45 protein-coding genes (2 of these 45 only partly in view) are annotated in these 57,671 nt (G+C 70.3%); 18 read left to right on the forward strand and 27 right to left on the reverse strand.

Annotated features, from left to right (window positions below):
* Positions 1-696 carry the beginning of a hypothetical protein gene (locus ABZT02_RS11015; RefSeq protein ID WP_356016417.1) on the reverse strand. It extends 2,178 nt beyond the left edge of the window, so the window shows 696 of its 2,874 coding nt (coding positions 1-696); the start codon lies at positions 694-696; the stop codon falls past the left edge of the window.
* A 516-nt stretch (positions 697-1,212) separates the two neighbouring features.
* Here ABZT02_RS11015 and ABZT02_RS11020 point away from each other — a divergent pair.
* Positions 1,213-2,001 (forward strand): DeoR/GlpR family DNA-binding transcription regulator, encoded by a 789-nt coding sequence (locus tag ABZT02_RS11020; RefSeq protein ID WP_356016419.1) that lies wholly within the window; start codon positions 1,213-1,215, stop codon positions 1,999-2,001.
* 105 nt (positions 2,002-2,106) lie between these two features.
* Here ABZT02_RS11020 and ABZT02_RS11025 read toward each other — a convergent pair whose 3' ends face one another.
* The 3 genes from ABZT02_RS11025 to ABZT02_RS11035 are packed head-to-tail and all read right to left on the reverse strand — an operon-like array spanning position 2,107 to position 5,162.
* Positions 2,107-2,973, reverse strand: a complete 867-nt coding sequence (locus ABZT02_RS11025) for a carbohydrate ABC transporter permease (protein ID WP_356016421.1) — start codon at positions 2,971-2,973, stop codon at positions 2,107-2,109.
* Positions 2,970-3,944: a sugar ABC transporter permease gene (locus ABZT02_RS11030; RefSeq protein ID WP_356016423.1), complete on the reverse strand. Its 975-nt coding sequence runs from the start codon at positions 3,942-3,944 to the stop codon at positions 2,970-2,972. Before ABZT02_RS11030 ends, ABZT02_RS11025 begins: the two co-directional genes overlap by 4 nt.
* A 3-nt stretch (positions 3,945-3,947) precedes the next feature.
* Positions 3,948-5,162, reverse strand: coding sequence for an extracellular solute-binding protein (locus ABZT02_RS11035; RefSeq protein ID WP_356016425.1), 1,215 nt, complete (start codon positions 5,160-5,162; stop codon positions 3,948-3,950).
* 1,324 nt (positions 5,163-6,486) lie between these two features.
* Here ABZT02_RS11035 and ABZT02_RS11040 point away from each other — a divergent pair.
* The 9 genes from ABZT02_RS11040 (at position 6,487) to ABZT02_RS11080 (ending at position 25,067) form a co-directional block, all read left to right on the forward strand.
* Positions 6,487-9,495: a TIM-barrel domain-containing protein gene (locus tag ABZT02_RS11040; protein WP_356016427.1), complete on the forward strand. Its 3,009-nt coding sequence runs from the start codon at positions 6,487-6,489 to the stop codon at positions 9,493-9,495.
* 135 nt (positions 9,496-9,630) lie between these two features.
* Positions 9,631-11,487 (forward strand): glycoside hydrolase domain-containing protein, encoded by a 1,857-nt coding sequence (locus ABZT02_RS11045; RefSeq protein ID WP_356016429.1) that lies wholly within the window; start codon positions 9,631-9,633, stop codon positions 11,485-11,487.
* Positions 11,484-15,146: a beta-galactosidase gene (locus ABZT02_RS11050; RefSeq protein WP_356016430.1), complete on the forward strand. Its 3,663-nt coding sequence runs from the start codon at positions 11,484-11,486 to the stop codon at positions 15,144-15,146. The genes ABZT02_RS11045 and ABZT02_RS11050 overlap by 4 nt, the downstream gene beginning before the upstream one ends.
* 11 nt (positions 15,147-15,157) lie before the next feature.
* Entirely contained in the window at positions 15,158-16,390 is a 1,233-nt protein-coding gene (locus tag ABZT02_RS11055) for an SGNH/GDSL hydrolase family protein (RefSeq protein ID WP_356016432.1), read from the forward strand.
* A 60-nt stretch (positions 16,391-16,450) separates the two neighbouring features.
* Positions 16,451-18,559 carry a GDSL-type esterase/lipase family protein gene (locus tag ABZT02_RS11060; RefSeq protein WP_356016434.1) on the forward strand — a complete coding sequence of 703 codons (2,109 nt, stop codon included), beginning with the start codon at positions 16,451-16,453 and terminating at the stop codon, positions 18,557-18,559.
* Positions 18,560-18,570: 11 nt separating this feature from the next.
* On the forward strand, positions 18,571-20,016 hold the full coding sequence (locus ABZT02_RS11065; RefSeq protein WP_356016436.1) for an alpha-L-fucosidase: 1,446 nt from the start codon (positions 18,571-18,573) through the stop codon (positions 20,014-20,016).
* Between the two features lie 5 nt (positions 20,017-20,021).
* Positions 20,022-20,969: a hypothetical protein gene (locus ABZT02_RS11070; protein ID WP_356017104.1), complete on the forward strand. Its 948-nt coding sequence runs from the start codon at positions 20,022-20,024 to the stop codon at positions 20,967-20,969.
* A complete protein-coding gene (locus ABZT02_RS11075; RefSeq protein WP_356016438.1) occupies positions 20,966-21,865 on the forward strand; it encodes a beta-glucosidase in 900 nt (299 codons plus the stop codon). The genes ABZT02_RS11070 and ABZT02_RS11075 overlap by 4 nt, the downstream gene beginning before the upstream one ends.
* Positions 21,866-21,932: 67 nt before the next feature.
* Complete coding sequence (locus ABZT02_RS11080) at positions 21,933-25,067, forward strand: alpha-N-acetylglucosaminidase TIM-barrel domain-containing protein (RefSeq protein WP_356016440.1); 3,135 nt, start codon at positions 21,933-21,935, stop codon at positions 25,065-25,067.
* A gap of 68 nt (positions 25,068-25,135) precedes the next feature.
* Here the strand turns inward: ABZT02_RS11080 and ABZT02_RS11085 are convergent, their stop codons facing one another.
* The 4 genes from ABZT02_RS11085 to ABZT02_RS11100 are packed head-to-tail and all read right to left on the reverse strand — an operon-like array spanning position 25,136 to position 29,858.
* Positions 25,136-26,536 (reverse strand): acyl-CoA reductase, encoded by a 1,401-nt coding sequence (locus tag ABZT02_RS11085; protein WP_356016442.1) that lies wholly within the window; start codon positions 26,534-26,536, stop codon positions 25,136-25,138.
* A complete protein-coding gene (locus ABZT02_RS11090) occupies positions 26,533-27,882 on the reverse strand; it encodes a hypothetical protein (RefSeq protein WP_356016444.1) in 1,350 nt (449 codons plus the stop codon). Before ABZT02_RS11090 ends, ABZT02_RS11085 begins: the two co-directional genes overlap by 4 nt.
* Before the next feature lie 10 nt (positions 27,883-27,892).
* Complete coding sequence (locus tag ABZT02_RS11095; protein WP_356016445.1) at positions 27,893-28,603, reverse strand: ABC transporter ATP-binding protein; 711 nt, start codon at positions 28,601-28,603, stop codon at positions 27,893-27,895.
* A 16-nt stretch (positions 28,604-28,619) separates the two neighbouring features.
* Complete coding sequence (locus tag ABZT02_RS11100) at positions 28,620-29,858, reverse strand: ABC transporter substrate-binding protein (protein ID WP_356016447.1); 1,239 nt, start codon at positions 29,856-29,858, stop codon at positions 28,620-28,622.
* Positions 29,859-29,986: 128 nt separating this feature from the next.
* Between ABZT02_RS11100 and ABZT02_RS11105 the strand changes: the two genes are divergently transcribed.
* On the forward strand, positions 29,987-32,683 hold the full coding sequence (locus ABZT02_RS11105; RefSeq protein ID WP_356016449.1) for a branched-chain amino acid ABC transporter permease/ATP-binding protein: 2,697 nt from the start codon (positions 29,987-29,989) through the stop codon (positions 32,681-32,683).
* 62 nt (positions 32,684-32,745) lie between these two features.
* On the opposite strand, the gene ABZT02_RS11110 is transcribed toward ABZT02_RS11105, so the two are convergent.
* The 5 genes from ABZT02_RS11110 to fabG are packed head-to-tail and all read right to left on the reverse strand — an operon-like array spanning position 32,746 to position 38,218.
* Entirely contained in the window at positions 32,746-33,540 is a 795-nt protein-coding gene (locus tag ABZT02_RS11110) for a glucose 1-dehydrogenase (protein ID WP_356016450.1), read from the reverse strand.
* Positions 33,541-33,556: 16 nt separating this feature from the next.
* Complete coding sequence (locus ABZT02_RS11115) at positions 33,557-34,765, reverse strand: acetyl-CoA acetyltransferase (RefSeq protein ID WP_356016452.1); 1,209 nt, start codon at positions 34,763-34,765, stop codon at positions 33,557-33,559.
* Entirely contained in the window at positions 34,762-36,201 is a 1,440-nt protein-coding gene (locus tag ABZT02_RS11120) for an OB-fold domain-containing protein (protein WP_356016454.1), read from the reverse strand. The genes ABZT02_RS11115 and ABZT02_RS11120 overlap by 4 nt, the downstream gene beginning before the upstream one ends.
* A gap of 1 nt (position 36,202) precedes the next feature.
* On the reverse strand, positions 36,203-37,432 hold the full coding sequence (locus tag ABZT02_RS11125) for an acetyl-CoA C-acetyltransferase (protein WP_356016456.1): 1,230 nt from the start codon (positions 37,430-37,432) through the stop codon (positions 36,203-36,205).
* Positions 37,433-37,471: 39 nt separating this feature from the next.
* A complete protein-coding gene (gene fabG, locus ABZT02_RS11130; protein ID WP_355739473.1) occupies positions 37,472-38,218 on the reverse strand; it encodes a 3-oxoacyl-ACP reductase FabG in 747 nt (248 codons plus the stop codon).
* Positions 38,219-38,334: 116 nt separating this feature from the next.
* Between fabG and ABZT02_RS11135 the strand changes: the two genes are divergently transcribed.
* Complete coding sequence (locus ABZT02_RS11135; protein WP_356016458.1) at positions 38,335-39,561, forward strand: acyl-CoA dehydrogenase family protein; 1,227 nt, start codon at positions 38,335-38,337, stop codon at positions 39,559-39,561.
* Here ABZT02_RS11135 and ABZT02_RS11140 read toward each other — a convergent pair.
* Both ABZT02_RS11140 and ABZT02_RS11145 read right to left on the reverse strand, forming a co-directional pair.
* Positions 39,548-40,120 carry a DUF2889 domain-containing protein gene (locus ABZT02_RS11140; protein ID WP_356016460.1) on the reverse strand — a complete coding sequence of 191 codons (573 nt, stop codon included), beginning with the start codon at positions 40,118-40,120 and terminating at the stop codon, positions 39,548-39,550. The genes ABZT02_RS11135 and ABZT02_RS11140 overlap by 14 nt on opposite strands.
* Positions 40,117-40,959 (reverse strand): enoyl-CoA hydratase-related protein, encoded by an 843-nt coding sequence (locus tag ABZT02_RS11145; protein WP_356016462.1) that lies wholly within the window; start codon positions 40,957-40,959, stop codon positions 40,117-40,119. Before ABZT02_RS11145 ends, ABZT02_RS11140 begins: the two co-directional genes overlap by 4 nt.
* 168 nt (positions 40,960-41,127) lie before the next feature.
* Between ABZT02_RS11145 and ABZT02_RS11150 the strand changes: the two genes are divergently transcribed.
* The 3 genes from ABZT02_RS11150 to ABZT02_RS11160 all read left to right on the forward strand — a co-directional run bounded on the left by ABZT02_RS11150 (position 41,128) and on the right by ABZT02_RS11160 (position 43,863).
* A complete protein-coding gene (locus ABZT02_RS11150) occupies positions 41,128-41,931 on the forward strand; it encodes an FCD domain-containing protein (protein WP_356016464.1) in 804 nt (267 codons plus the stop codon).
* A 101-nt stretch (positions 41,932-42,032) separates the two neighbouring features.
* Positions 42,033-43,214 carry an amidohydrolase family protein gene (locus tag ABZT02_RS11155; protein ID WP_356016466.1) on the forward strand — a complete coding sequence of 394 codons (1,182 nt, stop codon included), beginning with the start codon at positions 42,033-42,035 and terminating at the stop codon, positions 43,212-43,214.
* An 88-nt stretch (positions 43,215-43,302) separates the two neighbouring features.
* A complete protein-coding gene (locus ABZT02_RS11160) occupies positions 43,303-43,863 on the forward strand; it encodes a GNAT family N-acetyltransferase (RefSeq protein ID WP_356016469.1) in 561 nt (186 codons plus the stop codon).
* Here ABZT02_RS11160 and ABZT02_RS11165 read toward each other — a convergent pair.
* The 6 genes from ABZT02_RS11165 to ABZT02_RS11190 form a co-directional block, all read right to left on the reverse strand.
* Positions 43,856-44,953: a serine hydrolase domain-containing protein gene (locus tag ABZT02_RS11165; protein ID WP_356016471.1), complete on the reverse strand. Its 1,098-nt coding sequence runs from the start codon at positions 44,951-44,953 to the stop codon at positions 43,856-43,858. The two genes, ABZT02_RS11160 and ABZT02_RS11165, sit on opposite strands and share 8 nt — an antisense overlap.
* Positions 44,946-46,595: a class I adenylate-forming enzyme family protein gene (locus ABZT02_RS11170; protein WP_356016473.1), complete on the reverse strand. Its 1,650-nt coding sequence runs from the start codon at positions 46,593-46,595 to the stop codon at positions 44,946-44,948. Before ABZT02_RS11170 ends, ABZT02_RS11165 begins: the two co-directional genes overlap by 8 nt.
* 445 nt (positions 46,596-47,040) lie before the next feature.
* Positions 47,041-47,463, reverse strand: a complete 423-nt coding sequence (locus tag ABZT02_RS11175; protein ID WP_356016475.1) for a MaoC/PaaZ C-terminal domain-containing protein — start codon at positions 47,461-47,463, stop codon at positions 47,041-47,043.
* The gene (locus ABZT02_RS11180) at positions 47,460-47,924 is read right to left on the reverse strand and encodes a MaoC family dehydratase N-terminal domain-containing protein (protein WP_356016477.1); all 465 of its coding nucleotides are present in this window, start codon (positions 47,922-47,924) and stop codon (positions 47,460-47,462) included. Before ABZT02_RS11180 ends, ABZT02_RS11175 begins: the two co-directional genes overlap by 4 nt.
* 18 nt (positions 47,925-47,942) lie before the next feature.
* Entirely contained in the window at positions 47,943-48,791 is an 849-nt protein-coding gene (locus ABZT02_RS11185) for an enoyl-CoA hydratase-related protein (protein WP_356016479.1), read from the reverse strand.
* A gap of 4 nt (positions 48,792-48,795) precedes the next feature.
* Positions 48,796-49,347 carry a PaaI family thioesterase gene (locus ABZT02_RS11190; protein WP_356016481.1) on the reverse strand — a complete coding sequence of 184 codons (552 nt, stop codon included), beginning with the start codon at positions 49,345-49,347 and terminating at the stop codon, positions 48,796-48,798.
* Positions 49,348-49,493: 146 nt separating this feature from the next.
* On the opposite strand from ABZT02_RS11190, the gene ABZT02_RS11195 reads away from it, so the two are divergent.
* The gene (locus tag ABZT02_RS11195) at positions 49,494-50,690 is read left to right on the forward strand and encodes a CoA transferase (protein ID WP_356016483.1); all 1,197 of its coding nucleotides are present in this window, start codon (positions 49,494-49,496) and stop codon (positions 50,688-50,690) included.
* 17 nt (positions 50,691-50,707) lie between these two features.
* Here the strand turns inward: ABZT02_RS11195 and ABZT02_RS11200 are convergent, their stop codons facing one another.
* Genes ABZT02_RS11200 through ABZT02_RS11215 form a run of 4 tightly spaced genes read right to left on the reverse strand, consistent with a single transcriptional unit; the run spans position 50,708 to position 54,313 of the window.
* Entirely contained in the window at positions 50,708-51,463 is a 756-nt protein-coding gene (locus tag ABZT02_RS11200; RefSeq protein ID WP_356016485.1) for an SDR family oxidoreductase, read from the reverse strand.
* Complete coding sequence (locus ABZT02_RS11205) at positions 51,463-51,975, reverse strand: nuclear transport factor 2 family protein (RefSeq protein ID WP_356016487.1); 513 nt, start codon at positions 51,973-51,975, stop codon at positions 51,463-51,465. Before ABZT02_RS11205 ends, ABZT02_RS11200 begins: the two co-directional genes overlap by 1 nt.
* On the reverse strand, positions 51,972-53,150 hold the full coding sequence (locus ABZT02_RS11210; protein ID WP_356016489.1) for an acyl-CoA dehydrogenase family protein: 1,179 nt from the start codon (positions 53,148-53,150) through the stop codon (positions 51,972-51,974). The genes ABZT02_RS11205 and ABZT02_RS11210 overlap by 4 nt, the downstream gene beginning before the upstream one ends.
* Before the next feature lie 44 nt (positions 53,151-53,194).
* Complete coding sequence (locus ABZT02_RS11215; RefSeq protein ID WP_356016491.1) at positions 53,195-54,313, reverse strand: acyl-CoA dehydrogenase family protein; 1,119 nt, start codon at positions 54,311-54,313, stop codon at positions 53,195-53,197.
* A 108-nt stretch (positions 54,314-54,421) separates the two neighbouring features.
* On the opposite strand from ABZT02_RS11215, the gene ABZT02_RS11220 reads away from it, so the two are divergent.
* Together ABZT02_RS11220 and ABZT02_RS11225 are read left to right on the forward strand one after the other, a co-directional pair.
* Positions 54,422-55,243, forward strand: coding sequence for an enoyl-CoA hydratase/isomerase family protein (locus ABZT02_RS11220; protein WP_356016493.1), 822 nt, complete (start codon positions 54,422-54,424; stop codon positions 55,241-55,243).
* A 23-nt stretch (positions 55,244-55,266) separates the two neighbouring features.
* Positions 55,267-55,767 carry a MaoC/PaaZ C-terminal domain-containing protein gene (locus ABZT02_RS11225; protein WP_356016495.1) on the forward strand — a complete coding sequence of 167 codons (501 nt, stop codon included), beginning with the start codon at positions 55,267-55,269 and terminating at the stop codon, positions 55,765-55,767.
* Here the strand turns inward: ABZT02_RS11225 and ABZT02_RS11230 are convergent.
* Together ABZT02_RS11230 and ABZT02_RS11235 are read right to left on the reverse strand one after the other, a co-directional pair.
* Positions 55,746-57,158 carry a family 1 glycosylhydrolase gene (locus ABZT02_RS11230; RefSeq protein WP_356016498.1) on the reverse strand — a complete coding sequence of 471 codons (1,413 nt, stop codon included), beginning with the start codon at positions 57,156-57,158 and terminating at the stop codon, positions 55,746-55,748. The genes ABZT02_RS11225 and ABZT02_RS11230 overlap by 22 nt on opposite strands.
* Positions 57,159-57,286: 128 nt before the next feature.
* Positions 57,287-57,671, reverse strand: partial view of a crotonase/enoyl-CoA hydratase family protein gene (locus tag ABZT02_RS11235; protein ID WP_356016500.1) — the 3' portion only. 482 nt of this gene lie beyond the right edge of the window; the window shows 385 of its 867 coding nt (coding positions 483-867); the start codon falls outside the window, past its right edge; the stop codon is at positions 57,287-57,289.

The following is a 57,671-nucleotide window of genomic DNA, read 5'->3' on the forward strand; positions in this document are numbered from 1 at the left end:
CGAGTGCCGAGGGATCATGTAGTTCTGCCCTCGGATGAACCACCGTGATTCCCTGCTGAGCCCCGGCACCCGTGCCTCCAGCCAGCGGAAGCCGGCGCGCCTGCCGATCCACAGCAGTAGGCGCAGACCGAGCCGTGTCGGCCCGCTGGTCGCCACATCGATCGCGTGGGAGAGCTCACTGGAGTCCGTGGGATGGGCCTCGTTGCCGCTCCACTGCCGCAGGAGCCGGAGCACGGGCCGGTCGTTGCGCCCCTGCGGGGGAGGCAACGGCTGGCCGGTCAGCCAGTCCGCGAGCCGGTAGTAGTCGAACCGAGTCAACTGCCCGGTGCCGAACCGGTCGGCGGCGAGGCTGACGCTCAGGACATCCAGGAGCGGGAGGAGGGGCATCTCCTCTCTGAGAGGTTGGACCTCCGCGGGATCACCTGCCACCGTCCACCGCTGTCTCGACTGATCCTGTGCGGTGTCCGCGTCGACGAAAGCGTGCGGCACTTTGGGAGGCGACGCTCTCTCCAGCCTTGCTGAGAGTGCGGTGAGGAAGCCGTTCGCACCCGTCTCGCGATGCAGGCAGAGCAGGGGCAGCGGCTGGTCACCGTGCCGCTCGTGCTCCGACGGCCGGGAGAGGAATCGGGGCCTCTCGGTCAGTCCCTTGATCAGCGATAACAGCGTATGAACACCGGTGAATATTGGTTCTGCCACCACCGTCTATCCTCCCGAATCCCGTATTCCGCACCACAGATCGGATTGGGACGACTGAGTTCGCGAACGTGCGGCCCGCCGAGGGAATATCACAAGCGGCGCCGAACTATCGAGCGTCAACTCACTCGTTCGATTTCCACACCCGCATCTCTCGTACCATCCGAGGTAACCCGATGATGCCGCATACCCGAGTTCGACGTCGCTCTGAATGAGACTCCGAACTATAGCCAGGGAGCTTCTGCCTGTGGTCGGTTTCACGGATTCCAAATCTCTGGATCCGGCGGTGATTCCCCACGCCGAAACTTCTTCGACTCGCGGTCGCAGCCACTCCCCCGTTTGAGGGTGGAGCGCCGCCCCCTCGGGCCGAGCCCAGCTTGTGACGCGAATCTTGAGAGGAGACGCACTAAATTGTAGATTTATGGGTGATAACGTACTGAAATATGCAATGGGTGCCACAACGGCTGGCCCCGTCCGTGGTTTCATGGGCACCCGTACCACCGACAGAGAGCGACGAAGATGGCGACACCGCAGGCCAGGTGGAGCGCGCTGCTGGAGATGCTGACGCGCGACGGGCGTATCGAGGTCGAGGCGGCCGCGACCGAACTCGCGGTGTCCGCTGCCACGATCCGGCGCGACCTCGACGAGCTGGCTCGCCAGCAGATGGTCACCCGCACCCACGGCGGCGCTGTGATCAACGCGATCGCCTACGACCTGCCGCTGCGTTACAAGGCGGCACGCCACGCCCCCGAGAAGGAGCGGATAGCGCACGCGGCGGCCGGTCTGGTCAAGGCCGGGGCGGTGGTCGGCCTCAATGGCGGCACCACGACCACCGAAGTCGCACGGGCGCTGGCGACCCGGAGCGACCTGGGCTCCGAGGGCGTCGAGCCCTCGCTGACGGTTGTCACCAATGCCCTGAACATCGCCAACGAGCTGGTCGTGCGCCGCCATGTGAAGCTCGTCGTCACCGGCGGAGTGGCCCGTCCGGCCTCGTACGAACTGATCGGGCCGCTGGCCACCGAACTGCTCGCGGAGATCACGCTGGATCACGTCTTCATCGGAGTGGACGGGATCGACGCCGTGCACGGCGCGACCGCCCATCACGAAGGTGAGGCCAGCATCAACCGAACACTGGCGCGGCGCGCCCAGCAGGTTGTCGTGGTCGCCGACTCCTCCAAGCTGGGCAAGCGGGCGTTCGCGCGGATCTGCCCGTTGGAGGACGTCCATGTGCTGGTCACCGACAAGGACGCTCCCGCCGGACTCATCGAGCCGTTCGTCGCCGGGGGCGTGGAGATCGTCCGCGCCTGAACCTCCCTGTGCCACAGGGAGGTTGTCGGCCCCTCCGGGACGACGTCCAGCCCCGGCCCTTCCCTGGCGCCCGGCGCCTGGTCCGCACCGGGGGGACGCACTGCCTCACCCCTTGACGCCACCGGCCGTCAGACCGCTGACCAGATGCCGTTCCACGAACATGAACAGCACCACGACCGGGACGATGGAGAGCAAGGAAGCGGCGAAGAGGTACTGCCACTGCTCCTGGTACGCGGTGACGAACCCGGGGATGGCCTTGGTCAGCGTCGTGCGGTCCTTCGAGGACGTGATGGTGAGTGCGACGACGTACTCGTTCCAGGCGGCGATGAACGTGTACACCGCTGCCGTCACCACACCGGGCATGGCCAGCGGCAGGGTGATCCGGGTCAGCGCCCCCAGCCGGCCGGCCCCGTCCAGGTACGCCGCCTCCTCCAACTCCTTGGGGACACTCGCGAAGTACGCGTTGAGGATCCACACGCAGAACGGCAGATTGAACGCCGCGTTGACCAGGATCAGCGCCTCGCCGGTGTCGGTCAGGTCGAGGCTGACCATCTCCCGGTAGATGCCGACCAGCAGTGCTGTGGGCGCGAACATCTGGGTGACCAGGACCAGCAGCAGGAACGTGCCGCGGCCGCGGAAACGGTGCCGCGCGGTGTAGTACGCGGCGGGCAGTCCGACGAGCAGCGCGAGCAGCGTGGACATCCCGGCGACGTACAGCGAGAAGCCCAGCGAGCCGGTGACCGGCGGATCGTCGAGCGACCATACGTCGGCGAAGTTCGACCACTGCCAGTGGGACGGCAGGTACGAGGGCGGGGACTTCATCAGTTCCGGCGTCGGCTTCAGTGCCGTCAGCAGCATCTGGAGGTACGGGGAGAGGAAGACCAGGGCGACCAGCCAGCCGACTCCGGTGAGCAGCACGGTGCGCACCTTGTGCCCCGCCCGTGGTCCGGCGTGCGCTGCGGGCGTTGTCATCGGATCTCCTCCCGCCATCGCACGACCCGCAGATACGCGAGCACCACGACGAGGATCAGTGCGAAGTTCACGACGGCCATCGCGGCCGACTCACCGACGGCCTGGTTGTCGAAGGCGAGCTTGTACATAAAGGTCGTCGTCGTGTCGGTGGCGAAGCCGGGGCCGCCGCGGGTCATCGCCCAGATGATCGGGAACGAGTTGAACACGTTGATGATGTTGATGATCGCGGCCACCAGCAGCGAGGGCCGCAGCAGCGGCAGCGTGACGGAGAGGTACGTCCTGAGCGTCCCGGCGCCGTCCATGCGGGCCGCCTCGTAGACGTCCGTCGGGATGGTCTGGAGTCCGGAGAGGATGACGAACGCGGTGAACGGCAGCGAGACGAACACCGCCACGGCCATCATCGCCGCGAAGCCGAGGACGGGGTCGGCCAGCCAGTTCACCGGCTTGTCCAGGAGGCCCAGGTCCATCAGGAGGCGGTTGACGACGCCGTAGAAGTTGTTGAGCATCCAGCGCCAGATGAGTGCGGTCATCAGTACCGACGCCGCCCAGGGCACGATGAGGGCCCAGCGGACCACCCGCTGCCCGGGGAAGCGGGTGTTGAGCAACTGGGCGAGCCCCAGGGCCAGTAGGAGTGTGACCGCGACGACGCCGACGACCCAGATCAGCGTGCGCAGCAGTACGCCCGGCAGGTCCTCCTCGGCGAACAGGTCGGTGTAGTTGTCGAGGCCCGCGGAGCCGAGGGACAGCCCGGTGGAGCTGATTCGGGTGAGGGAGGTGCGGACCATTTCGACGACCGGCCAGACCACCATGGCCAGGATGAGGACGACGGCGGGGCCGAGCCACAGCAGCGGTTCGAGAGCCCGCAGCCCGCGCCGCCGTTTCCGGCCCGGGCCACCGGGCGGTGCCGCCGCCTTCGGGGCCGGCTCTCGCCGGTCCCCGGACGGGCGTACGGGGATGTCGTGGACGGCCATGCGTCAGCCGGCCTTCTGCGCGGTCTTCTGGATCTTCTCCAGGACCTGCCGGGGATCGCCGCCGGCCACGGCGGTGCCTATCTGCTGTTTCACCGCGCCGTCGACGGCCGCCCAGCCCGGGTTGTCGGCCGGCGCGAACTTGGCGCCGGACAGCGCGTCGACGAACGGCTTGTAGTAGGCGGTGTCCGAACTGAGCGCGTCACCGGCCGACTTGGTCACCGAGAGGAATCCCTCGGTGGACAGGAAGTTGGAGGCGTTCTCCTTCTGGTAGACGAAGTCCAGGAACTTGTTGACGGCCTCCCGGTTCTTACCGCCGTCCTTCTTGAACGCCACCAGGTAGTCCTGCACTCCTAGGGTGTTGTGGGTGGTGCCGTCCTTGCTGGGCAGGGGCGCGACACCGTAGTCGAGGTTCTTGTCGACGGGGTCGATGAAGCCCTTGCGCATGAAGACGGCGCCGTTGATCATGCCGATCCGGCCCTGTGCGAACTGGTTGAAGACGTCCTTGCGGTTGGTGGTCTCCGGGTTGGGCTGGGTGAGCCCTTCCTTGGTCAGCTTCCTGAGGTAGGTCAGCGTGTCCACGTTCGCCTGCTGGTCGACGGCCCACTTCCCGGAGTTGTCGACCCAGCCGCCGCCGTTGTTCATCGACCAGATGCCGAACTCGCCCTGGGCCTCCTCAGGCCCGAGTGGCAGTCCCAGGGGGATGACCCCGGTCTTCTTGGCCTTCTTGATCTTCTTGGCGGCGGCTTCGACCTCGGCCCAGCTCTTCGGCGGCGCTGTGACACCTGCCTGCTTGAAGATCGCCTTGTTGTAGAAGAACAGCCGCGCGCTGGAGATGAACGGCAGGCCGTACTGGACTCCTTGGTACTTGGCCTGGTCGGCGAAGAGGGGCAGGAAGTCGCCGAGCACCTTCGCCGACACCGCCTCGTCGGCCTTGTAGATCAGGTCGTCGCGGGCGAAGTCCGAGAACTTGTTGTAGTTGAGGACGTCCGGCTGCTGCTTGGTCTGGATGTACGTCTTGACCTTGGAGTCCATCTGCTCCCAGTCGACGACTTCCAGGTTGACCTTGCAGCCGGGGGTGCGGGCCTCGAAGTCCTTGATGAGTTTCTCCCAGTAGGGCCGGGTGTCCTCGTCGTACTTCGCGGCCACGAAGGTGATCGTCCGGCCGTCCGAGGCGCCGCTGCCGGAGGAGCCCCCTTTGCCGCATCCAGTGAGCGTCAAGGCCAGAACGAGGCCTGCGGCCGTGCCTGCGAGGTGCTGTTTCACTCGGGTACCACCCTCTCTTCGTGCCACTGTGCAAGGACGACGGGTGCGGCTCACTGCTTGTTTATGCTCGAATCTACTGAGAATCGAGCAGTAAACGCCATCATGCTCAATCGATCACGCATAGTGTCAAGAGGCCGCCGGATCACGACTCGGTCAAGCCGGGCGCGGTCCATGGGAGTTGCCGCCAGCCGGACAGAGCGTAGATCGCCACCCCGCCGGAGTGCCGACACCGCGCCATCACGCTCACCGGGCAGCCGGACGTGGTCCGCGTCGTGGAGCCGCCCAGGACGGGTGAGCGCGTGCGCCTCGTCGGCTGCGGCACCTCGTGGTTCATGGCTCAGGCGACGCGATGCTCCGCGAGTCCCCGGGCCACGGCGAGACCGATGTCCCTGCGGTGTCCGCGATGCCGGCCGCATGGAGCTACGACCGGGTGGTCGCACTGCCCTGGTCGAGCACCGCCACGGGGCCCCGGGCGGTACTTCGGCGCTGCGGGGGGTGCCGCTGCCGTCCTGGAGTTCGCCGACGCGACGCCGGTCGCGCGGACTCGGTTCACCACCACTGATCTGGCGTTTCTACGCGCGGCGCTGGGCAAAGACCTGAGCGCTCCGGCCGCGCAGGGGACGATCGCCCTCACCGATCACCCTCGCCGAGTGCCCGCGCCGAGTCACCGACCGGCGAGCTCCTGGGCGCCGAGCAGTTCACGTTCCTCGGCAGCGGCTGGACCCACGGCGGGATACAGGAAGCGGCGCTGAGGATGCGCGCGGCAGCGGGCGCCTGGACGCAGGCGCACTCGGTGACGAACTACCGGCACGGGCCGATCAGTGTCACCGGGCCCGGGAGGGTGGCGATTTGATTCGTCGCCCCGTCCGCCCTTCCGCAGGGACTGCCCGGCGAGATCGCCCGCGTCGGCCTCCGGCCGGCGACCTTCGGCCATGACCCGATGGGGGACCTTGTCGTGGTGCGGCGACTCGCCGCGGCCCTCGGCGTGGCGCGCGGCATGGACTCGGACAACCCACGCCGTCTCACGCGTTCGGCGATCCTCGCCTGACGCGGTTACACAGAATTAACAGCCTTCCGGAGGCGGGCCCGCCGTCCACGGCTGATACCCGTGAGCAGCGGGCCCACCTGTCATCGCTGCACCAGCGGCCAGCGCGGCCTCACAGGAATCAAGGGACGCGTCGTTGACAGATGAAATTTACTGCAAGATTATGTGCGGAAAACTACAAGATCTTGCATCACTCATCAGAGCTTCCCGGCCTCTGCCCGCTGGAGGACAACAGTGCGTGCACAGCCCCGCAGACTCGGCGTCGTACTTACCGCCGCCTTGACCCTGACTCTCGCCCCGCTCGGCACGGAACCCCCGGCCCTGGCCCAGTCGTCACCGGCCGGTTCGGCCCCGGGGCCGAAGGTGATCGAGACCGCGGACGGGCTCACCCTGTCCGTACCGGCCACCGGGAAGAGCCCGGGCTACACCGTCGACGTTCCCAGCGACGGCGATCTGGCGCTCCGCACCGAACGCGCCGGCACCCCCGTCCTCGCCACCGCGGGCGGCGACACGGGCGCCTTACGGTTCCGTTCCGGCGGTGTGTGGCAGCACGCCACCGACGTCACCGGCTGGCGCTGGAAGGACGGCGTCCTGACCCTGACCGCCGGCACCACGCTCGCCGGGGCCACCGTCCAGGCGCGCCTCACTCCCGCCGCCGACCGCTACCAACTCGACTGGAACGTCGAAGGAGTCGAGCCGGACTGGCTGGGACTCGCCTACGACCTGGCCTCCGCCGGGCACTGGTACGGGCACGGCGAGGCCGAGACCCCGCAGGGCGGTCCCGGCACCGACCAGCCCTGGCCGCTGGACAGGGGCGAGGTCGAGCACCCCGGCTTCTCCCCCGCCTCGTACCACATGATCGATCCGTTCTGGTACACCTCCAGCTCGGCCGGGCTCCGCGTCGACACCGGGCATGTCATGGACGTGGCGATCAATGAGGGCAAGGACGGACTCGGAAGCTTCGACATCGAGTCCTCCGACCCCTACAAGGCCACCGTCTTCGTCGAGTCGACACCGCTGGAGGTCTACCGCGACTACGTCGGCATCGTCGGGAAACCGGCGAAGAGCGACGCCACGTACGAGCAGTACGCCAAGCCGGTCTGGAATTCCTGGGCGCAGTTCTACACCAAGGTCGACCAGGAGAAGGTCCTCGACTACGCCACCGACCTGAAGGACAACGGGCTCGAAGGGCACGCACTCCAGCTCGACGACAAGTGGGAGTCGAACTACGGCAACCTGACCTTCGACGCCAAGGCCTACCCCGACCCGAAGGCCATGTCGAAGAAGATCCATGACCTCGGTTTCGATTTCGGGCTCTGGACCACCCTGTGGATCAACCTCGACTCCGACAACTACCAGTTCGCCGTCGACAAGGGCTACTTGCTCAAGGACGCCGCCGACACCGCCAAGCCGTGCACCGTGACGTGGTGGAACGGAACGGCGGGCATCATCGACCTCGCCAACCCTGAGGCCAAGGCCTGGTACACCGGCCGCATCAAGACGCTGATGAGCGACTACGACATCGACGGCCTGAAGTTCGACACCCGGTTCTTCGACGACAAGTGCGCCCCGCGCGACGGGTTCAAGCCGACCGACTACCAGCGGCTCGGCACCGAACTCGCCGACGAGTTCGACCTTCAGGGTGTCGGAATCCGCGTGCACTGGGACTCCACCGCCCACCAGGCCGGCTTCGTCACCCGACAGGTCGACAAGGGCACCGGATGGGACTCGGTCCGCGCCTCCGTCAGCCAGAACCTCGCGATCTCCACGATCGGCTACCCCTTCGTCACCACCGACATGATCGGCGGCTCCGGAGGCCAACCCGCGCCCGAGAAGGACGTGTTGATCCGCTCGGCCCAGGTCGCCTCGCTGATGCCGCTGATGTACTCCTCCACCTCGCCCGTCGACACGATCGACGTGACGACCGGTCAGAAGGTCGTCTACGACCAGCAGACCATCGACCTCTACCGGGCGGCGATCAAACGGCACGAACGTCTCGCGCCGTACATCTGGGACCAGGTGCAGCAGACTCTGAAGACCGGTGACCCGATCGTCCGACCGCTGTTCTTCGACTACCCGAAGGACAAGGCGGGTTACACCGTCTCCGACGAGTGGATGCTCGGCCCCGCCGTCCTCGCCGCACCGCAGGTCGCCGACAGGGCCACCCGGACCGTACATCTGCCCCCGGGCACCTGGTACGACGTCAACCAGGGCACCGTGATCCGCGGCCCGAAGGACCTCAAGGGCTACGGTGCTCCCCTGGGCGTCACCCCCGCCTTCGTGAACCTCAAAGCGAAGGGCGCCGACAAGGCGCTGCGTGCCCTGCGGAGCGCCAAGGCCCCCGCCGCCTCCGTACTGCTCTCCCCCGACGCGCCGGAGACCGGCAACGGTGAGGCCTTCGAGATCACCACCACGACCACCAACTGGGGCTCCCAGCCGCTGAAGCGGGTCACGGCCGCGCTGAAGGCGCCCGACGGCTGGCGCGCCGAGTCCACCACGGCCGCGACCACCAGGTCGCTCGCCGCCGGAGCCACGCTCACCACCAAGTGGACCGTCACCCCGCCCGCCGACGCGCCCTGGGGCAGCCACACCCTCACCGGGACGGTGACCTACGACGGCAGCCCGCCCGTCTCCGACCGCGTCCCCGTGAAGGTGAAGCCGCAACCGGGTGCGGTCTCGGCGCCGTACCGCACCGCCGACACCGCGGGCGACGCCCAATTCGCCCAGGCCGGTGACCAGTTCGCCATCTGGGCGGGTGGCCAGGACCTGTCCGGCTGGAAGGACGAGAAGGCCGCCGTCTACGAGAAGTCAGTGGTCGGGGACAAGGCCACCGTGCGGGCACGGCTCGTCTCTCAGGAGTCCGCCAGTCCCGTCGGCAAGGCCGGTATCGCCGTCGCCAACGACCTGACCGCGCCCGAGAAGGGCGGCTACGCGGTCCTCGTCATGACAGACAAGTACGGCCTGGAGTTCATGACCGACAGCGACGGCGACGGAAAGCTCGACACCTGGGCGGGCGGCGGCCAGACGTACCACCCCGCCCACCTCAAGCTGGTGCGCGACGGCACGACCTACACGGCGTACGCGAGCAAGGACGGCACCACCTGGTCCACCGTCGGCTCGGCCACGGTCGCCTCGGCCTCCGGTACCGGCGACGCGGGCCTGGTCGCCTCGGGCGCCAACGTCAACTATCCAGGCGAACGGATCCAGGCCGTCTTCGACGGCTTCTCGGTCACCGCGTCCTGACCCGTCACCGCGTCTTGAACGCACACCGCGTCGGGGGCGCTTCCGGCCGACGCAGCCCGCAAGCGCCCCCGACAGCTCGGCGTCACCCGACACTTCGGCAGTACCCGACGGCCCTTTTCCGACAGGGGTTCACCCATGCCACGGCTCGCCCGTACACCTGCCCTCATCGCGTCTTTTCTCGCCGGCGCACTCGTCGCGACGACCACCACCGTGATCGCGGCCACCGATGATGACCAGCACAAACCCACCACCACGTGGCTGACCGTGAAGGTCGCCGACGCCATGGGCACCAGGGACACCGTCACCTGGGTCCCCACCGGCTCCTTCGCGAGCTCCGCGGAGGTCCGGGTCCCGCGCTATCCGATGACCGCCATCGAGGGCAAGGACACCAAGGACCTGGCCCTGGACGCCGTACGCGGCGAGCAGGTCTCCGGTCAGCTCGCCATCGCCTCCGGCACCAGCCTCAACGACGTGCACGCGAAGGTCGGCGACCTGACCGGGCCGGGCGGCGCCAAGCTCGACGGCGACAGCACCCAGGTGCGGTTCGTGAAGTACGTGCCCGTGCAGCGCTCCAAGAGCGAGGTCGACTGGTCGGCCACCATCGACCAGGTCAGCTCCGCCAAGGAGGTCTCCGGCGACCGTAACCCGGACGTCGTGGGTGACCCCCTGGAGGAACGCGCCTCCGTCGACGTCCCCGCGTACGCCGCCCAGCCGCTCTGGTTCACGTTCCACATCCCGAAGAACGCCAGGCCCGGCACGTACAAGGGCACGGTCCGCGTCGACGTCGGCGACCACACGCAGGCCACGTACCCGCTCACCGTCAACGTCGCCGACACCACCGTGCCGGCCCCGGCCGACTACAAGTTCTTCCTCGACGTCTGGGCGCAGCCGGAGACCATCGCACAGGCCCACAAGGTCAAGCTGTGGTCGAAGGAGCACTGGAAGCTCATCGAGGCGTACGACCGCGATCTGGCCTCGCGCGGGCAGAAGGTCATCAACACCACGATCGTCGACAACCCCTGGCACCACCAGTGGTCCCTCGGCACCCGGGAGTCGCAGACCGCGACGCCGTACACCAGCATGGTCGGCTGGACGTGGAACGGAACGAAGTTCGCCTTCGACTTCGCCCGCTGGGACAAGTACGTCGAGACCGCCAGGAAGGCTGGGCTCGGCCCCGACACCGGCGCCTTCTCGATGCTGGCGTTCCAGGACCAGGAGCACCTCACCTACACCGACACGCGGACCCGCAAGACCGTCTACGAGAACGTCGATCTGGGCGGAACCCGCTGGCGGGAGGCCTGGGGCGCCTATCTGCCCGCCTTCGAGGCCCACTTGAAGAAGAAGGGCTGGCTGAAGGACACCTGGCTGTCCTTCGACGAGCGGCCGATCAGCACCATGACGGTGGTCAAGGACTTCGTCCACGAGGTGGCGCCGGTCTTCGACGACCGCATCTCCGTGGCCGGATCGATCAGCACGGAGGGCGTCGCGTCGAACCTGTCGGTCGACTGGGGCGACATCGACGCGATGACGAAGGAGAAGGCGGCACAGCGGCGCGCGGCCGGCAAGATCACCACGTTCTACGTGTACGGAGCTCCGGCCCACCCCAACACCCTGTCGTACTCCCCCGCCGTCGAGGCACGGATGCTGCCGTGGATCTCCGCCCAGCGCGGTCTCGACGGGTTCCTGCGCTGGTCGTACAACAGCTGGACCAGCGACCCCTTCAAGCAGCCCGTGCACATCTTCACCCAGGGCGACGAGTACCTGGTCTACCCGGGGAAGAACGGGCCGATGTCCAGCATCCGCTGGGAGCAACTCAAGGAAGGTATCGAGGACTTCGAGCTCATCGCGCAACTGCGCGCGAGGGACGGCGGTGACAGCGCCGCCCTCACCGAGGCCCTCACCACGGCCACCCGGGATCTGGACGGCCGTACGAAGAACGTGACCGACATCGAGACCGCGCGGGCGGCCGTCGTGAAGGGCCTGACGTCATGAGAAGGCGCGGGAGATCCCTGCTGCTCACGTCCGTGCTGACCGCACTGTCCCTGACTGTCCCCACCGCGACGGCCGCGATGCCACCGGCCAAGGCGGAGGCCCAAGTGGTGCCCGCGGCGGGGCAGAAGCACACGGTCACCTACGACCAGTACTCCGTGCGGGTCGACGGCAGGCCCCTCTACATCTGGGGCGCCGAGCTGCACTACTTCCGGCTGCCCAGCCCGGACGCCTGGCGTGACGTGCTCCAGAAGATCAAGGCGGGCGGCTTCAACGCGGTCTCCCTGTACTTCGACTGGGGCTACCACTCCGCCAAGCCGGGCGCGTACGACTTCACCGGCATCCGTGACGTGGAACGGCTGCTCGACGAGGCCGAGCGAGCCGGCCTGTACGTGATCGCCCGCCCCGGCCCCTACATCAACGCCGAGGTGTCCGGCGGCGGCATGCCCGCCTGGCGCTCGGCACAGGCGGGCGTGAACCGCACCTCCGAGCCGGAGTACCTGAAGGCGGCGCGGGAGTGGATGAGCCGGATCAACCCGATCATCGCGCGGCACCAACTCACGCGCGGTACCGGCTCGGTGATTTTGTATCAGGTCGAGAACGAGTACCAGGGCGGCCGCCACGACGCCGACTACATGCAGACGCTCATCGACTGGGCGAAGCAGGACGGCATCGACGTGCCGACCTTCGTCAACGACGGTGGCGCCAACCAGAACTGGGTGAGCGGCAAGGGCGCCCCGGACATCTACGGCTTCGACGCCTACCCGCAGGGCTTCGACTGCAAGGACCCCGACACCTGGAAGAACCTGCCGGACTATTCCTACGTCAACGAGTGGAAGCCCGAGTCACCGCTGATCATCCCGGAGGCGCAGGGCGGCGCCTTCGACCCGTGGGGCGGCACCGGCTACCAGGACTGCGCGAAACTCACCGGCACCGACTTCACCCGGGTCTTCGGCAAGATGAACATCGCCGCCGGGGTCTCCGGCCAGTCCTTCTACATGACGTACGGCGGCACCAACTGGGGCTGGCTCGCCGATCCGAACGCCGTGTACACGTCGTACGACTACGGGGCCGCGATCAACGAGTCCCGCCAACTCACCGACAAATACCAGGAGTTCAAGCACCTCGGGTACTTCGTGAACTCGGTGGGATCACTGGCACGCACCGACAAGGCCACCGCGCCCGTCCCGTCCGACGAGGCGCTGCGCATCGACCGGCGCGTCAACCCCGACGACGGCACCCAGTTCTTCAGCGTCCGGCACGCCGACACCCGGGTGAAGGACAAGGACGAGACGACGCTGTCCCTGTCGGGCAAGGACGGCGACTATCCGCGCGTCCCGCAGCAGGGCGCGATCACCGTCGACGGCCGGGACGCCAAACTCCTCGTCGCCGGTTATGACCTGGGCGACCAGCGGCTCGTCTACTCCACCTCGGAGATCATGACGCACGCCGCCATCGGCGACCGCGAGGTGGCCCTGCTGTACGGGCGGGCGGGCGAGGCCGGCGAGACCGTGCTGCGGTACGCGAAGCGGCCCCAGGTGAAGGTGCTCGACGGCGATGTCACCACCACGTGGGACGCCGAACGCGGTGACCTGCGCCTGAACTACACCCACAAGGGCTTGATCCGGGTGCGGGTGAACGGCCTGGAACTGCTGATCGCCGACGTGGCCGAGACCGCCCACTGGTGGCGGCAGGACACCTCCGCCGGGCCGGTTCTGGTACGTGGCCCGTCCTTGGTCCGTACGGCCGAAGTCGCGGGCGACACGCTGAAGTTGACCGGCGATTCGGCCAAGGCCGCGAAGATCGAGGTCATCGCAGACGCGAAGAAGGTCACCTGGAACGGCCGCAGGACCGCGGTCACCGAAGCGCCGAGCCCGGTCCGGCTGCCCACGCTGTCGACATGGAAGTACAAGGAGGAAGCCCCGGAATCCGCCCCGGGCTTCGACGACTCCTCCTGGACCACGGCAGCCCATCTCACCGCCAACAACGCCGCATTGAACGGTTCGCTGCCGGTGCTCGCGATGGACGAGTACGGCTACCACCACGGCGACGTCTGGTACCGGGGCCGGTTCCGGACCACCGGTGCCGCGACCGCGCTCGCCCTGAATGCCGACACCGGCCCGACCGGCCAGTACGCGGTCTGGATCAACGGCCGCTACCTCGGCACCTCCGGCGACGGCGCGCACACCTTCGACATCCCGTCGGGCACCCTCAAGGCCGGCGGGGACAACGTGCTCGCCATCCTGGTCGAGAACGCGGGCCACAACGAGGAGTGGGGCCACGACTACTCCAAGGAGCCACGCGGTCTGCTAGGCGCCGAGGTGATCGGCGGTGCCTCCACCCTCACCTGGAAGATCCAGGGCAGCCGCGGCGCCGAGAACCCGGTCGACCCCGCACGCGGCCCGTACAACAACGGCGGACTGTATGGAGAGCGGGCCGGCTGGTCGCTGCCCGGCTACCCGGACGGCGGCTGGAAGCGCACCACACTCGCCGCCGGGTCAGCGGCGACGGAACCCGGCGTGCGGTGGTACCGCACCAGCGCGAATCTCGACCTGCCGAAGGGCCAGGACAACGCGATCGCGCTGGACCTGGCGGAGCCCGAGGGCGGCAGCACGGCCTACCGGGCGCAGATCTTCGTCAACGGCTGGCTGATCGGACGCTATCTGCCCGCCATCGGACCCCAGACCCGTTTCGTCATCCCCAAGGGCATCCTGCGCGAGCAGGGCGACAACAGCATCGCCCTGGCGGTGTGGTCAAACGGCAAGGCGGCGGGCCCCGGTTCGGCGAAACTCGTCGACCTCGGCGCGACGGCCGGCGGGATCAAGGTGAACACCGTGGCCGCACCCTCGTACGACGCGAAGACGTACGCAATGCCGGACGCCGGGGCCCGGGTCTCCGTGGACGCCGAGCCCTTCCTGAGCACCGGCGTGGCCACCAAGGTCCCCGTCACGCTGACCGTGCCGAAGGACGCCCCCACCGCTCGCGACGTCAAGCTGTCGCTGACCGTCCCGGAGGGCTGGACCGCGACCGCGGACGGGGCCACCGGCTTTGCCCGGGTCAGGCCCGGCGCGTCGGTGACCGCCGTGTACACCGTGACGCCGCCCGCCGACCCGGTTCACTACGCCGTGCTGTCCGCGACTGCTGCGCTGCAGCAGAAGGGCCATCCATCCACGGTGACCGGCGAGCGGGCCGTGCAGGTGCCGCCGCCAGGACTCGCCAAGGACGCGTACGTCAGCGATCTGACCCTCGTCAAGGCGGTCAACGGCTGGGGTCCCGTCGAGAAGGACCAGTCCAACGGCGAGGCCGCCGCCGGTGACGGACGTACGCTCACCATCGCCGGTGCCGACTACGGCAAGGGTCTCGGCGTCCACGCGAACAGCCAGGTCCGGGTCTATCTCGGGGGCGGCTGCACCCGGTTCACCGCCGTCGCCGGGGTGGACGACGAGGTCGGTGACGGCGGCAGCGTCTCCTTCCAGGTGGTCGCCGACGGCCGCACCCTCGCCACCACCCCGGTCGTGTCCGGCTCCGAAGGAGGCACCGCCGTCGACGTGGACGTGTCCGGCGCCCGCTGGCTGGACCTGCTGGTTGACGGGGGCGGCGATGTCTCCAGCGACCACGCAGACTGGGCGAACGCCAGGCTGACCTGTACGGGCGGTTCCTGATGGCCGTCCGGATGCATGCGATACGTGGCGGGCCCATCGCCCTGCTACTGGCGCTCATCGCCGTCCTGGCGGGGCCGGTGGCGCCCGCCGGGGCCGGACAGCAGACCGACGGCCACCGCCACGGGCACGGCTGGACCGGCACGTGGGCCACGGCCCCGAGCGAGCATTACGAGGTCTCGGGCATGTCCGAGGTCACGGTGCGGATGCCGGTGCGCACCAGCGTCGGCGGCTCCCGGGTACGCGTCCGGCTGTCCAACGCCTACGCCACCGAGCCGGTGACGATCGGTCACGCGACCGTGGGGCTGCGCGACAGCGGCTCCTCGGTCAAGCGGCCGTACGAGGTGCGGTTCGGCGGGAAGCGGCAGGTGACGATCCCGGCGGGCGGCACAGCGGTCAGCGACCCGGTCCGGTTCCCGCTGCCCGCAGGTGCCGACCTGGTGGTCAGCCTCTATCTGTCCGGTCAGGTCTCGCACATCACCGACCACTGGTGGGCGCAGCAGACCGTGTACTGGACGGACTACCAGGCCGGTGACCATGCCGCCGACCCCGGCGGTGACGCCTTCACCTGGACCACCACGAGCTGGCCGTTCCTCTCCGGCGTCGATGTGAGCGCGCCCGGGGCGGGGGCGGTGGTGGCGCTCGGCGACTCGATCACCGACGGGTCCTACTCGACGGCCGACACCAACCGGCGCTGGCCCGACCTGCTGTCCGCGCGGCTGAACGCCTGCCGGCCCGGCGCCGGGGTGCTCAACGCGGGCATCACCAGCAACCGGATCACCGCCGGGACCGAGACCAACCCCTCCGCGCTGGACCGCCTCGAACGGGATGTGCTGTCCCAGCCGGGGGCCAGGACCCTGATCCTCTTCGAGGGGATCAACGACCTCGGCGGGGCGAGCGCCGAGCAGATCATCGCCGGGATGAAGACCATCGCGAGCCGGGCCCACCAGCGCGGGATGCGGGTCGTCGGCGCCACGATCACCCCGTACAAGGGCTTCACCTGGGGCGGCTGGACCGAGGAGACGGAGGCCCGGCGTCTGCAGGTCAACGCGTTCGTACGGCACTCCGGCCACGTCTTCGACGACTACGCCGACTTCGACCGGGCGGTTCGCGATCCGGCGGACCCGCAGCGGCTCGGCGAGGCGTACGACTCCGGCGACCATCTGCATCCCAACGACGCCGGCATGAAGGCGTTCGCCGACTCGATCGACCTGACCTCGCTCGGCCTCGGCCGCGGCTGTTCCTGAGGAGGACCCGTAGTGCTCGGAGTTGTCGGACACCGAAGAGGACTGGCTGCCATCTTTGCTGTGCTGGCAGGGCTGCTGCTCCCGGCGGTCCCCGTGGCGCGGGCGGCACCGGCACACCAGACGGAGGCGGGAGGGGGGACGCACCGCTGGACGGGGACCTGGGCGACCGCCCAGCACGCCGCGTACGACCCGGGCACCTCCGAGGTGACCGTGCGCATCCCGGTGCGGGTGAGCGCGGGCGGGTCCAGCGTGCGCATCCGGCTCACCAACGACTTCACCACCGCGCCGGTGACGATCGGGCACGCGACGGTCGGACTGCGTGACGGCGGCAGCGCCGTCACCAAGCCGCGCGAGCTGAGCTTCGGCGGGAAGAGCGAGGTGACGATCCCGGCGGGCGGGCAGGCGGCCAGCGACCAGGTGCGGCTCACCGTGCCCGCCCTGAGCGACCTGGTGGTCAGCCTGTATTTCCCGGGCCGGCTCACCCACATCAGCCAGCACTGGATGGGCCTGCAGACCGTCTACTGGACGTCCGACGGCGGCGGCGACCACGCCGGGGACGCCGCGGGAGGCGCCTTCACGAGGACCGACTCGACCTTCCCGTTCCTGACCGGCGTCGATGTGCGGGGCGGCAACGCGGCCGGCTCGGTCGTGGCGCTCGGCGACTCCATCACCGACGGGGCGTCCTCCACGTCGAACGCCAACCGGCGCTGGCCCGACCACCTGGCCACCCGGCTGTCCACCTGCACGACTACCGCCGGAGTGCTGAACGAGGGCATCAGCGGCAACCGGATCACCGCCGGAACCAACGGCAACCCCTCGGCGCTCGAACGGCTGGAGCGGGATGTCCTGACCCAGCCGAACGCCCGCACAGTGGTCCTCTTCGAGGGTGTCAACGACCTCAGCTGGGGCGGCGCCACCGGCGACCAGGTGATCGACGGCATGAAGGAGATCGCCCGGCGCGTGCACGCCCGCGGCCTGCGGCTGATCGGCGCGACCGTCGTCCCGTACCGGGGCTGGGGCGACTGGTGGACCGAGGCCAAGGAGGCCGACCGGCAGAAGGTCAACGCGTTCGTCCGGGGCTCCGGCGGGATCCTCGACGGGTACGCCGACTTCGACCGGGCGGTACGCGACCCTGACGACCCCACCCGCTATGCCGCCGCGTTCGACTCCGGTGACCATCTGCACCCCAACGACACCGGGATGAAGGCCTTCGCCGACGCCATCGACCTCCCCGGCCTGCGCGTGGCGCGCGACTGCCCCTCGACCCGCGTCCGCCTCACCCCGTACCGGCCGAGTCTGCAGACCGGCGACCAGGGCACGAAGATCACGGCCACGCTGACCAACGACGGCCGCACGGCCGCCACCGGACTCCGCACCCGGCTGGAGCTCCCGGCCGGCTGGTCCGCCGAACCGGCGGGCGGCGCACGTCTGCGCACCCTCGGCCCCGGCAAGAGCACCACCGTCACCTGGACCGCCACCCCCGGCTCCGAAACCGCTTGGGGCATCCACCCGTTGGAGGTCCGCAGCTCCTACCGCCAAGCCGGCCGCCAACGGTTCGACACCGACGAGGTCGACGCCACGGTCACCCCGGTCCCGTCCGGTGTGCAGGCGCCGTACCGGACGACCGCCACCGCCGAAGACGCCCAATTCGCGCAGAACGGCGACCAGTTCGCGATCTGGGCGGGCGGTCAGGACCTGTCCGGCTGGAAGGACGAGAAAGCCGCGGTCTACCTGCCCGGCGCGGCACCCGCCGTCGGCTCGGTGACGGCCCGCGTCGTCGGGCAGACCGGCAGCGGGCCCTCCGCCAAGGCCGGGATCGCCGTCGCCAACGACCTGACCGCGCCCGAGAAGGGCGGCTACGCCGTGCTGACCATGTCCGCGCAGTTCGGCCTGGAGTTCCTGACCGACAGCGACGGCGACGGAAAGCTCGACACCTGGGCGGGCGGCGGCTCCTCCTACCACCCCGCCTGGCTGAAGCTCGTGCGTGACGGCACCGCGTACACGGCCTACGCCAGTGCCGACGGAACCGCCTGGCAGCAGGTCGCCGCCGCCACCGTGCCGTCCGCGAGCGGCGAAGGCGACGCGGGCCTGGTCGCGAGCGCCGTCAACCTCAACTACCCCGGCCAGACCACCACCGCGGTCTTCGACTCCTTCTCCACGACTAAGTGAGAGGCACCGAAATGGCAGTCAATCGCAGGCACTTCATGACCACGGCTGCCGCCGTAGGCGGCGCCGTGCTCCTCGCCCCGCCCGGCACCGCCCAGGCCCTCACCGGCACAGGCCTGACCGGCAACGGCATCGCCGACTACCAGCCGACCAAGGCGTCGCTCGACACCCACCCGGTGCCGCGCTGGTACAAGGACGCCAAGTTCGGCATCTTCGTGCACTGGGGCATCTACTCGGCCATCGCGGGCGCGACACCGAGAAGCGCCTCCGAGTGGTACCTGTGGTACCAGAGCACCAAGGACACCGCCGAGTGGAAGTACCACCGCGACACCTACGGCGAGAACGTCACCTACGACGACCTCATCCCGCAGTTCACCGCGCAGAACTACGACCCGGACGCGTGGGTCAGGCTGTTCGAGCAGGCGGGCGCCGAGTACTTCGCGCTGACCAGCAAGCACCACGACGGATTCGCCCTCTACCCCAGCAAGGTGACGAACCGTCACTCCGTGGCGTACGGCCCCAAGCGCGACCTCGTCGGCGAGCTGATGACGGCGGCCCGCAAGCGCGGCACCGTACGGCCGGGCCTGTACTACTCGCTCGGCGAGTTCTTCAACCCGTCGATCGGCCGGCCCATGCGCAACTTCTACACCGACAAGGAGATCCCGCTGACCGGCTACAAGCCGGTGACGGACTACGTCGGCGACTACGAGCTCAAGCAGCTGCACGAGATCATCGACCGCTACGACCCGGAACTGCTGTGGGCGGACGGACAGTGGTTCCGACCCACCGGCAACCCGCCCTGGCGCAGCGAAGAAGCCATGGCCCACTACTACAACCGGGCCAAGAACCGTAAGCAGCCCAAGGGTGTCGTGATCAACGACCGGTTCGACACCCACTTCGACTTCGCGACGTACGAGCAGCGCACCAACCCCACGATGGACCCGCAGAAGTGGGAGTGCTGCATGACCATCGGCTACTCCTGGGGCTACAACAAGCACGAGCCGGACGAGGACTACAAGACCTCCGAGTTCCTGATCCAGTTGCTCGCCGACGTGGTCAGCAAGAACGGCAATCTGCTGCTCAACATCGGCCCCAAGGCCGACGGCACCATCCCCGGCATCATGCAGGAACGCCTGCGGGACATCGGCGCCTGGCTGAAGGTCAACGGCCCCGCGATCTACGGATCCGCGCCCTGGGTGCGGGCAGAGGAGCAAGGCGGCCCGCTCGGCATCCGCTACACCGTCTCCCCCGGCAAGTTCAACATCATCGTCCTGGGGGCGCCCAACGGCACCCTCTCCCTACCCGGCGACATCCCGATCAGCGCCACCTCGCGGATCAAACTCCTCGGCACGAGCGGCAACCTGAGGTGGACCCGCCGCGACGGAAAGATCCACATCACCATCCCGTCCTCCCTGCCCAGCCGCATCGCCAACGTCTTCACCGTCGACTGGAACCGGTGAGCCGCATGGGAGTCCGCAACGCAACCGAGTTCGACACCCTGGGGCCCACGCTCACCGTCACCACCGAGCCGGCCGAGCCCGCCGGTGGCGACACGGTGACCGCCACGGCGGTCCTCACCAACGACTGTCCCTTCCCGCTCCGTAACGCCGTGCTCCATCTGATCGGCCCCGGCGCCGTCACCGCGGCGAAGACCGTACCGCTCGGCGATCTGCGGCGCGGCACGCGGACCACCCGCCGCTGGGACACGACCATGCCGGCCGACGTGGCCGGAGACGTGGCGTTCACCGCGCACCTCGTCTTCGACATCGACGGACGCAGCACCGACTCCGTACGGTCCGCGAAGACGTTCACGCTGCCCTACGTACCCAACGAGGTGCGGGATCCATTCCGCACGTTCACCACCGCCGAAGGCGCCGAATTCGCCCAGTACAGCAGCCAGTTGGTGATCTGGGCGGGCGGCCGCGACCTGTCCGGCGGCACCGACGAGAAGGGCGTCATCCACCTCCCCGGCTCCGTCACCGAGTCGAGTGTCGTGCAGGTCGAGGCGGTCGGCCTCACCGGAACCGACAACCCCACCGCGAAGTACGGCATCGCCGTCGCCAACGACCTGACCGCGCCCGAGAAGGGCGGCTACGCCGTCCTGACGATGTCGCTGCGGTACGGCCTCGAGTTCATGACCGACAGCGACGGCGACGGGCGGCTCGACACCTGGGCAGGCGGCGGCGGTTCGGCGCACCCGTCCTGGCTGCGGCTGGTCCGCTCCGGCACCACGTACACGGTGTACAGCACCACCAACCTGCTGTCCTGGACCGAGGTCGCGAGCGTCACGGTGCCCTCGGCGAGTGGGGCCATGGACGCGGGCGTGGTCGCCAGCGCGGTCAACACCAACTATCCCGGCACGACCGTCCGCGCGGTCTTCGACCGTTTCACCGTGTCCGTGGAGGAAGCATGAGCCGCTACCGCCCCGAGGAGGACTTCCTCACGCCGCCCGTCTCGCTCACCTTCCAGCCGGCCGCCCCCGGTCCCGGTGAGGCGGTGACCCTGACGGCCGAACTCACCAACACCGCACGGATCGCGCTGCACGGCACAGTGCTGTGCTTCTCCGCCGACGGCGGCACCGGCCGGACGATCCCCCTCGGCACGGTGACGCCCGGCCGGTCGGTGACCCGGACCTGGAAGACCCGGCTGTCCGACGACGCCGAGGGCACGGTCCCGCTCATCGCCCACGCGGTCTTCGACGTGCACGAGCACGGATCCGACTGCGCCCGCGCGACCTCGCTGCTCCAACTCCCCTACAGGTCACTGGCCGGCGCGTTCGACAACGCCGGGATCTCCTCCGACGACGCCACCTCCACCGCCGACATCGACGGCTCGCGCTCCAGCCTGTCCGCCGAGGCGCTCGCGTCGGTCGGCCTCACCCCCGGCGCCACGGTCACCTACGACGGAACCGCCTTCACCTGGCCGGACACCGAGCCGGGCAGCAAGGACAACGTGGTGTCGCTCGGCCAGAGCGTACGGCTGTCCGACACGGGCAGGCGGCTGGCCTTTCTCGGCACCAGCACCTGGGGCGCGGGCCAGGGCACCGGGAAGGTCCTGTACACGGACGGCACCGAGCAGGACTTCTCCGTGGACGTCCCCGACTGGTACGGGGCGTACGCCTCCGCGGCGGTCGTGCTGCCGTACCGCAATCTTCCGTCGGGCCGCGACGACAACCCGGTCAGCCTGTTCACGTTCGGTGTCGACCTACAGACAAAGGCACTGCACTCCGTCGTGCTGCCGAAGGTCGGCGAGGGCGTGGGCAGCGGCGGTGGTCCCGCCCTGCACATCTTCGCGATGACCGTCGCCTGATCCGAGCCGCGGTGCGGCCGAGCCGACCTGAGCTCGAAAGATCCGGAAAGTCCTGAGAGGAACGTCCATGACAGGCAATCAACCCCTCAGCCGCAGAGGTCTGTTGACGGGAGCGGCCGCGTTCGGCGGTGTGGTGCTGCTGTCCCCGCCGCAGGGCGCGCACGCGGCTCCGGGGCCGGTCGGCCAGGCCGCGAAGCCGTTCGACACGACCCCGGCATCGGTGGCGCTGCGCCGGCTGCTGCCCGGTCACCACCGGCAGGTCACGCTCCGCGCGCTGGCCCCCGGCGGCGCCGACCGGTTCCGCGTAACCGGCCGGGCCGGTGCGATCACCGTTCAGGGCACCAGCCCGGCGGTGCTTCTCACCGGACTGAACACCTATCTCGCGCGGGCGGCGAAGGCCGACATCTCCTGGAACGGTGAACAGCTGGACCTGCCCCGGCTGCTGCCCGCCCCCGACGGGGAGATCGCCGCGACGGCCAACGTGCCGCACCGGTTCGCCCTCAACGACACCAACGACGGCTACACCGGCCCCTACCGCGACTGGGACGCCTGGGAACGGGAACTGGACGTCCTCGCCCTGCACGGCGTCAACGAGGTCCTCGTCTACACCGGCGCCGACGCCGTCTACTACGACACCTTCCGCCAATTCGGCTACTCCGACGCGGAGTTGCGGGCGTGGATACCGGCCCCGGCTCATCAGCCGTGGTGGCTGCTGCAGAACATGTCGGGGTTCGGCGGCCCGGTGTCCCGGCGGCTCATCGAGAAGCGCGCCGACCTCGCCGCGAAGATCACCGACCGGCTGCGGGACCTGGGCATGACCCCGGTGCTGCCCGGCTACTTCGGGACCGTGCCCGACGGGTTCGTGGCGAGGAACGGCGGAGACGCGCGGGTCGTGCCCCAGGGCGACTGGGGCGCCTTCAAGCGACCCGACTGGCTCGATCCGCGCACGACGGCGTTCGCGGAGGTCGCCGCCGCCTTCTACCGTGCCCAGTCGGATCGCTTCGGCGACAGCTCGATGTACAAGATGGACCTGCTGCACGAAGGCGGAAACCCCGGCGACGTACCCGTGGGAGAGGCCGCGAAGGCCGTGGAGGCGGCGCTGCGCACGGCCCACCCCGGCGCCGTCTGGGCCATCCTCGGCTGGCAGAACAACCCCAGCAAGGACATCCTCGACGCCGTCGACAAGTCCGGGATGTTCGTCGTCGACGGCCTCTCCGACCGCTACACCACGGTCACCGACCGGGAGAGCGACTGGGGCGGCACCCCCTACGCGTTCGGCAGCATCTGGAACTTCGGCGGCCACACCCCGATGGGCGCCAACGCCCCCGACTGGGTGGAGCAGTACCCGAAGTGGCGGGACAAGGCTGACAGCGCCCTGGCCGGTATCGCCGCCATGCCGGAGGGCGCCGACAACAATCACGCCGCGCTGGCTCTGCTCACCGACCTGGCCTGGACACCCGGCACGATCGACCTCGACGACTGGTTCGCCTCGTACGCCGTGTCCCGGTACGGCGCCGAGGACCCGCACGCCCTCGCCGCCTGGCAGACCCTCCGCGACACGGCGTACGGCATGACCCGCGCCGACGCCTGGAGCGAGGCACCCGACGGCCTGTTCGGGGCTCGCCCTAGCCTGGGCGCGAACAAGGCCGCGGCATGGGGACCGGAGGCGGACCGCTACGACACCACCGTCTTCGACCGAGCACTGACCGAACTCCTGCACGTGGCACCCGCGTTGCGCGAAAGCTCGGCCTACCGGTACGACCTGGCCGACGTGGCCCGGCAGGTGCTGTCCAACCGCAGCCGGATGCTGCTGCCGCAGATCAAGGCCGCCTACGACACGGCCGACCGCGCCCGCTTCGACGAGCTCACCGGCATCTGGCTGGACTGGATGAAGCTCATGGACAAGGTGCTGGCCACCAGCGGGCAGCACCTGCTCGGCCGGTGGCTGGCCGACGCCCGCTCCTGGGGCGGCACGAGGGCCGAGAAGGACCAACTGGAGTACGACGCACGGTCGATCATCACCACTTGGGGCGGCCGGGCCAGCAGCGAGGAAGGACTGCACGACTACGCCAACCGGGAGTGGTCCGGGCTGGTCGGCGGCCTCTATCTGACCCGCTGGAAGACGTACTTCCAGGAACTGTCCCGGGCTTTGAAGGAGAATCGCGCGCCGAAGGCGATCGACTGGTTCGTGTTGGAGGACAACTGGGCGCACCGGCACGACACTTACCCGACGAAGACCACCGGTGACGTCCACAAGCTGGCGCGGCGGGTCCACGACACCCTGGCCGCCGACCCGCACCAGGCCACCCTCACCGCTTCCTCCCCCAAGGGCGCGGTGACGGAGGGCGGCGCCGTCACCGTCACGGTGGCCTTCACCAACCGCAACGGGTTCGCGCCGGCCACCACGGTGACACTGTCCGTCCAGGCGCCCAAGGGGATGACCGCCAAGCCGGTCGGCGCGGTGACCGCGGCCTCGGTCGCACCGGGCCGGACGTTCTCGGCGGACTTCGAGCTGACGCTCACGGGTACGGTCACCGACCTGGTGACCCGTGTCCCGGCCACCGCCACCTACCGCAGCGGCGCTTCGGCGGGCTCGCCCAGGGGGACGGCCGCGGCGTCTGTGCGGCTCATGGCGGCGACAGGAGTGCGGGACCCGTACCGGACCGTGAGCTTCAACGACGCCGTCTTCGGCCAGTTGGGCACGGCGCTGGCCATCGAGGGCGCGGGCGCCGACCTGTGGGCGGGCACCAACCAGTTCGGTGCCATCCACCGCGCGGGCGCGTTCGGGGCCGCCTCCACCGCCACGGTGAAGGTCGTCTCGCAGGACAGCACCGGCGGCTGGGCCCGCGCCGGACTGATCGTGCGTAACGACCTGTCGGCCGACGGCTCGCCCGGGTACGTCAACCTGGCCGTGACGCCGTCCAATGGTTGCGTGCTGTCGTGGGACTCCGGCCAGGACGGGGCATTCGACTCGATCAAAATGGCCGGCTCTTTCACCGCACCCGTGTTCCTGCGCCTGACCCGCGCCGGCTCCGCCTACACGGGCGAGGCCAGCACCGACGGCACGACGTGGACCACTATCGGCACGGCCACGCCGGGCGGCGCCGCCGGCACCCAGGACGTGGGGGTCTTCATGACGGCCGCGAACGGCTGGACCAGCGCCCGTGGAATCGCGGAGTTCCAGGACTTCACGGTCTCATGACGGCGGGCCTGATCCCGTCCCCCCGATGTCCGTCGTCGCGACGACGGTCGTCGGGGGCTCGTCGAGGGTCATTCGTCGTTCACCCACCGCATGAGCCGTTGCAGCGGGTAGAAGCCGTCGTGGGAGAGCCCTGGTGGCATACCGCCCGCCCGGCCGAGGGAGACCACGCGTTGGACCCCGGCGCAGGCGAGGGCGTCGCGCAGGTCAGCCTTGCGGGCGTCGGGGTACACGCCGACCGTCTGGGTGGCGACACCGGCGTGCGCGACGGCGTCGGACAGCGTGGCGACCGGGACGACGTTGACTATCTTTCCGTCGGGGTGGAAGTCCACCGGTTCGGGTGAGCGGATGACCAGGCCGCTGCCGTCGTATCCGCCCCACACCCGGTAGTCGGGCGCGAGGGAACGCAGTACGTCGATCTCCTCGCGGAGTTCACCGCTGACCCGCGGGCCGTCGGCCGAGCTGAACTCCCTTGCTATTCCCAGGCGTTCGCACAGCAGGGCGGCGTAGCGGTCGGCGTCCTCCGGCGAGCCCTCGACGAACTGGAAGCGACTGGCCACGCAGGCCTGCTGGTTGAAGAACGTCGCGTCCGCGGCGCCCACGTCGGCGGCGTGCGCCAGGGCCTCGTCCGACGCGAAGGCCTCCCGGCCGATCAGTGAGATGGACGTCTTGGGGTCGAAGGAGACGAGCTCGAATCCCGGGCCGACGTACTTCAACGCGCCGCGGATGGTGGCTTCCCCGCCCCAGGCGACGAGCTTGTCGAAGAACTGCGGCCGGAAGAGCACGCTCTCCACCGCCTGATCGCCGCCGCGCCAGTACACCGCGGAGAACGAGCGCACCACGGGGTGGCCGGGTGCCACGGCGGCCATGGTGCGCAGGATGGCGGTCGCCGTGAACAGGTCGTTGGAGGGCAGTTTGAGGAGGTTGACGCCCTTGGTGAGGGCGCCGCGTACGACGGACATCGCCGCGACGCCGGGGGCGTTGCCGGCGATGATGTGCACGAGGCGTGGCGGGAAGGCTCGTGTGGCCGCGATCCGGTTCTCGGGCAGCCGTACCTCGCGCCAGCCGTCGAGCACGTCCGCCCCGCCGAGCTCGTGGTCGATCTGGGCGTACAGATGGGGGCGTTGGAAGCTGCGCCACAGCACGGCGTAGGCGCGCCGGAGCACCTCGGCGGGGAGCGTGCTGACGCGGACCATGCGGTCCAGGGCTTCGGCGAGGAGGCCGTTCCGGTCCGCCTTCAGGGCCTCGCCCGTCTCCACCAGCAGGTCCACGATCTCGGCGGTGGGTACGTGGAAGGCCGGTCCGGGTTCGGTGCGGGGCCACACCAGGCGGTCCAGGTCGAGTGCCGGTGCGGTGAAGGCGGCTCCCGGGCGGCCGTGTTCGGCACGGGGGCCGTCGTCGACCTCACCGCGCAGGACGTGGACGACCGCCACCCGCTCTGCCACGTTGCTGTCGTGGGTCGTCGTGCTCATCCGTGGATCATCCCCCGCACATAGGAGTCGAGGGTCGCCGCGCAGGTGATCTTGTCGTCGCCGCCGAGGTCGCCGTAGCGCTGGATGTCCGGCAGGACGGCCGGTCCCGGTCGGCCGCAGCCGCACGCGGAGAAGTCGACGAAGACCCGGTCGCCGCTGATCAGTCCGCCCCAGCGGCCTTCGAGGGAGACGTCCAGGAAGGCGAACCGGCCCTGGACGACGCCGTGTTCGGGATTGAGCAGGGTTTCGCCCTCCTGGTCGAGGACCAGCGGGATCACCCACGGCGGCACGTGGTAGTTGCCCTTCTCGCAGGCGAGGCAGGAGCCCTGGAGCTCCGTCATGCCGTAGCTGCGGACCCGCCGGACACCGTCGTAGAAGGCGGCGAGCTGCTGTTGGTAGTCGTCCGGCAGGGCGCGGCCCTTGTTGCCGCCGCCGCTGAGCACCAGGGTCTCGGGGTGGAGGCTGCCGTCCGGGACACCGCGGGCCCGCAGGGCTTGGATCAGGGTGAACTGCTGGTTGTTCATCCCGGCGATCAGCAGCGGCTCGTGGCGGTGCTCCCAGATGTCGTCGACGATGCGGGTCACGGCCGCGTCGAGTTCCTGCTCCCGGGCGGCCGAGACGCTCTCGAAGGAGCTGATCTCCTGAGGGGTCGCGGTGCCCTCCGCCATCCGCCGGCGCAGCAGGGCGCTGCTCATCAGCTCGGAGACCCGCAGCGGGTCCTCGGTCAGCAGACGGGTCTCGCCGGGGAGCGCGAAGACCTCCGCGTGCCAGCGGAAGCCGTCGATGGAGCGCATCGGGCCGCTGGCCGGTGCGAGGAGGTAGCCGTGGCGGGTGGGTTTGGGCGGGAGCGGGTCGGGCCAGCAGGTGAGGTTCTCCAGGATGTCGTGCAGGAAACTCAGGTCGCTCTGGGAGCAGTTGAGGAAGGAGACCTTTCCGGAGGTGCCGCTGGTGATGTACGGGCGGTGGCCGGCTGCCGTGATGCGTTCGGTCCACTCGTCGATGTCGCGTACGCCGTCGACGTCGACGTCGACGTCCGCCGGTTCGAGCGCCGAGACGGTGGTGTACCAGCGCAGCAGCCGGTCCCAGCGGCCGGCGGTGATGAGGGAGACGGGGTACGACTTGTAGCTGGTGTGGGAGAAGAGGAGGGGTACGAGGTCGGCCAGGGCCGTGACCTCGCGTACGTCGGTCTCCTCGGCCCGGGTCCGCAGCAGGGGGATGCGCTCGCGGTGGGCGGCGAAGGCCTCCCGTGCCGCTTCGAGCTGCAACTCCCTCATGGTGGCGGCGGGTTGCTCGAAGGTGTCGCCGGACAGGGCCAGGGATCGGATCTGCTCGCGTGCGCTTGCCACAGCATCTACCTCAATCAGTTGCGTACGTGGTCTTCTCGGCGAGGTACGACGACTCGATCGCGGCCAGGTTTCCGCGCAGTTCCTCCGGGGTGCCGGTCATGGTGACGCGGCCGCGGTGCAGGACGTAGACGCGGTCCGCGATGTCCAGAACCTTGCGCACATGCTGTTCGACCAGCAAGGCGCCCAGGCCGCGGTCGGCCGCCTCGCGCACGGCGCGCAGCAGGCGGTCGACCACCAACGGGGCAAGGCCCAGGGACAGTTCGTCGGCGAGAAGCAGTCTGGGGGCCCGGCACAGGGCGCGCGCCAGCGACAGCATCTGCTGTTCGCCGCCCGAGAGCATGCCCGCGCCGGTCCTCAGGCGTTTTTCCAGTTCGGGGAAGAGTTCCAGGGCCTGCTCGGTCGTCACCCGGCCGACCCGTAGGTTGTCCGCGGTGTCGAGGCGGGTGAGGACCGCCCGCTCGCCGACGTACGCCAGGCCCTGGCGGGCACGGCGGTGCAGCGGAGTGCGGGCGGAGTCGCCCAGCCAGCGCACCTCGCCGCCCATCGGGGCCATCTCGCCCGACAGCACCCGCAGTGTGGTGGTCTTGCCCGCGCCGTTCGGTCCGAGGAGGGCGACGACCTCGCCGGGGCGGACCTCGATGTCGAGGTCGCGCAGGACGGGTTGGTTGCCGTATCCGGCGGACAGGGCGCGGGCTTCGATGAGGGGCTCGGTGTCGTGCACGGACGTTCCCCTTCGGTCAGCCGGCCGGGATGGCCGTGAGGACCTTGCGGACGTCGACGAAGGTCGACCCCGCCTTCGCCCACTCGATCTTGCCGTCGCGGATGGTCAGTTCGGTGGCGGTGGTGTTGTGGATGCGATTCAGCCCCTTGATCGGCAGGGCGGTCGAGGCCTTCCAGTTCAGTGCGGGGGTCAGGCCGCCGGTGTCGATGCCCGAGGTGGTGTTCAGCTCCTGGACGAGGGTCTTCGCCGAGATCGAGGGCAGCTTGCCGGCTGCCTCGGTGAGGACCTTGAAGGCCACCCAGGTCGTCTCGTTGGCGCCGTTGGTGACGTCGATGTCCTTGTCGCCCTTGGTGGCCGCGAGGAAGTCCTTCCAGGCCGGGTCGGAGGTCGGCGGGAAGTACCCTGTGATCGCGGCGCCTTCCAGCGGGCTGCCGCTTCCGCCGGTGCTCGCGGCCAGCTGCGGGGTGAGGTTGCCGACGACGCTGCCGAGCTTCGTCTTCGCACCGGACTGGATGTACGACTTCACGAACAGGCCCGAGGCGGTGCCCAGGATGACGCTCACGCAGTCACTGCCCTTGGTGGCGGCGACCTGCGGGGCGAGGTCGGTGGCGGTGAGCGGCACCTTGAGGTCCTTGGGCGGGGCCCCGCCCGCCGAGACCGCGCCGAGGGTGAGGAACTGCGAGACGATGGCGGCGGCCGCCAGGTCGTACCGGACGCCGGAGATCTTCTTGCAGCCGTCCTGCACCAGCTGCCGGCCGTGGGCCGCGAACACCACCGGGGTGCCGCCGTTGACCGGGAACGACAGCGGGTTGGAGAACTCGGCCGCGGAGACCCCGGTGCCGCCGATGTAGGGGATGCCGGCCTTCTGCAGGATGGGCATGTAGCGGTCGCCCGCGAGGCTGTACGACCCCACCACCGCGACCACCTTCTCGGCCACGGCCTGCTGGGCACACTTCTCGGCCTCGTCGGGGTCGTTCTTCTCGTTGCAGGTCAGCACCTTCAGCGGGCCGCCCTTGATCCCGCCGTTGGCGTTGATCCACTTCTCGTAGGCCTGGGCGGTGAGCCGGACCCCGGGCTGGGCGCTGCCCTGGGTGTCCTCCGGGTTCCAGACCATCACCTTGACCGGGGTGCCCTTCAGGGAGGAGGTCTCGGCCGAACTGCCGGACGCCTCTCCCCCGCAGCCGGCGGCGAGCAGTGCTCCGGTCACCGCGAGACAGGTCGCTGCTGCGGTTCTGCGTCGGCGTGAGTCGTTCATGGTCCCTCCGCGGGGCTCGTCATCGAGATGGCGAACAGCATGGGGTGCGTTTTCTGGTTAGTGAAGTACTCTCGGCACAATTATTTAAATAAATATGCTGTCTGGCATGTCCCTGGGAGGTTCACCCGATGGACGACATCCTGCGTTTCGCACTGCTGGGCCTGGGCCTCGGTGCGCTCTACGCCCTCACCGCGCACGGCATCGTGCTGGTCTACCGGGGCTCCGGCGTCCTCAACCTCGCGCACGGCGCGATCGGGATGGCCGGCGCCTACGTGCAGTGGGAACTCGCCGCGAACGAGGGCGTGCCGTACTGGCCGGCCGTCGCCTGCGGGGTGCTCACCTCCGCGGCGCTGGGCGTGCTCACCCATCTCCTGGTGATCAGGCCCCTACGCAGGGCGTCGTCACTGGCCCGGCTGGTCGGCACCCTCGCGGTGTTCATCGTGCTCACCGCCGTCGCCGTCAAACGCTACGGTGACAGCCTGCAGTTGGTGCCGGGCAAGCTGCCCACCCGGCTGCTGACGATCGCCGGCGCCACGGTCTCCGAGGACCGTGTCTGGCTGCTCGGCATCGCCCTCGCCGTCACCGCGGTGCTCCATCTCCTCTACCGGCGCACCCTGTTCGGCCTGGGCACCACCGCGGTCGCGGAGAACGAGCACGTCGCCGCCTCGCTGGGCTGGTCCCCCGACCTCGTCGCCACCGGCAACTGGGCCCTGGGCTCCGCGCTCGCCGGACTGACGGGCATCCTCATCGTGCCGGTCATCGGACTGTCGGTCACCGGCCTGACCACCCTCCTGCTGAGCGCGCTGGCCGCCGCGCTGATCGGCAGGTTCTCCTCGTTCCCCGTCACCCTGGCGGGCGGCCTGGCCATCGGCGTCGTCCAGTCCGAGCTGACCCGCTTCGGCACCGGCGTCACCGGTCTCGCCTCCTCCGTCCCCTTCCTCTTCATCGCCCTGGTGCTGGTCGCACGCGGCCGGGCGCTGCCGCTGCGCGGCACCTTCCTGGAACGGCTGCCGGCACTGGGCAGCGGTCGGGTGCGCCCCGTACCGCTGGCGTTCGCCGTCGCGGTCGGCCTGTTGCTGGTGAGCCTGTCGACACCGCTGTGGGCCGACGCGATCACCAGCACCCTGGTCCTCGGCCTGATCATCCTGTCGATCATCGTGGTCACCGGGTACGCGGGACAGGTCTCCCTCGCGGCCTACGCCCTGGCCGGCACCGGCGCCTTCATCGCCGGACATGCCGCCGCCGACTGGGGCTGGCCGTTCGAACTCGCCCTCCTGGCAGGCGTGTTGGGCACCGTCCCGATCGGCCTGCTGTTCGCGCTCCCGGCCGTCCGCACCCGCGGAGTCAACCTCGCGATCATCACACTCGGCCTCGGCACCACACTGGAGGCGATGGTCTTCCAGAACACCGACCTGTCCACGACCACCGGCAGCGACGGCATCGCCGTGGGCAAGCAGACCCTCTTCGGCATCAGCATCTCCGGAGTCGACCATCCACAGCGGTACGCCGCCGTGGTCCTCGTGCTGTTCGTCGCCGCCACGCTCGTCGTGGCGAACGTACGGCGCAGCAGAACCGGCCGCCGGCTCATCGCCGTACGCGCCAACGAACGGGCAGCCGCCGCCCTCGGCATCGACGTCCGCGCCGCCAAGCTGTACGCCTTCGGCCTCTCCTCGGCCGTCGCCGCGCTCGCCGGAGTGCTCACCGGATTCCGCTCGACCTCGGTGGTCTTCTCCGACTTCGCCAGCTTCGACTCCATCACCGCGCTCGGGCTCGCCGTCATCGGCGGTGCCGGCTTCCTCGTGGGCCCGCTGTTCGGCGCCACGTTCGCCGCGGGCACGGTCGGGGCGCGGTTCGGGGACTGGGTGCTGCCCGGTCTGAGCGAGTGGATGCCGCTGATCGGCGGGGTCATCCTGGTGCTGACGCTGGTGGGCAACCAGGACGGCATCGGCAAGGAGGTCGGACGGCAGGCCGCTGGCGTCACAAGAAGGCTGTTCCCGAGGGGCGGTGCCATCGCGCTACCGGTGGAAGAGGACGCCGCACCCGGCGTGCCCCGTGCCACACCGCTCCCCCTCCACGTCCGGGACCTGACCGTGCGCTACGGCGGTGTCGTCGCCGTCGACGGGCTCACGCTGGACGTCGAACCGGGCCGGGTCGTGGGCCTCATCGGACCCAACGGCGCCGGCAAGACCTCCGCCATCGACGCCGTCACCGGCTTCACCCGGGCCGAGTCCGGCAGCGTGCGCTTGGACGAGCGGGACGTGACCCGTGCGCCGGTGCACCGGCGGGCCGCGGCGGGGCTGAGCCGCTCCTTCCAGTCGCTGGAGCTGTTCGAGGACATGACGGTGCTGGACAACCTCTACGCGGCCTGCGACCGGCCTGGCAAATGGGCGTGGCTCACGGACCTGGTACGTCCCGGCACTCGCCCGCTGCCGTCCCATGTGCTCATCGCCGTGAGGGAGTTCGGTCTCCAGGACAGTCTGGACCGGCCGGTGGGCGATCTGTCGTACGGGGAACGGCGGCTGCTGGCCATCGCCCGGGCCGTGGCGGCCTCGCCGTCCGTGCTGCTCCTCGACGAACCCGCCGCGGGGCTGTCTGACGACGAGACGCGGGAACTGGCCCACCTGGTACGGCGCCTGGCCGAGGACTGGGGCATGGGCGTCCTGCTCGTCGAGCACGACGTCGACATGGTGATGAGCGTCTGCGACCAGGTCGTGGTCCTGGACTTCGGACGCCGTATCTGCGCGGGTACGCCGGAGGAGGTGCGCCGCGATCCGGCGGTGCGGGCGGCCTACCTGGGCGACCTGGAGCCGGAGGCGCTGGCCTGAGAGGCGATACGGCCGAGAGCCGGAGGTGCCTCGCAGGCGCCTCCGGCTCTCGTAGGTCTCTGTCAGGCGTCCCGCAGGTCCGCGACGTACGGCGCGTGGGACAGCAGTCCGCCGTCCACGCGCAGGGTGTGGCCGGTGATGAAGGCGGACTCGTCGGAGGCGAGGAACACGACCGCGGAGGCGACGTCCTCCGGGCTCCCGAGGCGCGGGGTGAGGTGATGGCGCAGCATCGCCTCCCGGATCGCGCCGTGCGCCGAACCGGAACTGGCCGGCGTGACGATGAAGCCGGGCGCGATGGCGTTGCAGCGCACGCCCTGCTTGCCGTACTGGGTGGCGACGTACTGCGTGAGGTTGATGAGGGCGGCCTTGGAGGCGCCGTACGCGGGATTGCGCAGGTCGCCCGTGAGGCCGGAACCGGACGAGGTGTTGATGATCGAGCCGCCGCCGCGGGCGACCAGGTGCGGGACGGCGGCCTGGATGGCGACCATCGTGCCGCGCAGGTTGATGCGCATCGTGTCGTCCCAGACCGCCGGGTCCGCGTCCACCACGGCGAGGTCCTGGCGGGCGGCCAGGTGGGTGGCCGCCGCGTTGTTGTGCAGGACGTCGAGGCCGCCGTACGTCTCGACCGCCACGGCCACCATGGCCCGTACGCTCGCCACGTCACCGAGGTCGACCTGGACCGCCGTCGCGGATCCCCCGGCGGCGCGGATCTCCTCCGTCACCGCCTCGGCGCCGTCCAGGTCCAGATCGGCGACCACCGTTAGCGCGCCCTCGGCCGCCACCCGACGTGCCGTGGCGGCGCCGATGCCCGACGCCGCCCCGGTCACGACGGCGATCTTGCCGTCGAGTCGTCCCATGCCCCAACCGCCTTCTCTATTGGGTGAGTTCGCTGCCGACGATGGACACGAAGGACACGCATTCGCCGGGTCCGCCGCCCAGGTTGTGGGTGAGGGCGAGCGAGCGCCCCTCGGCCACGGACTTCACGGTCCGCTCCGCGGGCGCCTCGCCCCGCAGTTGCAGCCAGGCCTCGAACATCATGCGCAGGCCCGAGGCGCCGATGGGGTGGCCGAAGGCCTTGAGGCCGCCGTCCGGATTGACCGGCAGCGAGCCGTCCAGGTCGAACGCCCCGCTCGTGACGTCCTTCCATGCCTGTCCGCGCTCGGCGAAGCCCAGGTCCTCCATCAGCACCAGTTCCGTGGGTGTGAAGCAGTCGTGGACCTCGGCGAGCGCGAGTTCGGCGCGCGGGTCGGTGACACCGGCCTGCCGGTAGGCCTCCTGGGCGGAGGCGACGACCTCGGGGAAGGTGGTGAAGTCGTACTCCGGGTCGAGGAGCCCGTCCGCCGGGCCCGCGACGAAGGACAGCGCCTTCACGAAGATCGGCCTGTCGGTGTACTTGTAGGCGTCCTCGGCGCGTACGACGATCGCCGCCGCGGAACCGTCCGAGACACCCGAACAGTCGAACACGCCGAGCATGCCCGCGACGATCGGCGCCGACCGGATGCGTTCCAGCGGCACCTCCTTGCGGAACTGGGCGCGTGGGTTGCGGGCGCCGTTGACGTGGTTCTTCCAGGCGATACGGGTGATGACGTCCTTCAACTCCTCTTCCGCCAGCCCGTACTTGGCGGCGTAGGCAGGGGCGAGGAGGGAGAAGTTGGCGGGGGCGGTGATCTCGCCCCGGCTGTCGTCGCCCGCTCCCGGGATCGCCGTACCGGACAGGCCGGACATGCCGGAGTCCTTGAGCTTCTCCACTCCGACCGCCATCGCCACGTCGTACGCGCCGGAGGCGACGGCGTAGCAGGCGTTGCGCAGGGCCTCGGAGCCGGTCGCGCACATGTTCTCGACGCGGGTCACCGGCTTGTGGGGCAGGCGCAGCGCCCGGCTCAGGGTCAGTCCGGACACGCCGGAGGCCTGGGTGCCGAACCAGAACGCGTCGATGTCGTCGATCGTGATGCCCGCCGAGGTCACCGCCTCACCCACGGCGTCCACCAGCAGATCGTCGGCCGATCGGTTCCAGTGCTCGCCGAAGGGCGTGCAGCCCATGCCGACGATCGCGACCCGGTCCCGGATTCCGTGCGAGCTCATCCGTGTGTCTCCTCGGTCTCGCCCGTGCGCACCGGCCGGGCCTTCCAGAAGTAGTTGTGGATGCCGGACGCCGTGACCGTGCGCCGGAAGGTCATCTCCACGCGTGCGCCGATGACGGCGTCGGCCTCGGTGGCGTCGGTGAGCTGGCAGCGGAACCGGCCGCCGCCGTCGTAGTCGACGACCACCACGAGCATCGGCGGGCTCGGTGTGTGCGCCAGCCGGTCGACGGTGAACGTGGCGACCGTCCCCCGCACGTGCTCCATCGGCTCGTCGGTCATCGCGTCGACGCTGCGGCAGGAGGTGCACACCCGGTCCGGTGGCAGATGCCGGGTGCCGCACTTCTCGCAACGGGAAGCGACGAAGCCGTACTTCCAGGCGGTGCGGCGGTGCGCGGGCGGGGCGTAGGGCGGCTCGGGGTCCGGACGCCGGGGTGGTTCACGGTCGAGGAGGCCGCGCCAGGAAAGGTAGGTGGCATACGGCATCGGGGCGCTGCCGGCAGTGATCTGCGCGGCGACCGGGCGGGTGCTGCGGTGCGCCGGGAGCGCGTCGGTGGTGCGCAGCAGGACGACTCCGGCGCCGTCGCCGAGGACGACGAGGGCGATGACCTCGCCCGGTGCGGCGCGGTCCAGGACGTCGGCCAGGAGCAGGCCGGGCTGTGCGGTGCCGGCGTTGCCGATCACCCCGGTGAGGTCGGGGACCGCCGCCTCGGGGCGGGCACCGGCCGTACGTCGTACCGTCGCGCACGCGCGTGCGTGCAGGCCGGAGACGATGAGGTGGTCGATGGCGCCGCGCTCCAGGCCGGCTTGGTCGAGGGCGGCGGTGAGCGCCTTGTCGGCGAGGGACACGTAGATCTCCTCGGCGAAGCGCTCCTCCCAGGCGCGGGATGCCGGTGCGCCGGGCAGGCGCCAACGGTCGAGGATCTCGTCGCTGACGGTGTCGTGGGCGAGCAGTTCCGCCAGGACGGGTGCTCCGTTGCGGTGTCCGCCGAAGACGAACGCCGCCGCGCCGTCGCCGCCGGCGACCTCGTCGCTGCCGCCGGGCAGGCCGGTGCGCAGGTCCGACAGGACGGCGAGGGTCGGGACGGCGGAGCGGGCGGCGGTGACCAGCGCGCCGAGGCCGGAGCGGACCGAGCCGGCCATGTCGACGGCGAGCACGTGCTCGTCGAGGCGGAGTGCGGCGTGGACGGCGGTCGCGTTGGTCTTGTCGAGGTAGGCGGGTGCGGCCGTGGCGAGGAAGAGCTGGCCTAGGCGGGGGCGCAGGCAGTCGCGGGCCAGGGCCACGCGGGCCGCCTCCACGGCCATGGACGTGGTGTCCTCGTCGTAGCCCGCCACCGCGCGGGTGCCGCGTCCCGGTGGTGTCCCCAGCGTGGCGGCGACGTCGGCGCGGGCCAGGCGGTGGTACGGCACGTGGGCGCCGTATGCGATCAGTCCGGCCATGTCAGCGTCCTCCAGTAGCGGTGCCGGTGCGTTCGAAGATGGCTGCCAGGCCCTGGCCGCCGCCGAGGCACATGGTCTCCAGGCCGTAGTGGGCCTGACGGCGGTCGAGTTCGCGCAGCAGGGTGGCGAGGATGCGGCCGCCGGTGGCTCCGACGGGGTGGCCCAGCGAGATGCCGGAGCCGTTGACGTTGAACCGCTCGAAGTCGGCCTCGGTCAGGGCCCATTCACGGGTGCAGGCCAGCACCTGGGCCGCGAAGGCCTCGTTGAGTTCGATCAGGTCGATATCGGCCAGCTTGAGCCCGGCTCGTTCCAGGGCCCTTGCCGTGGCGGGCACCGGGCCGATGCCCATCGTCTGCGGAGGTACGCCGACAACGGCCCAGGAGACCAGGCGGCCCAGCGGGCGCAGCCCGAGTTCGGCGGCGCGCTCGGGGTGGGTCACGACGCACAGGGCCGCGCCGTCGTTCTGTCCGCTGGCGTTGCCCGCGGTCACCGTCGCCTCCGGGTCCTGGCGGCCGAGCACCGGACGCAGCTTCGCGAGCTTGTCCAACGAGGAGTCGGGACGCGGGTGTTCGTCGGTGTCCACGACGGTCTCGCCTTTTCGGGTTCGCACGGTGACGGGGACGATCTCGTCGGCGAAGCGCCCCTCGCGCTGGGCCGCGACCGCCTTCTCGTGCGAGCGCACGGCGAGTCGGTCCTGCTCCTCGCGGGAGATGCCGTACTCGCGGCGCAGGTTCTCGGCGGTCTCCAGCATGCCCCCGGGGACGGGGTGGTTGACGCCGCCGGAGGTGACCCGGCCCCGGGCGAGGCGGTCGTGCAGGGTGGTGCCCGCGCCGCGCACGCCCCAGCGCACGTCGGTGGTGTAGAACTCGGCCTGGCTCATGGACTCGACGCCCCCGGCCAGCACGAGGTCGCTCGCACCGGTCTGCACCTGCATCGCCGCGGTGATGATCGCCTGGAGTCCGGAGCCGCAGCGGCGGTCGATCTGGAGCCCGGGCACCTCGACGGGCAGTCCGGCGTCCAGGGCGGCCACGCGGCCGATGGCCGGGGCCTCGCCGTTGGGGTAGCACTGGCCGAGGAGCACGTCGTCGACGGCCGTCGGCGGGATCCCGGTGCGTTCCAGGAGGGCCCGTACGACGGTGGCGGCGAGTGCGGCCGCGGTGACGTCCCGGAAGGCACCCCCGTAGCCCCCGACGGGAGTCCGTATCGGTTCGCAGATCACCGCGTCACGCATCGGTCATGCCTTTCATCAGCGGGTTCGGGGCTTCGGGGCTCACATGTACCGGCCGCCGGTCACCTCGACCACGGCTCCGGTGATGTAGCTCGCCATGTCGGAGGCGAGGAAGAGGACGACCTGGGCGACCTCGGCGGGTTCGCCCGCGCGGCCCAGCGGGATCTCGGCAAGCTTCGCGTCCCAGGCGGCCGGGGGCATCGCCTCGGTCATGGCGGTGCGGATCAGGCCGGGCTGGACGGCGTTGACACGGACGCCCGCCTTCGCGAGCTCCTTGGCGGAGGCCTTGGTGAGACCCACGAGCGCCGCTTTGGCGGCGCTGTAGTTCGTCTGGCCGAAGTTGCCGACCTTGCCCGCGATGGAGGAGATGTTGACGATGCTGCCGCCCTGTCCGTGCGCCCGCATCGCCTCGGCGGCGTACCGGGTGCCGTTCCAGGCGCCGGTGACGTGGACGTCGAGAACGGCGCGGAAGTCGGTGAGGGGCATCTTGCGCAGGGTCGCGTCCCGGGTGATGCCGGCGTTGTTGACCATGACGCCGACCGGGCCGAAGGTGTCGGTGCAGTGGGCCACGAGGGCGGCGACCTCGTCCTCGTCCGTGACGTCGCAGCGAAGCGAGGTGGCCTTGATGCCGTTCTCGGCGAGGCGCTCGGCGGCCTCGCGTGCCGCGTCCTCGTTGATGTCGCCGAGGACGACGGCCGCGCCCGCGTCACCGAGGACGCCGGCGATCTCGTAGCCGATGCCCTGTGCGCCGCCGGTGATCACGGCGTTCCGCCCGTCCAGCAATCCCATGTCAGCCGCCCGCCCTGGCTCGACGCTCTTCCCTGTTAAATAGATAACCTATTATGCTGAAACAATCAATACAGCGATCAGCTGTGCGGGCAGGGCCGGACGAGGAGCGACCGCAGGTGGACATCAGCTATCCCCCGGAGACCGAGACGTTCCGGGCCGAGGTCAGGGCGTTCCTCGCCGAGACGCTGCCGCCGGACTGGAAGGGCATCGGCGCCCTGGACGAGGACGCCGCCTGGTCCTTCGCCCGGGACTGGCGCCGTCGGCTCGTCGAGCGCGGCTTCCTCTCCCTGACCTGGCCCGAGCAGTACGGCGGCCTGGGCCTGTCCAAGCTCCACCAGGTCGTCCTGATGGAGGAACTCGCCCTGGCCGGCGTCCCGTTCGGGCTGCCGCAGGACACCTTCGGCGTGAAGATGCTGGCGAACACCCTGCTGCGCTGGGGCACGGAGGAGCAGAAGAGCCATTTCCTCCCGCGCATCCTGAACGGCGAGGACACTTGGTGCCAGGGGTACTCGGAGCCGGACGCGGGGTCCGACCTGGCCTCTCTGAAGACCCGGGCGGTGCGCGACGGCGACCAGTGGGTGATCGACGGCCAGAAGGTGTGGACCTCCGGCGCCCACCACAGCGACTGGATCTTCGTCCTGGCCCGCTCGAACCGGGACGCGCCCAAGCACCGCGGCATCTCCTTCCTCCTCGTGCCGCTGGACCAGCCCGGCGTCGAGGTACGGCCGTTCCGCATGATGAGCGGGCAGCTGCACTTCAACGAGGTCTTCTTCAGCGGCGCCCGCACCCGCGCCGATCTGGTCGTCGGCGGCGTGGACAACGGCTGGGCGGTCGCCCAGAGCCTGCTGGGCGTGGAACGCGGGGAGGAGGCGGCGACCAACCCGATCCTCTTCCGCGCCGAGGTGGAACGCCTCGTCGCACTCGCCCGGCAGTACGGCAAGGACCAGGACCCGGTGATCCGGCAGCGGATCGCCTGGTGCTGGTCCAAGGTCGAGATCATGCGCTGCCTCGGCTACCGGATCCTCACCGGCTGGCTGAAGGGGGCGGAGCCGGGCCCCGAGACGTCGATCGCCAAGCTGTACTGGAGCGAGTACCACACCGAGGTCACCGATCTGGCGATGGACATCATGGGCCTGCACGGCCAGGTGCCGGTCGGGCGGGGGCCGCTGCGCACCTACCGCACGGACGATCCCGGCGCGGCCAACACCTCGGGGTCCTGGTCGACGACGTACCTGATCGCCCGCTCCGGAACGATCTACGCGGGGACGTCCCAGGTGCAGCGCAACATCCTCGCGGAGAAGGTGCTGGGCCTGCCGCGCGAGCCGCGGCTCACGAGTCCGTAGGGCCCTGGAAACGGCTGAGTTCCGGGACCGGGCGGGGGCCGGGACCCGGGACCCAGCCCGCGTCGAGCTTGCGCAGACCCACGCCGTCGGGTGCCCAGATGTGGCAGCTGTTCAGCACCCAGGCGGTGGCGCGCGGGTCGTGGGAGCGGGGACCGGCCGCGCGGCTGCGGGCCGAGATGGCCGACTGGACGACGGCGGGGCCGAGCGCGCGGGTCAGTTCGTACAGATGGGTGCACCCGGACACCCCGCGGAACCGCTCCTGGACGGCCCGGTTGTAGCCGCCCGCCACACTCAGCCCCACCAGGCCGTCGAAGGCCGGTGCGATCAGTGGGCACTCGGTGTGCGGGAAGTCCTTCATGCCCGCCTCGGCGGCCACGATCGTCATGTCCGCGAGGCGCACCCGCACTGCCAGCACCATCCGGTGGACGACACCGCCCGGCGGCTCCTCCCAGGGACGTTCGTCGCGCAGCTCCGCCTCGACCGCGATCTCGCCGCCGTCCTCCTCGTAGGCCGTGACGGTGATCGTACGACGGTGCAGCGGGAGTTCGGTGCGGGTCATGACGAGGCCTCCTCCAGCTCGTTCTTTTCCACCGCCGGCGCGCTCTCCCCCAGCGCCGGGAAAGCCGGTGGACGGCGCTCGATGAAGCTGAGCACGCCCTCGCGGTAGTCCGGGGCGCGCTTCGCCGTGGCCAGCAGGGCGGCCGCGGACTCGCTGCTCTCGGTGAAGGTTCTCGCCTGGTCGTCGGCGAGCTGGCGCTTGATGAGGGACATCGCGTACGGGCTTGCCGAGCGGGCCAGTTCGGTCGCGTAGGCGAGAGCCTGCGGGAGGAGTTCGTCCGGCTCGGCGACGCGGTTGACGAGGCCCATCGACAGGGCCTCCGTGCCGGTGACGCGGCGCGAGGACAGCAGCAGGTCGGCGGCGTTGCCGTAGCCGACGAGCCGGGGCAGGATCCAGGACACGCCGTCCTCGGCCACCAGCCCGCGTGCGCTGAAGGCCGCGGCGAACTTGGCGTGCGGCACGGCGAACCGGACGTCGCACATCAGGGCCTGGTTGAACCCGATGCCCGCGCAGGCGCCGTTGACGGCCGCTATGACGGGCTTCGGGAAGGCCATGGGGCGGGTACGCGGGGGCAGCTCGCCGGTGGGCCACGGGCGGGCGCCGGACGACGCCCCGTCGAGGACGCTCATGTCCATCCCGGGACAGAAGCTGCGCCCGGCACCGGTGAGCACCACCGCCCGCACCCGCGGGTCCGCCTCCGCCCGGTCGAACAGCTCGTTGTAGAGCAGCTCCATCTCCAGCGTCCAGGCGTTGTGCCGTTCCGGACGGTTCAGGGTGAGGAGCATGACCCCGTCGTCGGTGAGTTCGGTGAGGATCACCGGGGCCGCATTCTCGGTCATCGAGGTCACTCCCACGGGCCTACGGGCTTAATAGATAGATGAATCATCTATATACCAGTCGCTCTCGCGGCGCCAGATCACATCCCACGAGAGAAGATCCAACGATCCCTTGACCTGGTACCCTCGATGCACTAAGACGATTCATTTTGCTATATGAGGAGCCCCATCGTGGCCGAGGCAGCCCGCGCAAGTGAAACGGTGGCCGTACCCGCACCTTCCCGCAACCGCGTCGGACGCCAGGTACGGGTCCCGAAGACCGCCGAGCTGGTCGCGGGACACCTGCGCCGCCAGATCGTACGGGGCGAACTGGAGCCGGGTGACGCGCTGCCGCCGGAGTCGGGGCTGATGGAGCAGTTCGGCATCTCGCGTCCGACCCTGCGCGAGGCCTTCCGCGTCCTGGAGTCGGAGTCCCTGATCACGGTGCGCCGCGGCGCGCACGGCGGCGCCCGGGTGAGCGCACCCGACGCCGACGTCGCCGCCCGCTTCGCCGGCCTGATCCTCGAGTACCGCGGCGCCACCCTGGGCGACCTCTACCGCGCGGCGGCCCTCATCGAGCCGCCCTGCGCCCGCCAGCTCGCCACCAAGCCCACGGCCGCCGACGTCAAGCGGCTGCGCGACGCGGTGGCCGCCGAGAAGGCCGTGCTGGATGACCCGCTGGCGCTGGTCGAGGCGCAGGACGCCTTCCACGCACTGCTGGTCGAGCTCACCGGCAACCAGACCCTGATCCTGCTGTGCAGCATGGTGCGCAACATCATCGACCGGGCCAACGCCTCCTACACGGCGTCCGCCACCGATGCCGAGACCCAGAAGGCGCAGGCGCTCAAGGGGCACCGGGCGCACGTCCGGCTCGTCGGCCTGATCGAGGCCGGAAAGGCGGACGAGGCCGAGAAGCTCTGGCAGCGCCACATCTCCGGCGCCGACGACGTCGTGAACTCCGCCGGACCCAAGACGTTGCTCGAACTCCTGGACTGACCCCGCGCCGACGCCGTTCGCCATCACCCCTTGCCTCCAAGAAACAGTTAGATAATTATAGGAGGCGTACCGATTAGCTCTGGGGTCCGGAGGCGACGGCCATGGCCGAACAGCGCAAGCGAATCTTCGACTGCGACCAGCACATGTACGAGGAGCGGGATTCCTTCACCCGCTATCTCCCGAAGGAGTTCCTCGGCTCGGCGGTAGCGCCGGTCACCCTGCCCGACGGGCGGGAGGTGATTCTCGCCGGCGACCGGATCGTCGTATGCCTGGAGCCCGAGTTCGGGCAGGTCTACCGTCCCGGCTCCCTGAAGGAGATGCTCAAGGCCATGGCCTCGGGCAATCCGGAGGAGACGTACCAGTTCGAGCCGATGCACGAGTCCTACCAGAACCGCGAGGCGCGGCTGCGGGTCATGGACGAACAGGGCCTCGACCAGTCGATCATCTACCCGGGCGGCTGGGCTCTGGTAGCCGAGGAGTACGTGAAGGGCGTCGAGCCGCTCTACGCCAACTACCACTCGTTCAACCGCTACATGAACGAGGTCTGGGGCTTCGACCACCAGGGTCGCATCTACGCCCCCGCCCTGCTCTCCCTGCGCGACCTGGACCACGCGGTCAAGGAGCTGGAGTACGTCCTGAACCAGGGCGCGCGCTTCATCCTCCTGCCCACCGGCCCGGTGTACGGCCGCTCGCCGGGCGACCCGTACTTCGACCCGTTCTGGAAACTGGTCAACGAGGCCAAGGCGAGCGTCTGCTACCACATCAGCGAGTTCTACTACAACTCGCAGGTGGCGCCCTCCTGGGGCTTCGACCCGAACCCGATCCACTTCCGGATGTCGGCCTGGCAGTGGCAGAACACCTACGGCCAGCGGCCCATCGAGGAGACGCTGTCCGCGCTGATCTTCGACAACCTCTTCGGGCGCTTCCCCGACATCAACGTCCTGGTCTCCGAGTTCGGCTCCGAGTGGGTGCCGCACTTCGTCCGCCACATGGACAAGAGCCGGGGCATGGGCCGCAACGGCCCCTGGGCCGGCGGGCAGTTGTCCGAGCGTCCCAGCCAGATCTTCCGCAAGCACGTGCGCGTGGTGCCCTACCCCGAGGACGACATCGTGGACGTCGTCCGCCGGCTCGGCTACCACGAGTCCATCGTCATGGGCTCCGACTTCCCGCACGCGGAGGGCCTGGCCGCCCCGGCCGACTTCCGCAAACTCATCGCGGAGCTCGACGAGTCCGCTCAGGACGACATCATGTACAACAACGCCCAGCAGCTGATCAGCCGCTGAGTTCGACCCCAGGGGGCTCCCTGAGCGTCTTGCCGGGGAGCCGAACATGGCCCCTTTGGCTTGCCTGACCATCTGTTAGCGTGCCCGGATGGATGATCTGGGACTCGTGGCCTGGCCGCCGGAGCCGATCCGTACCGAGCGGCTCGTACTCCGCGAGTCCGAGGCGCGGGACCGTGCGCCGTTCATGGAACTGCTCGCCTCGCCACAGGTGCACACCTACCTCGGCGGTCCCCGCCGGCGTGACGAGCTGGAGCGTGAGACTCCCGCGGTGCCCGAGCGGCGGCCCGGGAGTTTCGTCGTCGATCTCGACGGGTCCATGATCGGCCTGATCCTGCTCAGGAGAGCAACGGGTCACCGTCGCCCGGCTGCCGCCGGGAAGGCCGACCTGGGCTACCTCTTCCTGCCTCGGGCGTGGGGACACGGGTACGCCGCCGAGGCGTGCGCGGCCGCACTCGGCTGGTTCGACGGTGTCCTTCGCGGCGAGCCGGTGGTGCTCACCACCCAGACCGCCAACGTCGGCTCGATGCGCCTCGCGGCGAAGCTCGGGTTCACCGAGGTGGAGCGGTTCGAGGCATGGGACGCCGAGCAGTGGCTCGGCATGCGGCCACCGCCGCTTCGCGTTGCCCCTCGGCGGGACCGGTCTACGTGACCAAGCCCCCCGCCAGGTCCGCGATGTCCCGGAGCAGAGCCGTCCCGTGCGGGGAGTGGTCGTAGCCGGCGAGTGGGTAGCCGTTGCTCAGGCACGCGAAGGACAGGCCCGACTCCGGGTCCATGAAGCCCAGTTGGTAGGCGGCGCCGGCGCTGCCGAAGAGGGACGGGGAGCCGGTCGACGGCAGGTTGCTTCCCGCGTCCGGGCCGGCCACCGTGACGAACAGGCCCATGCTCGTGCGGCGTTCGCCGCCGCCACCGTAGATCTGCTCCCCGTAGGGGTGGTCGGTGAGCCGGATCCGGATGCCCTCCGCCACCGCCTCCGGCTTCCACAGACCGGAGTGTTCCAGCGCCTGGAAATACAGGGCGACATCCGCGGCGGTGGCGACCAGGGCGTGGCTGGGCTCTCCGGCCGCGAGCACCTTCGGGTCGGACAGGTACCACGGCCCCCACGGGTCGGGTTCCTGCTCGTCGCTGGTGCGGTCGGTGGCGGTCATCGGGGCGACGGTGTCGACCTGGCGGTCCACCGGCACCCCCAGTTCGATCGAGTCCAGGCCCAGCGGCCGCACCAACCGCTCCCGCAGATAGTCGGCGAAGGCCAGGCCCGTGCGCCGCTCGACGATCTCGGCGATCAGCCAGGCCGCCGAGGTGAGGTGGAACTGGAAGCGGCTGCCCGGCGGGTAGTCCAGCCGCCAGCGTCCGAAGGCGGCGAGCCGCTGCTCGCGGTCGAGCATCTTGGGGTGTCCGAGGGGCGCGAAGGGAAATCCCGCGGTGTGCGTCAGCACCTGCTCCACCGTCACCTCTTCCTTCCCGTTCGGCGCGAACTCCGGGATGATCGCGGCGACTTGCTCTCCGACATCCAGGAGTCCGTCGCCGATCAGCTTCCACACCACGCCCGCGACGATCGACCGTCCGACGGACTGCAGCACGTAGCGAGTGTCGGGGCCCGCGTCGCCGTACGTCTCGAAGGCCAGCAGACGACCTCCCCGGGCGACGGCGACCTGCGCGGACGGCAGCGGGCCGAGTTCGACCTCCTGACGGATCCGTCGCAGCAGGACGTCGAGTCGCTCGGGGTCGACGAGATCAGACACCTGTTCCTCCTTCGTACGGCTCCCGCAGGCTGCGGCGGACGACCTTGCCGTTGGCGTTGCGCGGCAGGTCGTCCACGAACCACCAGCGGACGGGAACCTTGAACCCGGACAGCCGGGCGCGGGTATGGCTTCTGAGGGCGGCCGGTCGGGGTGGGGCGTGCGGGGCGGCCGGTACGACGAAGGCGACGACGGTCTGGCCCAGGCGCTCGTCGGGTACGCCGATCACCGCGGCGTCCGCCACGCCGGGATGTTCGGTCAGGACGGTCTCGACCTCCAGCGGATGGACGTTCTCACCGCCCCGGATGATCATGTCGGTGCTCCGGCCGAGGAGGTAGAGGTAGCCGTCCTGCGCGATCCGGCCCAGGTCGCCGCTCTGCAGCCAGCCTTCGGCGTCGATGCGGAAGAAATGGCCGGCGCGGGCGTGGATCTCGCCGATGCCGTCCGGTCCGGCGGCGTCGACCCTGACCTCGACCCCGGGGGCGGGCCGCCCCACCGAGCGGAGCAGTTCGGTGCGTCCCGCGATCGCTTCCCGGTGGTCCTCGGGGGTGAGCACACTGATCGGTGACCCCTCGGTCTGGCCGAACATGTTGAGCATCCGGACCCCCGGCATCGCCTCGTACGTCCGTCGCAGGGTGCCGGGGCGGACGGGCGCGCCCCCGTACTGGAGGGTCCGCAGGGTCTCGTGGCGTGCCTCACCCGCGGCCAGCAGGGTCTCCAGCATCGCCGGGACCATGCTGGTATGGGTGGTGCCGAGGTCCCTGAGCAGGGTCCAGCCCTCGACGGTGAAGCGGGGCAGGCCGGTGATCAGCGCGCCGGCTGCGAGGGCGACGGCGAGGTTGCCGAGGCCCGCGATGTGGTGGAAGGGCGCGCTGCCGCCGTAGAAGCTGTCGGGGTCCAGGCCGCAGAGGCTTCCGTTGACGCGGGCCCGGGCGGCCAGTCGCCGCTGGGTCATCGGGACGGGTTTGGGTAGTCCGGTCGTGCCGGACGTGTGCAGCACGGCGGCGAGTTCGTCGGGGAGAGCCGTCAATGTGCGGGTGCTGCTGGGCAGTTCGGGCACGGTGGCGACCCGTCGGCCGGAGAGTTCGGCGACCTGTTCCGCGAGAGGGGTGAACTCGGGCTGCGTCAGCAGGACTTGGCACGGGAGCTGCCTGACCACGGCGGCGATCTCGTGTGCGGTCATGCGGACACCGAGTGGCGCGAGCGGGTGGCCGGATCCGGCGGCACCGATCACCAGCGCGAGGGCGTCGGCGGAGGTGGCGACCAGGGCCGGGACCGGGGCGCCGGGCTCCAGTCCGAGCGTGTCCAGCCAGTCGGCGGCGCCGGCCGCGCGGTCCAGAAGTTCTCGCCCGGTCCAGGTCGACTCACCGAACCGGACCGCGGGGCGGGGGTGGTCGTAGGCGCGGCTGACCATGGCGGTCCAGGTGGCGCCTGCCGCCCGGGCCATCGGTGCCGAGCCGTTCTCTCCAGCCACCTCGGCCTCCCGCACAGGCCCGTCGCCCGGGGCAGGAGCACCGTCGCGCACCGGCGCGTCGTCCCGGGCGGGCGAACCTTCCCGCCCCACCTCGGTCATCCGCACCGCCCCGCCCATTCGCGCCGCTCCGATCTCGCCCACGCCGCCTTGGGCAGGCGTGCTCTGCGTCATCGACCCGCCGCTCCGGGCAGATGTGCCCGCCCGCTCCGCCCCAGCCATCCGCGCCGCCCCACGCTCTGGCGCCGCCCCGGTCTCGCGCACCGGCCCGTCGCCCTGGGCCGGCGCACCCTCCCGCACCGGACCGCCGCCCCGGTCGGGAGCACCCTCCCGCTCCGCCCCCGGCCATCCGCGCAGCACCGCCCTCTCGCGACGCCCGGTCTCAGGAACCGCCCCATCGTCCCGGGCAGGCGAACCCTCCCTCTCCGCCCCGGCCAACGGCACCGACTCGCCCGCTCGTGCGGCCCCGGCCAACCGCACCGCCCCACCCGCTCGCGCAACCCCGGCCCTCCGCACCGGCCCGCCGGCCGGCGCCACCGGAACCGTCCGCTGCGACCCGCCCCCCGGCTGCACCCCGGCCCGCACCGCCACCCCCGCATCCCGTGCGGCGGCCACCGGTTCAGGGCTCCAGGCGGGCCGCGGCCGTGCCGGTGACCACCTCGACGCCGTTCTGGTTGACCGTGCGCAGGGTGAAGTGGGCGACCGGAGCGTCCGCGGTGTCCTCGATGGACTCGACGGTCACCGTGGCGGTGAGGGTGTCGCCCGGCCAGACCTGGGCCTTGAAGCGCACGCCGTAGCGCAGCAGCGACTCCGGGCCGACCCAGTCGGTCAGGACGCGGCCCGTCATGCCCATGGAGAGCATGCCGTGGGCGAAGACGCCGGGGTATTCCGCGGCCTCGACGGCGAACCGCTCGTCGGTGTGCAGCGGGTTGAAGTCGCCGGAGGCGCCCGCGTACTGCACGATCCGGGTGCGCTTGAGGTCCTCGACGAGGACGCTCTCGCGGGTCTCGCCGACCTTGATGTCGTTGCTGCTCAGGCTCATCGCGCGTCCTTCGGGGTCGCGGGGCCCTCGGGTACGACGGCCACGGTCACGGCGCTGACGACCGGCTCGCCGTCGGCGTCCCGGTACTCGGTGACGCGCTCACTGAACAGCAGACGGCCGCTGCGGCCCTGCTTCTCCCAGCTGCGTCCGGGAACGGTGTGGGCGTAGAGCGTCTCGCCGGCGCGAACCGGGCGGTGGTACTCGAAGTGCTGCTCGGCGTGCAGTCCGCCGCCGCCCTCGGCCATCACGCCGGGGCCGCCGCCGGACCCGAACCACTCCTCGTCCGGCTTGGGGCGCAGATGGTAGTCGGGGTCGTAGTGGGCGCTCGCCATGGTGAAGGTCGGTGGGGCGAGGGCCGACTCACCCTGGTAGGCGGGGTGTTCGTCGCCGATGGCGCGGGCGAACATCATGATGTGCCCGGCCTCGACGGGAAACGGCTGCGGGAACGGCTGCCCTGTCATCGTCAAGAACCTCCTCGGTCAGTACGGCAGGAACGCGTCGCGGGTGGCCTCGTCCGGGTCGAAGTCCGGCGGCAGGCCCTCGAACTTCGGCTCACGCTTCTCCACGAAACTGGCGACGCCCTCGCGGAAGTCGGGCGAGCCCGCGAAGAACTCCATGGCGGAGTAGGAGCGCGCGAGCGCGTCGGTGAAGGTGCGGTCGAGATCGCCGTACACCTGGTGGCGTACGACGGCCATGGCGCGCGGTGAGCAGTTGCGGGCGATGTCCCGGGCGTAGGCGCGGGCAGCGTCCAGCAGGTCCTCGGGGTCGACGACGCGGCTGACGAGGCCGAGCTCCTTGGCCTCGTCGGCGTCGAAGACCCGGCCCGACAGCAGCAGGTCCAGGGCGTTCTCCAGGCCGATGACGCGGGGCAGCACGTACGGCAGGTTGTACTCGCCGGCCAGGCCGCGCCGGGTGAACGCGGTGGTGAAGCGGGCGCCGCGGGCGGCGAAGCGGACGTCGCAGATCAGCGCCTGGACCAGGCCGATGCCGGCGCAGGCGCCGTTGACGGCGGCGATCATCGGCTTCGGCAGCAGGCGTCTGCTGTACATGGGGACGCGGGCCTGGAGGTTGAGGGACTGACCCGGCTGGGAGTTCTGTTCCAGGCGCTGGACGTCCATGCCGGGACAGAACGCCCGGCCCGCGCCCGTGACGATCACTACACGGACGGCCGGGTCCTGAGCTGCCTGGTCGAGGAGTGCGAAGAAGCGGCGCTCCATGGGGATGCTCCAGGCGTTCTTGCGCTCGGGCCGGTTGAGGGTGACGGTCGCGACGCCGTCCTCGTCGACCTCGTACAGCACCAGGTCGTCCTGGGCGGGCTGTTCGGTCATCGGGTCACTCCTCCGTCAGAGAGTCGATGGGGCCAATGGGAAACATGGGGTTGCCGGGGTCGGCGTCGGCCGGGTCGGCGGGGGCTATCGGTTCGCCGACGCCCGGTCGCTCCCCGGAGATGCTCACCACCACCTGCCCCCGCGCGCAGAGGCGTCCGTCGGTCATCACGTCGACGTCGGCGAAGTGCAGTCTGCGGCCCCGCCGTACGCAGCGTGCGTAGGCGATGGCTTCGCGGCCGCGGGCGGGCGCGAGGTACTGCACCGACATCGACACGGTGCTCAGCCGGCTGCCCTTGGCGAAGTCGTGCCCGGCGATCACGGCTCCGGCGCCCGCGGTGTCGATGAGCGCCGAGATCACCCCGCCGTGGAAGACGTCCTCGTGGGCGGAGAGCGCCTCGGCGTAGGGCAGCACGATCTCGACGAGCTCCGCGTCCCAGCGGGTCACGCGGATGTGGCAGTGCCGGTTGAAGGCGACCCCGCGCTCCCAGCGGGTCCGGAACCAGACCCGGCGTTCACGCTGTTCCTGGTCGCTGAGGGTCCTCGCCGCGACGGTCATCAGCACGCCCTCCGGTCTCGGTCCACTGACCGATCCATATAGTTACATGAATTGAATAGTTCAAGCAATCAAGCGGGATGTGATCCTGGCGCTAGATGTATTATTTATATAACTCATTGGCCGCTCGTGAACAGAGGGAGACCTCGATGCCGTCGACCGCCCTGGCCGGGATCCGCGTCCTCGATCTGTCCCGCATCCTCGCCGCGCCCCTGGCCACCCAGATGCTGGCCGACCTCGGCGCCGAGGTGATCAAGGTCGAACGGCCGGGGGCGGGTGACGACTCACGGACGTACGGGCCACCGTTCGCGCCCGGCACGGACACCGCCGCCTTCTACCTCTCCTGCAACCGCAACAAGCGGTCGGTCACGGTCAACCACGCCACCGCCGAGGGCCAGGAGGTGATCCGATCGCTCGCCGCCCGGTCGGACGTGGTCGTCGAGAACTTCCGGACCGGCACACTGGCCAAGTACGGCCTCGACCATCAGAGCCTGCGGGAACTCAACCCCCGTCTCGTCTATCTCTCGGTCACGGGCTTCGGTCAGACCGGGCCCTACGCCGAACGCCCCGGCTACGACGGCATCTTCCAGGCCATGTCCGGGATGATGAGCGTCTCCGGGCACCCCGAGGAGCCGATGAAGGTCGGGGTCAGCATGGTCGACATCCTCACCGGCCTGTACGCCTCGACGGCCGTCCTGGCGGCCCTGCGGCACCGTGACGCCACCGGCGAGGGACAGTTCATCGACCTGTCCCTGCTGGACTGCGGGCTGGCCTCGCTGACGCACTTCGCGATGAACTACCTGATCTCCGGCCAGGTGCCCGCGCGGCGCGGCAACGGCGGATACGGCGGCATCCCGTCCCAGGCGTTCCAGTGCGCGGACAAGCCGCTCTTCCTCGTCGCGGGCAACGACAAGCAGTTCGCCGCGTTCTGCGCGGCCGCCGACCGCACCGATCTCCTCCAGGATCCACGGTTCGCCACCACCTCGGCCCGGATCGCGCACCGCGAGGAGATCCTGCCCGTGCTGGAGGCGATCCTGCGCACCCGGACCCGGGACGACTGGCTCACGGTCCTCGACGCACACGATGTCCCAGCAGGCCCGTTCCACGAGATGCCCGAGGTCTTCGCCGACCCGCAGATACGGCACCGGGGGATGCTGGTGGAGGTCGAGGACCCGGTGTCGGGGCCGCTGCCGCTGCTCGCCAACCCGATCCGGTTCGGGGCGACGCCGGTCGAGAGGTACGCCCCGCCGCCCGCGCTGGGCGAGCACACCGACGAAGTACTCGGCGAAGTAGCCGGGTTGACAGGCGATCAGATCGCGGGACTTCGTGCTCGGGGCGTCGTATGACACCCCCTGCGCCAGCCCTATCCGATCAGTGTCCTGCCGCCCTCCAGCATCAGCGTCGCGCCGGTCAGATAGGCCATGTCGTCGCTGACGAGCGCGGCCACCGCCCGGCCGATGTCCGTCTCCGGGTCGCCCATCCTGCCCAGCGGGATACCGGCCACCACCGTGTCGGCCCGGTCCGGATGGGCGGCGAAGTAGGCCTCGGCCGCCGGGCTCAGAGCGGCCGGGCAGACGACGTTCACGCGGATCCCGTACGGGCCCCACTCCCGCGCGGCGACGCGGGTGAGTCCCCGGATGGCCTCCTTGGCCATCGCGTAGGCCGCGAAGCCCGCCTCGCCCTGCACCGCGGCCGACGAACCGAGGTTGACGACGCTGCCCCGACCGGCCTTCAGGTGGGGCAGGGCGGACCGCATCGCGTGAAAGGCCGCCAACGGGCCACTGCGGTAGGTGAGTTCGACGTCGTCGTACGACGTCTCCTCCAGGCGGCGCTGCACGGAGCTCTGCGCGTTGTTGACGAGTACGTCGAGGCCGCCGAACGCCCGTACCGTCTCCGCCACCATGCGGTCGACGTCGGCCCGCTCGCCCACGTCCCCGACGACGGTGTGCACCCGCCCGCCGCGCTCGGTGATCACTTGCGCGGTGTCCTTGAGCTTGTCCTCGGTACGGCCCGTGATCACGACCGCCGCCCCTTCGGCCGCCAGGGCGAGGGCGATTCCGCGGCCCACGCCCTGCCCGCCGCCGGTGACCAGGGCCGTTTTGCCCGTCAACCGCTGCATCACGTCTCCTTCCAGAAGGGATTCCAGGTGGGGAAGGCGTCCGGGAGTGCCGGTAGCCCGGCGCTCTCCCAGCCCTCGAAACCGACCTGCTGGGGGCGCTCGGTCACATCCGCCGCGTACCAGTGCTGCTCTCGGCGCCGGGAGAAGTACCACTCGCCGTCCACGCGCGCGTACTCGTCGAGATAGCGGATCGCCATCACGATCCACCGCTCCCCCACCTCGTGCTCCGCCCGGCAGTACACGGAGCCGGTGGCCGTGTCGCGGTCCGTGAACTCGATCCGGTGCCCGCAGATCTGGTGGACCGACCGGTGGAAGCCGCGCACCAAGGGGTCGATGTAGGCCAGCAGTGCCTCCCGGCCCCGACCGTGGCGGCCCAGGTCCACGTCGGGCCGGAAGCAGCCCACCCAGGCGTCGAGGTCGCGGGCGTCCACGGCGAGGGCGTAGCGGACGGGCAGCTGCTGGACGGCGAGGTGTGACTCGATGCGGTCGAGGCGTTCCTCCAGCGGTGTCATGGCCTGGGCTCCTTGGGCAGACCCAGGACCTGCTCGCCGATGATGTTGCGCTGGATCTCGCTGGATCCGCCGTAGATCGTCTCCGCCAGGGAGAGCAGGAAGGAGCGCTGCCGCGTGTCCAGGCCGTAGTCCTCGCCGACGATCTGACCGGCCGGCCCGGCCAACTCCTGTGCCAGGTGGCCGAGTTGCTGGTGGCGGGTGGAGGCGTAGAGCTTGGCGGTGGTGGACTGGGCGCCCGGGGTGCGGCCCGCGGTCAGTTCGGCGAGGGTGCGCAGGTTGGTGGTGCGCATGATGCGTACGGAGATCCAGGCGTCGATGATGCGTCGGCGCAGCATCGGGTCGTCGAGCGCGCCCCGTTGCCGGGCCAGGTCGATCAGCGCCTCGGCCTCCCGTTCGAAGGTGAGCTGCTGGGGCAGGAGTGTGGTGCCGCGTTCGATGCCGAGGGTGGCCATCGCGGTGCGCCAGCCCTGGCCGACCTCTCCTACGACCATGTCCGCGCCGGTGCGCGCGTCGGAGAGGAACACCTCGGCGAACTCGTCCTGGCCGGCGAGATTGCGGATGGGGCGGATCTCCACACCCGGCTGGTCGGTGGGTAGGAGCAGCATGGTCAGGCCCTTGTGCCGTACCGAGTCGGGGTCGGTGCGGGCGAGGACGTAGAGCCAGTCGGCGTGGATGCCGAAGGACGTCCACACCTTCTGCCCGCTGACCACCCACTGGTCGCCGTCCTGCTCGGCCCGGGTGCGGACCGAGGCCAGGTCGGAGCCGGCGCCGGGCTCGCTGAAGCCCTGGCCCCACAGTTCCTCGACGGCGAGGATCGGCGGCAGGAAGCGCTTCTTCTGCTCCTCGCCGCCCATCTTGAGGAGCATCGGGCCGAGGAGGTCGAGGGCGTTGCCGGTGGCCCGGTAGGGGGCGTTCGCCCGGGCGTACTCGTACTCGAAGACGATCTCCTCCAGGAGTCCGAGTCCGCGTCCGCCGTACTCCTGCGGCCAGCCCACACCCAGCCAGTGGCCCCGGGAGAGCTCTCGGTCCCAGGCCAGGCGGACCTCCCAGGCCTCCCCGTCCGTGGGGCCGCCGACGCCCCGGTGTGCAGCGAACTCGCCGACGAGATGGTCCGCCAGCCAGTCCCGCAGCTCGTCGCGGAAGTCGCGTACGGCGGGTCCGAAGTCCAGCTCCATGCCGACTTCCTTCCAGAGTTTCGGAATCCCAGGGGTTCAGAGGTTCAGATGCCGAGCCGGGTGGCCAGCAGCTCGCGGTGGTACGACGGTGTGCCGAGCAGTACCTCGGAGCTCTTGGCCCGTTTGAAGTACAGGTGCGCGGGGTGTTCCCAGGTGAAGCCGATCCCGCCGTGGACCTGGATGTTGTCGCCGGCCACCTTGGTGAACGCCTCCGAGCAGAAGGCCTGCGCCAGGGCCGCCGCGACGGCGATCTCCGTGTCGTCGTCCGCGTCCAGCGCCCACAGTCCGGCGTACGCGGCCGAGCGGGCGGATTCGATCTCCACCAGCATGTCGGCGCACTTGTGCTTGATCCCCTGGAAGGAGCCGATGGGGCGCCCGTACTGCACCCGGATCCTCGCGTAGTCCACGGCGGCGTCCAGCGCGGCCGCCGCTCCCCCGACCTGTTCGGCGGCGAGGAGGACGGATGCGGTGGCGAGGGTGCGTTCGAGTGCGGGCCACGCCGTGTCCTCGGTGCCGATCAGGCGTGCGGGGGTGTCGGTGAAGTCCAGCCGTGCCTGTTTGCGGGTCTGGTCGAGGGTGGGCAGGGGGGTGCGGACCAGACCTGGCGCGTCGCCGTCGACCGCGAAGAGGTTGACGCCCGCGGGGGTGCGGGCGGCGACCAGGAGCAGGTCGGCGAGGTGTCCGTCGGGGACGTAGGTCTTCGCGCCGGTCAGCCTCGGGCCATCGGCGGTGTTCCGGGCGGTGAACCGGATGCCTTGCTCGTCCCAGCGACCGCTGTCCTCGGTGAGGGCCAGCGTGGCCACCGTCTCGCCGGACGCGATGCCCGGCAGGAGGTCGCGCCGGGCCTGTTCGTCGTCGCAGCGCAGCAGGGCTTCGGCCGCCAGGGCGACGGTGGCGAAGTAAGGACCGCACAGCAGCGCGCGGCCGGCCTCCTCGAAGACGATGCCGAGGTCGACGTAGCCGAAGCCGAAGCCGCCGTACTCCTCCGGTATCGCGAGCCCCTGAAGGCCCAGTTCGCCCGCCATCCGCCGCCAGACGACGGGGTCGTGGCCCCGCGGGTCGGCGGCCAGGCGACGCACGGTCGCCTCGTCGGAGTGCTTGGCCAGGAACAAGCGTACGACCTTGCGCAGTTCGTCCTGTTCCTGGCTGAAGGTGAGATCCATGCCGAGCTTCCCGTCCTCGGTGCGACGCGTCTGCCGATCGCTTGCCGCTCTCCGCTCGATACAGTTAGATAATTATAGTATCCACACTGAATGCACCAGGAGCGCGACGTGACCGATCTCTACGCCCCGTTCACGAGCCTGACCTTCGAGCGGCCCGCGCCCGGCGTGCTGCGCGTCGTGCTCGACGCCCCGCACCTCAACGCGGTCGATCCGCGGATGCACGGCGAGCTGGCCGACATCTGGCCGGTGATCGACCGGGACGAACAGACCCGGGCGGTGCTGGTCCAGGGGGCCGGCCGGGCGTTCTCGGCGGGCGGGACCTTCGACTCCATCGAGGCCATGACCGAGGAGTACACGGTGCGCGCCCGGGTGATGCGCGAGGCGCGGGACATGGTCTACGGGGTGATCAACTGCTCCAAGCCCGTGGTCTCCGCGATCCACGGTCCGGCGGTCGGTGCGGGACTGGTCATCGGCATGCTGGCGGACATCTCCATCGCCGCCCGCAACGCGAAGATCGTCGACGGCCACACCCGGCTCGGTGTCGCGGCGGGTGATCACGCGGCCATCTGCTGGCCGTTGCTGTGCGGCATGGCCAAGGCCAAGTACTACCTGCTCACCTGTGAGGCGCTCACCGGCGAGGAGGCCGAGCGGATCGGGCTGATCTCGAAGTGCGTGGCCGACGACGACGTGCACGCGGAGGCGCTGCGGGTGGCGACTCTCCTGGCCGCCGGTCCCACCAGCGCCATCAGCTGGACCAAGCGGTCCCTCAACCACTGGTACCGCACCGCCCAGCCGATCTTCGAGGCCTCGCTCGGGCTGGAGTTCTTCGGGTTCGCGGGCCACGAGGTCGTCGAGGGCCTGGCCGCCCACCGTGACAAGCGCGCCCCGGACTTCGAGGGCGTGGGCGAGAAGAACCCGCTGGCTCTGTGACCACCGCACGAGAGGAACCGATCATGACCGCTGAGCAGACCGCCACTGAAGTCCCGCCGCTGGTGCGGGGGTTGACGTACGAGGAGATGCCGGTCGGGCAGGTCTTCCGCACCGCCCGCCGGACCGTCACCGAGACCGATCTGGTCAACTTCGTCACCTGGGGCGGCTTCACCGAGCCGCTCTTCTGGGACGCCACGCACGCGGCGGAGGGCGGGTACACGGGCCGGCTGGTCCCGGGCGGCCTGACGTACTGCCTGGCCGAAGGGCTCGTCCTGCAGACGAACGTGCTGCACGGCACGGGCCTCGCCTTCCTGCACATGGAGCTGACCGTGCGGGGTCCGGTCTACGTCGGCGACACGCTGTACGCCGTCGTGGAGACCACGGGTTGCCGCCCCTCCAGCAAGCCCGGCCGGGGCGTGGTGACCAGCCGGATCACCGTGCGCAACCAGCGGGACGAGGACGTCCTGGTCTACTGCCCGGTGCGGCTGATCCGCGGCCGGGACTACGAGGCGCCGGCGCCGTGAGTCCGCGGGACGAGGGACAGTCCGGGCTTCGGGTCGGCGGCGGGCTCCGTGGCGAACTCGGTGGCGAACGCTCCCCCGTGCACCCAGTCGGACGGCATCGCGGGCCGCGGCGCGAGCTCGTGGTCCGGGATCGCCATCGCGTACAGGCGGGTGTAGCGGAACTTGGCCTCCAGGTTGTCGAGTACCGACCAGTACTCGTATCCGCACACGTCGACACCGGCGGAGATTAGCCCCGCCAGCCAGGTGAGCCGGGCCCGCAGCAGGGCCCGGCGACGGGTGTCGTCGCTGTGTCCCGTCTCGTCCACGAGGTCCAGGTCGCCCATGCCGTTGTCGACGACCGACAGCGGGGGCAGCAGGTCCCCGTACTGGTCGCACAGGCCCGCGACGGCGTCGGCGAGCCCCTCGGGGATGATCGGCCAGCCGTAGGCGGTCGTCTCCACGTCGTCGAAGGGGACGATCGCGAAGCCGAGACCCACGAGCAGGCGGTTGACCTCGTTGAGGGCGCTGCGGCACTTGGTGGTCGGCAGGACGCGGGGCAGGTTCTCCGGCGCGGTGACGCGGAACGGCGTGTGCCAGGACAGGCCCAGCACGTCCTGGGCGGTGGCGATGACCTCCAGGTCGCCGGGGCGTACGCAGCCCGTCGCCGCGACCGGGGCGTCGTCGTCCTCGGTCACCATGTGCTCGCCGAGCAGCAGGGGGTCGAGGAAGAGGCGGTTGGTCCAGCTGTCCAGACGCTCCAGGGCGAGCCGGTCGTAGGGGTCGTCGGTGGCCGCGTAGCCGCCGACGAGGGTGACCGTCGTCCCGATCCGGCCGGTGGCGCCGGCGGCCCTGAGGGCCTGGGTGGCGAGCCCGTTGGCGAGCAGGATGTGGTGGACCGCGGGCAGCCCTGCGCGGCCCGCGCCCCGGCCCGGTGAGTACATTCCGGCCACGTGGTCGGCGAGCGTGGGACCGGCGAGGTCGGTGGAGGTGACCCAGCGGTCCACCCGGTCGCCGAAGCGGCGGCCCAGCTCGGCGGCGTACTCGGCGAAGTGCTCGGCGGTGTCGCGGGCGAGCCAGCCTCCGGCGGCGTCCAGCCAGGGCGGCAGGGTGCGGTCGAACAGGGTGAGAGCGGGCCGCCTGCCCTGTGCGAGCAGGGCGTCGAGTGCGCGCTCGCAGCGGTCCAGCGCTTGCCGGTCCCAGCGGCCGGGGCCGTCGGGCTGGAGCTGGGGCCACCCGGCGACCATGCGGTGCGTGTCCGGGGTGAGACCGAGCAGCTGCCGGATGTCGTCCGTCCACTGCCGGAAGTGCCCGCCGCGTTCCGGCGGAGGCGGCGGTGGAGCCGCGATGGTGTCCGCGGTGGCGACCCCCCAGTCGATACCGCGCAGGGATTCATGCAGGAAACCATCGCTCATGGGCACCGTCCAGGCGGTCAATGGTTTAGCGCATTCAACTGAATGTCCGCCGCCCGGACGCTAACACTTCACGCACACCACGACAATGTTTCGGCCAGATCTCCCGAATGTGTAAACCCTGCGGACGGCTACTCCCCGAAGGGCCGGAAGTCCTCGTCCTGCCACCAGGGGTAGACGTCCGGCATGTCCTTGCTGACCCGGCCGGGGAAGGCGGGCTGCCGTTTCGCGAGGAAGGACTCGACACCCTCGACGGGGTCGGGACCGCCGCCGATCTGGCTCATGATGCGGGAGTCGAGCCGGTGCGCGGCCATGGGGTGCGGCTCGCCGAGCATCCGCCACATCATCTGGCGGGCCAGGGCGACCGAGATCGCCGAGGTGCTCCGGGCGATCTCCCGGGCGAGTTCGTACGCCGCCGGCAGCAGTTCCTCCGGGGGGTGGACGGAGCGGACCAGACCGGCCTCCAGCGCCTCGTCGGGACCGAAGACGCGCCCCGTGGCCACCCACTCCATGGCC

The organism is Streptomyces sp. NPDC005402 (assembly GCF_040606575.1).
Classification (GTDB): Bacteria; Actinomycetota; Actinomycetes; order Streptomycetales; family Streptomycetaceae; genus Streptomyces.

Excerpts from the sequence above, each read along its gene's own strand:
- ABZT02_RS11020 (WP_356016419.1), top strand. The coding sequence starts at position 1,213 with ATGGCGACACCGCAGGCCAGGTGGAGCGCGCTGCTGGAGATGCTGACG.
- ABZT02_RS11025 (WP_356016421.1), bottom strand. The coding sequence starts at position 2,973 with ATGACAACGCCCGCAGCGCACGCCGGACCACGGGCGGGGCACAAGGTG.
- ABZT02_RS11030 (WP_356016423.1), bottom strand. The coding sequence starts at position 3,944 with ATGGCCGTCCACGACATCCCCGTACGCCCGTCCGGGGACCGGCGAGAG.
- ABZT02_RS11045 (WP_356016429.1), top strand. The coding sequence starts at position 9,631 with ATGCCACGGCTCGCCCGTACACCTGCCCTCATCGCGTCTTTTCTCGCC.
- ABZT02_RS11050 (WP_356016430.1), top strand. The coding sequence starts at position 11,484 with ATGAGAAGGCGCGGGAGATCCCTGCTGCTCACGTCCGTGCTGACCGCA.
- ABZT02_RS11055 (WP_356016432.1), top strand. The coding sequence starts at position 15,158 with ATGCATGCGATACGTGGCGGGCCCATCGCCCTGCTACTGGCGCTCATC.
- ABZT02_RS11065 (WP_356016436.1), top strand. The coding sequence starts at position 18,571 with ATGGCAGTCAATCGCAGGCACTTCATGACCACGGCTGCCGCCGTAGGC.
- ABZT02_RS11070 (WP_356017104.1), top strand. The coding sequence starts at position 20,022 with ATGGGAGTCCGCAACGCAACCGAGTTCGACACCCTGGGGCCCACGCTC.
- ABZT02_RS11075 (WP_356016438.1), top strand. The coding sequence starts at position 20,966 with ATGAGCCGCTACCGCCCCGAGGAGGACTTCCTCACGCCGCCCGTCTCG.
- ABZT02_RS11080 (WP_356016440.1), top strand. The coding sequence starts at position 21,933 with ATGACAGGCAATCAACCCCTCAGCCGCAGAGGTCTGTTGACGGGAGCG.
- ABZT02_RS11085 (WP_356016442.1), bottom strand. The coding sequence starts at position 26,536 with ATGAGCACGACGACCCACGACAGCAACGTGGCAGAGCGGGTGGCGGTC.
- ABZT02_RS11100 (WP_356016447.1), bottom strand. The coding sequence starts at position 29,858 with ATGAACGACTCACGCCGACGCAGAACCGCAGCAGCGACCTGTCTCGCG.
- ABZT02_RS11105 (WP_356016449.1), top strand. The coding sequence starts at position 29,987 with ATGGACGACATCCTGCGTTTCGCACTGCTGGGCCTGGGCCTCGGTGCG.
- ABZT02_RS11110 (WP_356016450.1), bottom strand. The coding sequence starts at position 33,540 with ATGGGACGACTCGACGGCAAGATCGCCGTCGTGACCGGGGCGGCGTCG.
- ABZT02_RS11115 (WP_356016452.1), bottom strand. The coding sequence starts at position 34,765 with ATGAGCTCGCACGGAATCCGGGACCGGGTCGCGATCGTCGGCATGGGC.
- ABZT02_RS11120 (WP_356016454.1), bottom strand. The coding sequence starts at position 36,201 with ATGGCCGGACTGATCGCATACGGCGCCCACGTGCCGTACCACCGCCTG.
- ABZT02_RS11125 (WP_356016456.1), bottom strand. The coding sequence starts at position 37,432 with ATGCGTGACGCGGTGATCTGCGAACCGATACGGACTCCCGTCGGGGGC.
- fabG (WP_355739473.1), bottom strand. The coding sequence starts at position 38,218 with ATGGGATTGCTGGACGGGCGGAACGCCGTGATCACCGGCGGCGCACAG.
- ABZT02_RS11140 (WP_356016460.1), bottom strand. The coding sequence starts at position 40,120 with ATGACCCGCACCGAACTCCCGCTGCACCGTCGTACGATCACCGTCACG.
- ABZT02_RS11145 (WP_356016462.1), bottom strand. The coding sequence starts at position 40,959 with ATGACCGAGAATGCGGCCCCGGTGATCCTCACCGAACTCACCGACGAC.
- ABZT02_RS11155 (WP_356016466.1), top strand. The coding sequence starts at position 42,033 with ATGGCCGAACAGCGCAAGCGAATCTTCGACTGCGACCAGCACATGTAC.
- ABZT02_RS11160 (WP_356016469.1), top strand. The coding sequence starts at position 43,303 with ATGGATGATCTGGGACTCGTGGCCTGGCCGCCGGAGCCGATCCGTACC.
- ABZT02_RS11170 (WP_356016473.1), bottom strand. The coding sequence starts at position 46,595 with ATGACGCAGAGCACGCCTGCCCAAGGCGGCGTGGGCGAGATCGGAGCG.
- ABZT02_RS11175 (WP_356016475.1), bottom strand. The coding sequence starts at position 47,463 with ATGAGCCTGAGCAGCAACGACATCAAGGTCGGCGAGACCCGCGAGAGC.
- ABZT02_RS11180 (WP_356016477.1), bottom strand. The coding sequence starts at position 47,924 with ATGACAGGGCAGCCGTTCCCGCAGCCGTTTCCCGTCGAGGCCGGGCAC.
- ABZT02_RS11185 (WP_356016479.1), bottom strand. The coding sequence starts at position 48,791 with ATGACCGAACAGCCCGCCCAGGACGACCTGGTGCTGTACGAGGTCGAC.
- ABZT02_RS11190 (WP_356016481.1), bottom strand. The coding sequence starts at position 49,347 with ATGACCGTCGCGGCGAGGACCCTCAGCGACCAGGAACAGCGTGAACGC.
- ABZT02_RS11195 (WP_356016483.1), top strand. The coding sequence starts at position 49,494 with ATGCCGTCGACCGCCCTGGCCGGGATCCGCGTCCTCGATCTGTCCCGC.
- ABZT02_RS11200 (WP_356016485.1), bottom strand. The coding sequence starts at position 51,463 with ATGCAGCGGTTGACGGGCAAAACGGCCCTGGTCACCGGCGGCGGGCAG.
- ABZT02_RS11205 (WP_356016487.1), bottom strand. The coding sequence starts at position 51,975 with ATGACACCGCTGGAGGAACGCCTCGACCGCATCGAGTCACACCTCGCC.
- ABZT02_RS11210 (WP_356016489.1), bottom strand. The coding sequence starts at position 53,150 with ATGGAGCTGGACTTCGGACCCGCCGTACGCGACTTCCGCGACGAGCTG.
- ABZT02_RS11215 (WP_356016491.1), bottom strand. The coding sequence starts at position 54,313 with ATGGATCTCACCTTCAGCCAGGAACAGGACGAACTGCGCAAGGTCGTA.
- ABZT02_RS11225 (WP_356016495.1), top strand. The coding sequence starts at position 55,267 with ATGACCGCTGAGCAGACCGCCACTGAAGTCCCGCCGCTGGTGCGGGGG.
- ABZT02_RS11230 (WP_356016498.1), bottom strand. The coding sequence starts at position 57,158 with ATGAGCGATGGTTTCCTGCATGAATCCCTGCGCGGTATCGACTGGGGG.